Annotated in this window: 45 protein-coding genes (2 of these 45 cut by a window edge); 30 read left to right on the top strand and 15 right to left on the bottom strand. The window is 61.1% G+C overall.

Annotation, left to right across the window (positions count from 1 at the left end; all coding sequences use genetic code 11):
* The 14 genes from AB7M29_RS02625 to tssA (AB7M29_RS02560) all read right to left on the bottom strand — a co-directional run.
* A protein-coding gene (locus tag AB7M29_RS02625; RefSeq protein WP_454246270.1) for an RHS repeat-associated core domain-containing protein crosses the window boundary here: on the bottom strand, positions 1-4307 show its 5' portion. The gene continues 76 nt to the left of window position 1, outside the view; the window shows 4307 of its 4383 coding nt (coding positions 1-4307); the start codon lies at positions 4305-4307; its stop codon lies beyond the left edge, outside the window.
* A gap of 12 nt (positions 4308-4319) precedes the next feature.
* Positions 4320-4754, bottom strand: a complete 435-nt coding sequence (locus AB7M29_RS02620; protein ID WP_217856916.1) for a DcrB-related protein — start codon at positions 4752-4754, stop codon at positions 4320-4322.
* 18 nt (positions 4755-4772) lie between these two features.
* Positions 4773-6710: a type VI secretion system Vgr family protein gene (locus AB7M29_RS02615; RefSeq protein ID WP_217856915.1), complete on the bottom strand. Its 1938-nt coding sequence runs from the start codon at positions 6708-6710 to the stop codon at positions 4773-4775.
* Between the two features lie 180 nt (positions 6711-6890).
* Entirely contained in the window at positions 6891-9569 is a 2679-nt protein-coding gene (tssH, locus tag AB7M29_RS02610) for a type VI secretion system ATPase TssH (protein ID WP_454246269.1), read from the bottom strand.
* Positions 9562-10614: a type VI secretion system baseplate subunit TssG gene (gene tssG / locus AB7M29_RS02605; protein ID WP_217856913.1), complete on the bottom strand. Its 1053-nt coding sequence runs from the start codon at positions 10612-10614 to the stop codon at positions 9562-9564. Before tssG (AB7M29_RS02605) ends, tssH (AB7M29_RS02610) begins: the two co-directional genes overlap by 8 nt.
* Complete coding sequence (tssF, locus tag AB7M29_RS02600; protein WP_454246268.1) at positions 10578-12437, bottom strand: type VI secretion system baseplate subunit TssF; 1860 nt, start codon at positions 12435-12437, stop codon at positions 10578-10580. Before tssF (AB7M29_RS02600) ends, tssG (AB7M29_RS02605) begins: the two co-directional genes overlap by 37 nt.
* A complete protein-coding gene (tssE, locus tag AB7M29_RS02595; protein ID WP_007894480.1) occupies positions 12434-12946 on the bottom strand; it encodes a type VI secretion system baseplate subunit TssE in 513 nt (170 codons plus the stop codon). The genes tssF (AB7M29_RS02600) and tssE (AB7M29_RS02595) overlap by 4 nt, the downstream gene beginning before the upstream one ends.
* A complete protein-coding gene (locus AB7M29_RS02590) occupies positions 12940-13389 on the bottom strand; it encodes a hypothetical protein (protein ID WP_225923088.1) in 450 nt (149 codons plus the stop codon). The genes tssE (AB7M29_RS02595) and AB7M29_RS02590 overlap by 7 nt, the downstream gene beginning before the upstream one ends.
* 56 nt (positions 13390-13445) lie before the next feature.
* Positions 13446-13886 carry a hypothetical protein gene (locus tag AB7M29_RS02585; protein WP_217856911.1) on the bottom strand — a complete coding sequence of 147 codons (441 nt, stop codon included), beginning with the start codon at positions 13884-13886 and terminating at the stop codon, positions 13446-13448.
* A complete protein-coding gene (locus AB7M29_RS02580) occupies positions 13883-14341 on the bottom strand; it encodes a type VI secretion system amidase effector protein Tae4 (protein WP_454246267.1) in 459 nt (152 codons plus the stop codon). The genes AB7M29_RS02585 and AB7M29_RS02580 overlap by 4 nt, the downstream gene beginning before the upstream one ends.
* An 81-nt stretch (positions 14342-14422) precedes the next feature.
* Positions 14423-14911: an Hcp family type VI secretion system effector gene (locus AB7M29_RS02575; RefSeq protein ID WP_007894494.1), complete on the bottom strand. Its 489-nt coding sequence runs from the start codon at positions 14909-14911 to the stop codon at positions 14423-14425.
* Positions 14912-15069: 158 nt separating this feature from the next.
* Entirely contained in the window at positions 15070-16563 is a 1494-nt protein-coding gene (tssC, locus tag AB7M29_RS02570; protein ID WP_052967842.1) for a type VI secretion system contractile sheath large subunit, read from the bottom strand.
* A 15-nt stretch (positions 16564-16578) separates the two neighbouring features.
* The gene (gene tssB, locus AB7M29_RS02565; protein WP_007894500.1) at positions 16579-17088 is read right to left on the bottom strand and encodes a type VI secretion system contractile sheath small subunit; all 510 of its coding nucleotides are present in this window, start codon (positions 17086-17088) and stop codon (positions 16579-16581) included.
* An 80-nt stretch (positions 17089-17168) separates the two neighbouring features.
* Positions 17169-18188, bottom strand: a complete 1020-nt coding sequence (gene tssA / locus AB7M29_RS02560) for a type VI secretion system protein TssA (protein WP_217856909.1) — start codon at positions 18186-18188, stop codon at positions 17169-17171.
* A 402-nt stretch (positions 18189-18590) separates the two neighbouring features.
* On the opposite strand from tssA (AB7M29_RS02560), the gene tagH (AB7M29_RS02555) reads away from it, so the two are divergent.
* From tagH (AB7M29_RS02555) to tagQ, 12 genes are all read left to right on the top strand, one after another.
* The gene (gene tagH, locus AB7M29_RS02555; protein ID WP_454246266.1) at positions 18591-19997 is read left to right on the top strand and encodes a type VI secretion system-associated FHA domain protein TagH; all 1407 of its coding nucleotides are present in this window, start codon (positions 18591-18593) and stop codon (positions 19995-19997) included.
* Between the two features lie 75 nt (positions 19998-20072).
* Positions 20073-20585, top strand: a complete 513-nt coding sequence (gene tssJ / locus AB7M29_RS02550) for a type VI secretion system lipoprotein TssJ (RefSeq protein ID WP_454246265.1) — start codon at positions 20073-20075, stop codon at positions 20583-20585.
* Positions 20586-20601: 16 nt separating this feature from the next.
* Positions 20602-21936: a type VI secretion system baseplate subunit TssK gene (gene tssK, locus AB7M29_RS02545; RefSeq protein ID WP_052967838.1), complete on the top strand. Its 1335-nt coding sequence runs from the start codon at positions 20602-20604 to the stop codon at positions 21934-21936.
* Positions 21937-21942: 6 nt separating this feature from the next.
* Positions 21943-23241, top strand: a complete 1299-nt coding sequence (locus AB7M29_RS02540; RefSeq protein WP_454246264.1) for a DotU family type VI secretion system protein — start codon at positions 21943-21945, stop codon at positions 23239-23241.
* A complete protein-coding gene (gene tssM / locus AB7M29_RS02535) occupies positions 23238-26738 on the top strand; it encodes a type VI secretion system membrane subunit TssM (protein ID WP_454246263.1) in 3501 nt (1166 codons plus the stop codon). The genes AB7M29_RS02540 and tssM (AB7M29_RS02535) overlap by 4 nt, the downstream gene beginning before the upstream one ends.
* On the top strand, positions 26735-27385 hold the full coding sequence (gene tagF / locus AB7M29_RS02530; RefSeq protein WP_454246262.1) for a type VI secretion system-associated protein TagF: 651 nt from the start codon (positions 26735-26737) through the stop codon (positions 27383-27385). Before tssM (AB7M29_RS02535) ends, tagF begins: the two co-directional genes overlap by 4 nt.
* Positions 27386-28117: a PP2C family protein-serine/threonine phosphatase gene (locus AB7M29_RS02525; RefSeq protein ID WP_217856904.1), complete on the top strand. Its 732-nt coding sequence runs from the start codon at positions 27386-27388 to the stop codon at positions 28115-28117.
* Positions 28114-31158: a serine/threonine-protein kinase gene (locus AB7M29_RS02520; RefSeq protein ID WP_454246261.1), complete on the top strand. Its 3045-nt coding sequence runs from the start codon at positions 28114-28116 to the stop codon at positions 31156-31158. The genes AB7M29_RS02525 and AB7M29_RS02520 overlap by 4 nt, the downstream gene beginning before the upstream one ends.
* The gene (locus AB7M29_RS02515) at positions 31158-31874 is read left to right on the top strand and encodes an ABC transporter ATP-binding protein (protein WP_217856903.1); all 717 of its coding nucleotides are present in this window, start codon (positions 31158-31160) and stop codon (positions 31872-31874) included. The genes AB7M29_RS02520 and AB7M29_RS02515 overlap by 1 nt, the downstream gene beginning before the upstream one ends.
* Complete coding sequence (locus tag AB7M29_RS02510) at positions 31874-33070, top strand: ABC transporter permease (protein WP_454246260.1); 1197 nt, start codon at positions 31874-31876, stop codon at positions 33068-33070. The genes AB7M29_RS02515 and AB7M29_RS02510 overlap by 1 nt, the downstream gene beginning before the upstream one ends.
* Complete coding sequence (locus AB7M29_RS02505; RefSeq protein WP_454246259.1) at positions 33063-34790, top strand: formylglycine-generating enzyme family protein; 1728 nt, start codon at positions 33063-33065, stop codon at positions 34788-34790. The genes AB7M29_RS02510 and AB7M29_RS02505 overlap by 8 nt, the downstream gene beginning before the upstream one ends.
* Positions 34791-34874: 84 nt before the next feature.
* Positions 34875-35804 carry a type VI secretion system-associated lipoprotein TagQ gene (gene tagQ / locus AB7M29_RS02500; protein WP_217856900.1) on the top strand — a complete coding sequence of 310 codons (930 nt, stop codon included), beginning with the start codon at positions 34875-34877 and terminating at the stop codon, positions 35802-35804.
* A gap of 59 nt (positions 35805-35863) precedes the next feature.
* On the opposite strand, the gene AB7M29_RS02495 is transcribed toward tagQ, so the two are convergent.
* Positions 35864-36076 (bottom strand): hypothetical protein, encoded by a 213-nt coding sequence (locus AB7M29_RS02495; RefSeq protein ID WP_454246258.1) that lies wholly within the window; start codon positions 36074-36076, stop codon positions 35864-35866.
* Between the two features lie 575 nt (positions 36077-36651).
* Between AB7M29_RS02495 and tssA (AB7M29_RS02490) the strand changes: the two genes are divergently transcribed.
* The 18 genes from tssA (AB7M29_RS02490) to AB7M29_RS02405 form a co-directional block, all read left to right on the top strand.
* Positions 36652-38208 carry a type VI secretion system protein TssA gene (tssA, locus tag AB7M29_RS02490; RefSeq protein WP_217856895.1) on the top strand — a complete coding sequence of 519 codons (1557 nt, stop codon included), beginning with the start codon at positions 36652-36654 and terminating at the stop codon, positions 38206-38208.
* A gap of 32 nt (positions 38209-38240) precedes the next feature.
* Positions 38241-38744: a type VI secretion system contractile sheath small subunit gene (tssB, locus tag AB7M29_RS02485; RefSeq protein ID WP_027926311.1), complete on the top strand. Its 504-nt coding sequence runs from the start codon at positions 38241-38243 to the stop codon at positions 38742-38744.
* Positions 38745-38772: 28 nt separating this feature from the next.
* Positions 38773-40248, top strand: coding sequence for a type VI secretion system contractile sheath large subunit (tssC, locus tag AB7M29_RS02480; RefSeq protein WP_217856894.1), 1476 nt, complete (start codon positions 38773-38775; stop codon positions 40246-40248).
* Between the two features lie 14 nt (positions 40249-40262).
* Entirely contained in the window at positions 40263-40670 is a 408-nt protein-coding gene (gene tssE, locus AB7M29_RS02475) for a type VI secretion system baseplate subunit TssE (protein WP_217856893.1), read from the top strand.
* A gap of 10 nt (positions 40671-40680) precedes the next feature.
* On the top strand, positions 40681-41193 hold the full coding sequence (locus AB7M29_RS02470) for a PAAR domain-containing protein (protein ID WP_454246257.1): 513 nt from the start codon (positions 40681-40683) through the stop codon (positions 41191-41193).
* Positions 41190-41987: a hypothetical protein gene (locus tag AB7M29_RS02465; RefSeq protein WP_217856891.1), complete on the top strand. Its 798-nt coding sequence runs from the start codon at positions 41190-41192 to the stop codon at positions 41985-41987. The genes AB7M29_RS02470 and AB7M29_RS02465 overlap by 4 nt, the downstream gene beginning before the upstream one ends.
* A 295-nt stretch (positions 41988-42282) precedes the next feature.
* Positions 42283-44070 carry a type VI secretion system baseplate subunit TssF gene (gene tssF / locus AB7M29_RS02460; protein WP_454246256.1) on the top strand — a complete coding sequence of 596 codons (1788 nt, stop codon included), beginning with the start codon at positions 42283-42285 and terminating at the stop codon, positions 44068-44070.
* Positions 44034-45041: a type VI secretion system baseplate subunit TssG gene (gene tssG, locus AB7M29_RS02455; RefSeq protein ID WP_217856889.1), complete on the top strand. Its 1008-nt coding sequence runs from the start codon at positions 44034-44036 to the stop codon at positions 45039-45041. The genes tssF (AB7M29_RS02460) and tssG (AB7M29_RS02455) overlap by 37 nt, the downstream gene beginning before the upstream one ends.
* 13 nt (positions 45042-45054) lie before the next feature.
* Positions 45055-47703, top strand: coding sequence for a type VI secretion system ATPase TssH (tssH, locus tag AB7M29_RS02450; RefSeq protein ID WP_454246255.1), 2649 nt, complete (start codon positions 45055-45057; stop codon positions 47701-47703).
* Positions 47704-47713: 10 nt separating this feature from the next.
* Complete coding sequence (locus AB7M29_RS02445) at positions 47714-49231, top strand: sigma-54 interaction domain-containing protein (protein ID WP_454246254.1); 1518 nt, start codon at positions 47714-47716, stop codon at positions 49229-49231.
* 93 nt (positions 49232-49324) lie between these two features.
* On the top strand, positions 49325-49465 hold the full coding sequence (locus AB7M29_RS02440) for a hypothetical protein (RefSeq protein WP_008150087.1): 141 nt from the start codon (positions 49325-49327) through the stop codon (positions 49463-49465).
* 17 nt (positions 49466-49482) lie between these two features.
* On the top strand, positions 49483-50679 hold the full coding sequence (gene tagH / locus AB7M29_RS02435; protein WP_454246253.1) for a type VI secretion system-associated FHA domain protein TagH: 1197 nt from the start codon (positions 49483-49485) through the stop codon (positions 50677-50679).
* A gap of 5 nt (positions 50680-50684) precedes the next feature.
* Positions 50685-51185, top strand: coding sequence for a type VI secretion system lipoprotein TssJ (gene tssJ, locus AB7M29_RS02430; RefSeq protein ID WP_217856885.1), 501 nt, complete (start codon positions 50685-50687; stop codon positions 51183-51185).
* A 2-nt stretch (positions 51186-51187) separates the two neighbouring features.
* Positions 51188-52519 carry a type VI secretion system baseplate subunit TssK gene (gene tssK / locus AB7M29_RS02425; RefSeq protein WP_052967808.1) on the top strand — a complete coding sequence of 444 codons (1332 nt, stop codon included), beginning with the start codon at positions 51188-51190 and terminating at the stop codon, positions 52517-52519.
* 5 nt (positions 52520-52524) lie between these two features.
* Positions 52525-53400: a type IVB secretion system protein IcmH/DotU gene (gene icmH, locus AB7M29_RS02420; RefSeq protein ID WP_454246252.1), complete on the top strand. Its 876-nt coding sequence runs from the start codon at positions 52525-52527 to the stop codon at positions 53398-53400.
* Between the two features lie 13 nt (positions 53401-53413).
* Positions 53414-56938 (top strand): type VI secretion system membrane subunit TssM, encoded by a 3525-nt coding sequence (gene tssM, locus AB7M29_RS02415; protein WP_454246251.1) that lies wholly within the window; start codon positions 53414-53416, stop codon positions 56936-56938.
* On the top strand, positions 56938-57666 hold the full coding sequence (locus AB7M29_RS02410) for a PP2C family protein-serine/threonine phosphatase (protein ID WP_217856882.1): 729 nt from the start codon (positions 56938-56940) through the stop codon (positions 57664-57666). Before tssM (AB7M29_RS02415) ends, AB7M29_RS02410 begins: the two co-directional genes overlap by 1 nt.
* Positions 57663-57671 carry the 5' end (the start) of a serine/threonine-protein kinase gene (locus AB7M29_RS02405; protein ID WP_454246250.1) on the top strand. 1023 nt of this gene lie beyond the right edge of the window, so only the first 9 of its 1032 coding nucleotides appear in the window; its start codon is at positions 57663-57665; the stop codon falls past the right edge of the window. Before AB7M29_RS02410 ends, AB7M29_RS02405 begins: the two co-directional genes overlap by 4 nt.

Genomic DNA, 57671 nt, shown 5'->3' with positions numbered 1-57671 from the left:
TTTGTGTTCGCCCCTTTCAGGGTTTCCCATACGTGTTGTTTATACGCATTGCCATGTACGCCTTCCCCGGCATGAGCGGTTGCTGTTGTATTTGGTAAGCGGGACTGTGGGTTTACAGGTAGCCATATACCATTTTCTTTCTGATTTATGTCAATACCAAGTCTGTCCATACGTCTTCTCAACCAGCGCATACGCACATCCTTCGAATTAGACATTACTATATGGTGGGCTCGATAGTTTGAGTTTGGCGCTTTACCCAAACGGCTTCCAAGAACTTTAGCATCGCTCGAGCAACTCAGGCCCAGAGCGTCTATCCAAGTGAATGGGTTAGGTGAGTACTGATAAAGATTGAGTCCCCCCGCCAACCCAATCGGATCCGGCGTCGTAAACCGACCCACATCCGGATCATAAAACCTGAACGTATTGAAATGCAGCCCCGTCTCCCGGTCCAGGTACTGCCCCTGAAACCGCAGGTTCTGCTCTTCAATGTAATACGGCTCGCGCACCTCTTCTAACGTGTTGCCCCACACCCGATAACTCGCCTGCCAGACGTTGTGGCCGTCCGCCTCGGTGAGCTGTTCCGGCAGGCCGTTCAGGTCGTTGTGGTAATAACGGATTTTTTGCAGCGGGCCGGTGCCGTCGACACGGGCCAGCGGTTCGTAACCTTCGTCTTCGTAGAGGTAGAGGCTGGTCTGTTGATGGCGATGCTCCTGCAACAGACGCAGGCCGTCCCAGGTGAAGCGGGTTTCGCCGAGTGGGTAGCCGTTGGTGTCGTGCTCGGTTTTTTCGATGCGCCGACCCAGCGGGTCGTAGGTCATCCTGAGCACGCTGCCGTTTTCGTTGCGTACTTCAATCAACCGACTCTCGGCGTCATAACCGAAGCGTTGCAGGCCCCGTTTAGCGCTGCGTTTTTCGATCATCCGGCCAAACGCGTCGTAGCGGTAGCGTTTGTCCTGATAGGTCAGCAGTTTGTTGTGCACCACCAACCCACTACCGGGTTGTGGGCCGTCCAGCAGGTTGGCGGCGGCGTCGTAGGCGAAGGTTTCGCGCTGGCCGTGCAGGCTGTCCTGGCTGGCGATGATGCGGCCGGTGGCGTCGTAGTGCAGCAGTTGGCGATGTTGCGCGGCGGGTTGTTGGTCGAGTTTGCCGATCAGGTTGTCGGCGGGGTCGTACTCGAAATGTTTCTGCACGGCGGCCGGCATCAGCGATGGCTGGCTGATGTGTCGGCGTTGGCGTGAGCGCAAGCGCCCGCTGCGGTCGTATTCGCTGCGGGTGCTGATCTGGCCTTGGGTGCGCAGCACTTCGCGGTGCAGGCGGTCGCGTTCGAAGTCGCTGATGACCTGGCCGTCGAGGTTGATCTGGTGCAGGTGGCCGCTGCCGTAGTACAGGCGATTGAGCCAGCGACCGTCGGGCAGTTGGGTCTGGATCAGGTTGCCGAGTTCGTCGTAGTGGTATTGCAGACTGCCGGCCGCGCTTTGTTCTTCGAGCAACTGGCCGAGGGCGTCATAGGCGAAGCTCAGGGTTTGTGCGTTGCCGTGGTGGTCGGTGAAGGTGACGGCGGTGAGCTGGTCCAGTGGGTCGTAGGTGTAGTCGGTACGGCCATCGTCGGTGAGTTTGGCGATCAGCCGGCCGACAGCGTCGCGTTTCAGTCGATGAACGATGGGGGCCAGGGGCGTCTCGGGGACGATGGCCAAGCCGTTGCCGTAAGGCGCCGGCACAGCCGTTATCGTCGCGACGTTATCCAACGGGTCATAGGCGTAGCGCTTGGCGCTGCCGTCGAGGTCTTGTTGTTCGGTCAGTCGGTCCGCGGCGTCCCAGGCAAACCGATAACTTTCGCCGTTCTCATTGGTCAGCGCTTGCAGCCGCCCGTAGTTGTCATACCCGAACTGCACCTGCCTGCCGTGGGCGTCGGTACGCTGACGCACCTGGCCGCGACGGTTGTGTTGATAGAGCGTGGTGTGCCCGGCCGGGTCGGTATAACCGGTCAACTGGCCGCTGACGTCGCGCTGATACTGTTCGGTGCGCCCGTCCGGCAATTGGCTGCTGAGCAACCGCCCCTGGGCGTCGTAGCTGAATTGGGTGCGTTCGCCGAGGGCATCGGTGATGGTTTGCAGATAGCCCCGGTTGTCGTAGCTGAACCGCGTCGGATAACCCGAGCAATCAATGTGTTCGATCAATTGGCCGAACGGGTTCCAGCGCAGCTTTTTGCTTTTGCCGGTGGCGTCGATGATCTCGATGACCTGACCGTGGGTGTCGTAGCGGTATCGCGTGATGTGGCCCAGCGGATCGGTTTCGGCGATGCAGTTGCCGCGCTGTTCGTAGCGATACTGCCAGCTGTTGCCGGCAGCGTCGGTTTCCACCAGCGGCAAGGCCCAGAGCTCCAGCCACAAGGTCGAGTCACTGCGGCCCAGCGGGTCGGTTTCGCCGATCAGGTTGCCGGCATCGTCGTAGCTGTATGCGTAGTGCCCGCCCTGTGGGTCGGTGGCGCTGAGCAATTGGCGCTCGTCGTTCCATTCGAACTGCCAGGTCTGGCCAAGGTTGTCGCTGTATTCGGTGATCTGGTGCTGGGTGTTCCACCGTCGTGTACTGACGCGCTGCAAGCTATCGGTGATGCGCGTGACACCGGCGCCGAGGTCATAGTCGAACTGGTAAGCGTCGCCCTCATCGGTCCAGTGCCCGACCACGCGCCATTCCAGGTCTTCAACCAACGCCCATTCATAGAAACAACGCAGCCCTGTGGGCAACTGGTGCTCGACCATCCGTTGTCCGGCGTCGTAGGCGAAGCGCCGTTGCACCTGGCCGGTGGCATCGCGCACTTCGGTCAGGTTGCCCATTGCGTCGTAGCCGTAGCTGACGAGTATTTCGCGGTGTTGGTCGGGGTACAGGCGTTCAACCCGAGCCACGCGTCCGCCTTCGTGAATCAGCTCGACCTGCACCAGATCGAAGGTATCCCGCAGGCGCGCCAACCGTCCGGTTTCGTCATAGTCGAGATAAATGCGGTTGTCATTGCGATCGCCCAATTGATCAAGGCGCAGCAGCGCCGTATTGCCCGGCGTTGGATTGAACAACCGGTACACACCGTCATCGCTTTCAATCAACAACTGCCCATTAACGTGGCGCCGAACACTAAGCCCCTCACCCGCGCTGAACACCGCGCCGCCCAAGGGGATCGAACCCATGTCGATGCGCCGGCCCTGTTCATCGGTGTAGACCAGCGTTTCCCCGCCCTCCGGGTGAGGCAGGATTTCAACCCGCACCTCGTAGGCAACGCTCCAACCCGCCCCGAACAACCCATCGCGACGCTCGTCGCGGCTGTTGTAGAAGCGCTGCCAATCCATCGGCAAGATGCCAGGCAATACGAAATCCAGCTCTACATCGCCACCCAGCACCTTGGCTCCGGTGGCGGCATGCACCGGGTTCGACGAGCCCATGGCGGCGTTGGCCATCGCCCCCATCGCGCTGCTGACGGCCATCGACGTCGCGCCACCGATCAGCATGCACGGCAGGTTACTCAGGAATTTTCCCTTGCCGCCCTTGAGCATCAGCAACGCGGTGACCGCCAGGCCCACGCCCGGGGTCTTGCCGCTGCGGATCTCGCGTACCACCACCGAGCCGCCGCCAATGGTCACGTTGGAGGAAATCAGACCGGACGACACCACCTTGGCGTCGCAGGTGCTGCGGTCGCCGCTGCGCACGGCGGGCTGACCGTTGATAGTGACCTTGTCCGAGCCCTCGGCCATGAACTGCGGCGGCATCGGCGGATGCTTCATACAGACGAGCAGGTCCAGCGGCTTGGGCACCGCGCCGGGCGCCGGGGTGGCGACGGTGGGGCGCCACATCTGGGAGAAGAAGCTCTCGGCCATGTCCAGGTAACTGGCTTCGGCTTCGGGCTCGGGCGCCTCCAGTTCGGTACCGGCCGGCGCGACATGGGACGGAATCGCCCCGGCGGCCCGAGCGGCGGGAATGTTGTTGGTGAGGGTGTTGGTGGAGCCGGTGAGAATGTTCGCCTGCACCGTGGGCGGGAAGAGGGCGTTGCTGAAACTCTCGCATAAATTGCTCAGGCCTTTGTCGGCCCCGGTCTTGCTCATGGCGAGGCCGACAATCGTGCCCACCACCAAGCCGAGCACGACGCAACCCAACCCCCCGGTGACGACCGTGATGCCCGTGGCCGCGACCACGGCAGCCGTCGCCACCGCGGTGATCGCAATATTCGCCGCCACCTCCAGCACGCCGCCAAGAATGTCGGCCATCATCGAGGTGTGGTTGAGTGCATCGCCCAGCCGGGCGGCCCAGAGCGCGTCAGACATGCAAGGTGCTCATCAGGCCGGAACGTCGAACAACAGCGAACTCTTGATGGTCGCCCAATGTGCGGCTTCGGCATCGCCGAGTTTTTCGGCCTTCACGTAGCTCAGGGCGAGCATTTTGCGAGTGCCGGGCAACACCAGTGCCAACTGGTATTGGAAGACTTTGTCGTTGCCCTTGTTGAACTGGCTGCGCAACTCGATGCCTTCGACTTCCTGGCTGGCGCCCAGACGCACGGCGACGCCCGGTTGAAAACGCAAGTCTTGCACTTGTTTTTCCAGACGCTTGAGCTGGTCGTCGAAGTTGCTTTGCAGGGTTTCGCCCTCGGCCAGCAAGCTGCGGCTGACAATCAGCGAAGTGCCCAGTTCAGGGAACTTGAGGATGTTGATCGACGCGTCTTGCAGTTCGCTTGCCGGCAGTTGGAACTGGAATTCATTGATTCGGTAAGTCATGGAACACAGATCTCGTGATTAGCCCTTGGGTTTGGGAAACGCGGCATTGATGTTGGCGTCGATGCTGGCCTTGACGCCCTGGCCATCAGGCGTGGCGCCAGCGCCGCCGCCGTTGTTCAGGTGCAGCACGCCGCCGGTGTTGAACTCGGCATCACCGCTGGCATAGAAGCTGATTTGCACGCCGGTCAGGTTGATCTGGCCGCTGGCATTGAGCTCCAGGATGCTTTCACCACAGACCAGCCGCAGGTTCTCGCCCACTTCAATGACATAGCTCTGGCTGATGCTGTCGGTCTTGCGTTGGCCCACCGAAAGAATGTCTTCCTGTTTGACGATACGCAGACGGTTGTTGCCGATGGTCACCGTCTCGTTATGCCCGATGCTCTTGTTGCGGTCGTGGCCCACCGAGTGGCTTTCATCCACCTCGACCACGATGTCCTGATTGCGCTCGGCATGGATGTACAGCTGTTCGGCGCCTTTCTTGTCTTCCATGCGGATTTCGTTGAAATTCGCCGGTGTGCCGCCCTTGCTCGAACGGCTTTTCATGCCGCTTTGGGTGGCGTTTTCCGGCAAGTCGTAAGGCACGGTTTGTTCCGCGTTGTAGACGCGGCCGGTGATGATCGGCCGGTCCGGGTCGCCTTCGAGGAAGCTGACGATTACTTCCTGGCCGATTCGTGGGATCTGCATCGAGCCCCAGTTTTTACCGGCCCAGGATTGCGACACGCGAATCCAGCACGAACTGTTTTCGTTGGACTGGTCGTGGCGGTCCCAATAGAAATGCACTTTCACCCGGCCGAATTGGTCGGTCCAGATTTCCTCGCCCTTGGGGCCAACCACCAGTGCGGTCTGCGGACCTTTGACGATGGGGCGGTGGGTGTTGGGCAGGGGGCGGTAGCTTTGTTGGGCGTCGATGCAGGTCAGGCTGCTTTCGAACTGCGCCGAAGCAGCAGCGCCGCCGGTTTCCCCGCTTTCCTGGGCGACGTAGTAACGGGCGCCGACGATCAGGTATTCGCGGTTCTGGTCCTGGCGGCTGAAGCCCGTGAGGCTGAACAAATGACCCGACCCCAGACCCCGGGCGTTGCCGGCGAACTCGACCTGTTCGTGCAGCGTCTGCAAGGCTTCGATGCGGGTGCGGGCGTAATGTTCGCCGTCTGCGCTTTGCACATAGGTGCCGGGATAGTCGTACAGGGGATAATCGCCGGCGGTGTGCGGACGAGGCATGGCCGAGCGCACGTCAATTCGCGCACTGGGGCGCTGGAAGTCATAGTCGTTGAGTTCCAGCGAACCCGGCTGGACTTCCTGGGCCAGGTGCCAATCGTGGATGTGATCACGTTCGCGCTGCTGTTCATTCTTGGGGTAGTAGGGCACCGAAGCGTAGCCGGGCACGCTGGTGTGGGCGCCGTAGGCATCGGCCAACACCAGCACGTGACGACCCTGTTCATGGCGGAAGAAGTAGTAGATCCCTTCCTGTTCCATCAGGCGGCTGACGAAATCGAAGCTCGTTTCGCGATACTGCACGCAGTATTCCCACTCGCGATAGGACCGGCTCAGGGCATCTTCGAAATCGGAAAAACCCAAATCGCGAAAAACCTGCTTGATGATCTGCGGGATGGTCAGGTTCTGGAAAATCCGGCAATCGGAGGTGCGGGTCAGCAGCCATAGCCAGGGCCGCAGCGTGGCCTGGTAGCTGGCGAACTGGCCCTGGTCGACGTTCTGGCTGCAACGGGCAACGATGCCATGGAAATAGCGCTCGCCACCGCCGTCCAGTTGCAGGCTCAGGCACATGGGTTTGCCCAGCAACTGGTTGAGGTCGATGGCGTTGTCCAGCGAGTGCAATTGCAGCTCATAGTTGAACAGCCGCCCCAGCTCTTCGCCGCCGCCCAAGTCCTTGAGCAGCAGCACATCCGGCCCCAGGGGGCTGGTGATTTTTGCCAGGCGTGAGAGTTGCTTGAATAGCATCAGTTATCCCGTAAACGTTGTAATCGCCGCGCCGCTTTTCCCTGCCGCAACCGGATCAAGTGTGGGAGCGGGCTTGCTCGCGAAGGGGCCATGACATCCAGCATCAATGTTGAATGTCAGTCCGCCTTCGCGAGCAAGCCCGCTCCCACATTGACCGTGTTCTAGTCAGGTCAGGTCAGGTCAGGCCGCGTCGCTGAAGTCGTAGTGCAATTCGTTATCCCGGGCGCTGATCCGCACGCCTGCCAGCGCTTTGCCTTCGAGCATGCGGGTGAGGAACTCGCGGCTCATGTCCGGCAGCAGGCTGTTGGTCAGAATGGTGTCGATCATCCGCCCACCGCTTTCGGTTTCGGTGCAGCGGGAGACGATCAGGTCGATCACTGCTTCGTCGTAATCGAAGGCCACTTTATGGGTGTTCTCCACGCGCTTTTTGATGCGGTTGAGCTGCAGGCGGGTAATGGCCTTGAGCATCTCGTCGCTGAGCGGGTAGTACGGAATGGTCACCAGGCGGCCCAGCAATGCCGGCGGGAAAATCTCCAGCAGCGGTTGGCGCAGGGACTTGGCGATCTCTTCAGGCGCAGGCACGTTTTGCGGGTCTTTGCAGACTTTGGCAATCAACTCGGTGCCAGCGTTGGTGGTCAGCAGGATCAAGGTGTTCTTGAAGTCGATCACCCGGCCTTCGCCGTCCTCCATCACGCCTTTGTCGAAGACCTGGAAGAAGATCTCATGCACGTCCGGGTGGGCTTTTTCCACCTCGTCCAGCAGCACCACGCTGTAGGGTTTGCGCCGCACGGCTTCGGTCAGCACGCCGCCTTCGCCATAGCCGATGTAGCCCGGTGGCGCGCCCTTGAGGGTGGACACGGTGTGAGCTTCCTGGAATTCGCTCATGTTGATGGTGATGACGTTCTGCTCACCGCCGTACATGGCTTCAGCCAGGGCCAGGGCCGTTTCGGTCTTGCCCACGCCGGAGGTGCCCGCGAGCATGAACACGCCAATCGGCTTGCTCGGGTTGTCGAGGCCGGCGCGGGAGGTCTGGATGCGCTTGGCGATCATCTGCAAGGCATGGTCCTGGCCGATGATGCGTTTTTTCAGGTGCTGGTCGAGGTTGAGCACGGTTTCCAGTTCGTTACGGGCCATGCGGCCCACCGGAATACCGGTCCAGTCGGCGACCACCGAGGCCACGGCCTGGTAATCGACCGTCGGCAGAATGAGCGGGGTTTCCCCTTGCAGGGCGCTGAGGCGCTGTTGCAGGTCCACCAGTTTCTCGCGCAGGGCGTGGCTGTCGTCACTGCCAACGTCGCTGTCTACCACGCCGACGCTTTCGCGCAGGGTGGCGCGGGTGGCGAGCAGTTCGTCCACCAGGGTTTTCTCTTCGGCCCAGCGGCTTTCGAGTTCGGCCAGGCGTTCGCGCTCGGCGGCCAGCAGGTTTTCGCTGTTGCTCTGGCGGGCACCGATGACGATGCCAATAGCGTGCTCGCGGGCGATGATTTGCAGTTCGGTTTCCAACGCCTCGATGCGGCGACGACTGTCGTCCACTTCGGCCGGCACGGCGTGCAGGCTGATGGCGACCCGGGCGCAAGCGGTGTCCAGCAGGCTCACGGATTTGTCCGGCAATTGGCGCGCCGGGATGTAGCGATGGGACAGCTTGACCGAGGCTTCCAGGGCTTCGTCAAGGATCTGCACCTGATGGTGTTTCTCCATGGTCGAGGCCACGCCACGCATCATCAACAGCGCTTTGTCTTCGGACGGCTCGGCGACTTGTACCACCTGGAAGCGACGGGTCAGGGCCGGGTCTTTCTCGATATGCTTTTTGTACTCGGCCCAGGTCGTGGCGGCCACGGTGCGCAGGGTGCCCCGGGCCAGGGCCGGTTTGAGCAGGTTGGCCGCATCCCCGGTGCCGGCGGCGCCACCGGCACCTACCAGCGTGTGGGCTTCGTCGATAAACAGGATGATCGGTTTTGGCGAGGCCTGGACGTCTTCGATGACCTGGCGCAGGCGCTGTTCGAATTCACCTTTCATGCTCGCGCCGGCCTGCAACAGGCCGACGTCGAGGCTGCGCAGTTCCACGTCCTTGAGCGCTGGCGGCACGTCACCGGCGACGATGCGCAGGGCAAAGCCTTCGACCACGGCGGTTTTACCGACGCCGGCTTCACCGGTCAGAATCGGGTTGTTCTGCCGGCGGCGCATGAGGATGTCCACCAGTTGGCGGATTTCTTCGTCACGCCCGACAATCGGATCAAGCTTGCCGCTGCGGGCCTGCTCGGTGAGGTCGACGGTAAAACGCTTGAGCGCTTCCTGCTTGCCCATGGCACTTGGGGCCATGGCGCCGCTGGCTTCACCGGGCACGCTGCCTGCGTTGAAACCATCGCTGGCGCTGAGCGCATTTTCCGGCGAGTCACCGACGTATTCGTCAAAACGCTCACTCAGGGCCTCGACCTTGATCTTGTCGAACTCTGCCGACAGCCCCAATAGTCCATGGCGCAGGCTCGGCGTCTTGAGGATGCCCAGCACCAGGTAACCTGTACGCACCTGGCTTTCGCCGAACATCAGGCTGCCGTAGACCCAGCCACGTTCCACGGCTTCTTCCACATGGGAAGAAAGGTCAGTGATTGAAGTCGAGCCGCGTGGCAAACGGTCCAGGGCTTCGGTCAAGTCACGGGCCAGGCGCGCCGGCTCGATATTGAACTGGCGGATGATGCGGTGCAGGTCCGAGTCCTGCAGTTGCAGCAACTGATGAAACCAGTGGGCCAGCTCCACATAAGGGTTACCGCGCAACTTGCAGAACACGGTGGCGGCTTCGATGGCTTTGTAGGCCACGCTGTTGAGTTTGCCGAACAACGCGGCGCGACTGATTTCACCCATGCTCATGGCTCCTTGAGGTCTGTGAGGTGTTGGCCTGCTCGGCGTAATGCCGGGCCAGTATTAAATCCTTGGCATCTTTTTCGGGTTGGCCCAGCCAGGTATTGAAACCCAGACGGAACTGGCGATTGAGTTGCAGCGCTGGTACTTCGGGCTGTTTCAGAACCAGGTTCAGATCCCAATCCAGTTCATGGCCCAGGTATTCGGCCACCCAGGCCACCAGCTCATTGAAGGGTTGGCTACCGGGCAGCATGCCCATGTAGTCATCCAGCTTGAGTGGCCCCAGGCGAATGCGGAATTTGTGCTGGCGATCCCAGACGTAACGGCCCAGGCAAAAATCCACGCCCAATTGATGGGCGCTGGCGCCCACGCGGCTGCGTTCCGGCAGCTCCAGCCATTGGCCGACGTACTCTTCGATCTCCACCGGCAGGCCGAAGTACTCGCTGAGAATGGCCTTCAAACCGTCCGGGTAGCGGGTTTGTGCCGACAGATGACCGCTGTAATGCAACTTCGCCGTGTCGGGGATCAGCCCTTGTTTGAGCAGGCTCGGCATGCCCCGGCCGCTCAGTGCCGCCAGGCGTGCCGACCAGTAGTCATCGTCCGGGCGGTCATGGCTGACCGTCGGCCGCGCTTCGGCCCAGGCCCGGTAAAACAGGCTCAGCAGGCGGTGATGGAACACATCCAGGAAGCGTTTACTGGTGCTGTCGGCGTTGTTGCGCTGGCGTTCGCGCACATATTCGGTGATGTGCAGCGGCAATGGGCCGTTAGGGCCGCCGAGGCCGAAAAAGAACTGCTCCAGGCGCGCCGGCGCACCGTCGACGCCCGGCTGTACCGACGCCAGGGTCGCCGGGGCGAAGGTGCAATCGGCTTGTTGCCCAAGGCGCAGCGGATCATCGGCCAGGCGCAACGAATGGCCCAGGCGCGGCAGTTCAGGCGATTCGCACTCGATGCGCCGCAACGCCTGGAAGAAGTCGTATTCCCAGGGCTCCTGGTGCATCGCGTCCAGGGTACTCACAGGGTCGGACGGCGTCCGGGCTTGGCTTTCCATCGCATGATCTCGCCGCGTTCGGTGGTACGGATCACCGTCTCGGTAAAACTGTTGATCGACACGTAGCGTGCCAGGAAGCGCTCGAACACTGCACCGAGCAAGAAGACTCCAGTGCCGCGAAACGCGTTTTCATCGAATTCCAGGGTGATCTCCAGGCCACGACCAAACACGATCGGGCCCGGCATTGGCAGCCGTCGGGTGCAGGCCTTGCTGCTGACGTCGCGCAGGCCTTCGATCTGCAATTGCAACGCCGCATCGTTGCTGTCGCCGTACAGGCGCAGCAGTTCGCGCAGGGCGGCGGCGCCCTGGCCTTGCTCGCTGAGGGACAAGTAATTCAGCGAAAGCTGGCTGATCAACCGCCATGCCTTGGCGTCGTGGGCATGGCTGGCGCGTGGGCGGCTCGGGCCTGCCACGCAGCGCACCGCCGCCACCGGTGCGCTGTCGGCCAGGGTGAAGTCGGTCTTGCTGTTGCCCACGCTCATGAACAGCGGCAGGTCGCGGTTGGTGCATAACGCCGTTACGCCCAGTTGGCGCAGGTCGTGGCGATAAGGCGCCTGCTGGCTGTCCACCAGGCTGACGAAGGTTTCGCTGCCGATGTAAGTCGAGCGCGGGCCGTTGCGCCGCTGGCCGCTGGACAGCACGCGGGGTTCGCGCCGCACCGTGTACCAAGCCTGATCGCGGCCGTAGCGAGACGGATCACGTACCGCATAGAACGGCAAAAAAGGCTGCTCCGACCCGGTGCCGTGGCCGGTGAGGGTGGTCAGGGAATGAATCTCGAAATCCATCGGCCGGGTGCGGTCGGCGATCACATGGTGTTCATTGACCCGTTCCGACAAGTGGATGCGATCCAGGCGCTTGGGAAACAAGTTGATTGCCGGGGTGCAGAACGGCAGGAACTGCGCGGCTCCGACGCTGCCTTCCAGGCTCGGATCGTGACGGTCGAACAGCACGATCAATTCCAGTTCCTGGCCGTCGCAGCGTTTGACCGCCCGGCTCAGGTGGGTGAAGTCGACAAACAGGAAGCGGTGGGGCAGGGCGAAGTATTCCTGCAACAGGCGATAGCCCTGGAAGGCCCGCGAGACCACTGGCAGCGCGGCGTCGGTATCGTCGAATCCCTGGGAACGCAGTGCGTCCTGCGGCAGGCGTTCCACCCAGTCACCGCCGGGCTGACGGGCGAACACGGCGCAGACGTTGCCCAGTAGTTGTTCATAGAGGCGGAAGGGTTGCTCGTCTGCGCCATTGAGGTACAGCGGCAGGTTATCCAGGGCCAGACTGTTGAACGGTAGTTCGGCGCCGGTGCGCAGGGTCAGGCGCAGACCGGCCTTGGCCTTGGGTTCGCTGGCGGCCAGGCGTCCGAGCATGGCGGACGGGTTGCCGAAGTACTCGGCCTGGCTGACCTGCAACGGCCACAACGTCACCGCGTGGGCGGTGCGGTACTCGCAGCAGGTTTGGGTTTCGCGGCCCAGGGCGGCGCGCAGGACCGTGTCCCGCGGCAGCGGGAAACCGCTGCTCAGCGAGCCTTCATCGGGGTCGGCCTGCAATTGCACCACGGTCATCGACGGTGTCGGCGCCAGGTAATGGGGGTACGCGATTTCCAGCAGGTTATGAGTGAAGGTCGGGTATTCGGCATCGAGTTTGAGCTGTACCCGCGCCGTCAGGTAGGCGAACCCTTCCAGCAAGCGCTCGACGTACGGGTCGGCGCAGTCCATGCCGGACAACGTCAGCCGACTGGCGATTTTCGGGTATTCCTGAGCGAACTCCGCCGCGCTTTCGCGCACGTGGTGCAATTCCTGGTTGTACAGTTCCAGCAGGCGCGGGTTCATGAGCGTCTCCGCTGTTCGGCGTTGATCACTCGCACATGACCGGATTCCAGGTCCAGGTCGGTTTGCAGCATCAGGCGCAGCGGCACTGGCTGGGCCCAGAGATCGCCTTCGATCTCGAAACTCAGGGCGTTGTGGTTCATCTCGGCGGATGCCCGGGCCCGCACGCGCAAAGTGTTGCGCAGAATCCGCGGTTCGAACGTGGCGATGGCCTGGTGGATCAGCGCTTCAAGCGCCGCGATATCGACGTTCGACGCACTGTTGCCGGCCAGGGCTGGCAGCCCGAAGTTGACCACTGAAGTGCCGGCCGGGGTGTGCAACGTCGCATCGGCGCTGAGCAACGACGTGGTGTTGAGCAGCCACGCCAAGTCACGCAGCACCGAGGCTTTCAGTTGGGTCAGGGAGAGCACGCGCTTGTCGGCGCTTTCCTTGAGGTTGCTCGGATCGTCGTCGGTCAACCGGTCCAGCAGGGACGGTTGCAGGCGATCGCGGGTGGCGATTTCGGTTACCACGAGAAATGCGCCACAAAATTTTTCTGGTCCATGACGCCGGTCATACAGCCAGCACTATGGGCGACCTTCGACACTTCCATTGGCTGGCCTTTGATTTGGCGGATGGCCTGATACCGAGCGTCACAATCACGACTTGGAGGCGGCTCGGGTATGGAGTGCTCCACGATAATGATTTGGGCGTTTTTGAAGGTTTCGACCCGTGGCTGACCTTTTCGATCGACACTCAGAAAACAAGGCCACGGCATGTCCAGTTTCAAGAGGCTTTGGTCCTGTTTGCGCAAGGCGCATTGCTGATCGTGTCTTTCCAGGGTCAGTGTTTGTCCGGCGACAATTACCTGATTGCCGGGTGCAGCGGATGGTTGCTGTTCGGCCCAGGCATTGAGGCTCAGCAGGCCGCCCGACAGTAGTATCAACAGGGTTCTTTTAATCATTTCAACCTTCAAAGCCCAATCTGTCTTGAGCGATGCGCAGAGTCGTGGACGATCGCATGTGAGGTCGGCTACCAAATGAAAAGACCCGTGTAATCTTTCTGATCCCCTGTACCGCGCAGGCAACTGGCACTGCGCGCGACCACCGAAGGTTCGAGCTGGCCTTTGACTTGGCGTACGGCGCGATACTCGGACCGGCATTCACGACTGTTCGCAGGATCAACGCTCACATGCAGCACGATCACGATTGGTACGTTATTGAAGGATTCGACGTGAGGTTTTCCCTGTCGGTCGACAGCAAATTGGCAAGGCCATGGCATCTCGAGGGGCAGCACGCTCTGATCCGGTTTACGCAACACGCATTGCTGCTGATCGTTCCCCAGCGTCAGTCGTTGTTCGCCCAGAGTGACGACCTGATCCTCGGAAGCAGGGGTAGCCTGTTGGCCGGCGCACGCCCACAGGCTCGACAATACGCAGCACAGGGCCGCCAGGTTTCGGCTGGATCTGATCATGCCAGCTCCCAGAACCAGATGGCTTTGGATCGGTATGCAGGGTCGCTATACCGGCCAATGGTCAGGCCGCGATTCCACAGGTCGATATGATCGCCGGTGCGATTGTCCGATGACTCTCCTGTCTGCTGGAAACAATCCTTGAAGAAGATGAGGCCGGTCTTGTCTTGTAACTTGCGGCGTTCGTCGGCGCTTCCACCGAGAATCTGTGGCCGTCCCAGATGATGCTTCCACAACCAGTTCGCCAGTGATTCGGCACCCCTCGCGTGTTCATGTTCACATTTGGGTTCGGTATAGGTGGATTTGTTGACCTTTATGGTCAGCTCCGCATTGAGCGTCATGCTCATGCGAATAGCACACTGGTTTGCCCAAGGCCCTTCGCAGGGCTTTGCGTCAGGGTACTTAATCAGGAGGTCGGAATACGCTTTCCACAAATTAATAAACGAAGGCTTGGCCATGACTCAGACACCGGAGGGAAAAGGATTGGATTCGAGCAAGCACCAAAATGCCCCCGACGTATAACGGCGGGGGCATGTTCGTTACACCTTGACGTTCTGGCGGATGTTCCAGCCGAACTTGACCGGCCCGCCTTCCTTGGTGCCATCGGCCTTTTGTGGCTGGTAGTCCACCAGCACCTTGGCGAAGTTCAGGGTGAGGTTTTCGGTCAAGCGATCATCGCTACCCGAGCCGCCGGTGCTCAGGGAAGTGACCAACACTTCTTCCAGGTTGATGATCATATACTCGACCTGGCTTTCGCCGCCGGCCTTGCGCACGGTCAGCTTGACCTTGTCGATGTGCTTGCCGCTGGCGCAGTGCATCATCAGGTTCGGTGAGGCTTTGTCGACGTACTTGGTCAGCGACAGGTCCTGGATGTTCACCTTGCCTGCACCACCACCGCTGCCCACGTGCATATTGCCGGACTGAGACATGCCCCAGCTCCAGTTCAAGACGTCGATTTCGTCCTTGTGGGCCTTGTCCATGGACTCGCCCTTGATGTCGCCGATCTTGATGAAAATATCAACAGCCATGTTTTCTCCCTGTGTGGTCTCTACCACATTGTGTTTTGTTGATCGTTCCCACGCTCTGCGTGGTAACGCATCTGGGGACGCTCCGCGTCAATGGGACGCGGAGCGTCCCGGGCGGCATTCCCACGCAGAGCGTGGGAACGATCACATCAAGGTCGGTGTTACGCGCCTTTGGCCGAAGGCAGCTTGGATACCAGGCGCAGCGACACGGTCAGACCTTCGAGCTGATAGTGCGGGCGCAGGTAGAACCTGGAGTTGTAGTACCCCGGGTTGCCTTCCACGTCCTCGACAATCACTTCGGCCGCAGCCAATGGGTGCTGGGCCTTGGTGGTTTCGGTGGAGTGCGCCGGGTCACCGTCGACGTAGTTGAGGATCCAGTCCTGCAACCAACGCTGCATTTCGTCCTTCTCTTTGAAGGAGCCGATCTTGTCGCGCACGATGCACTTCAAGTAATGGGCGAAACGGCAGGTGGCGAACAGGTACGGCAGGCGCGCGGCCAGGTTGGCGTTGGCGGTGGCATCCGGGTCGTCGTACTCGGCCGGTTTCTGCAACGACTGGGCGCCGATGAACGCGGCGAAGTCAGTGTTTTTCTTGTGCAGCAGCGGCATGAAACCGTTCTTCGCCAGTTCCGCTTCACGGCGGTCCGAAATGGCGATTTCGGTCGGGCATTTCATGTCCACGCCACCATCGTCAGTCGGGAAGGTGTGCGCCGGCAGGTTTTCCACTTCACCGCCAGACTCCACGCCACGAATGCGCGAGCACCAGCCGAAGTGTTTGAACGAGCGGTTGATGTTCACCGCCATCGCGTAAGCGGCGTTGGCCCACGTGTACTTGGAGCTGTCGGCACCGTCGGTGCTTTCTTCGAAGGCGAAGGCCTCCACCGGATCGGTCTTGGCGCCATACGGCAGACGCGCGAGGAAGCGCGGCATGGTCAGGCCGATGTAGCGCGAGTCTTCCGATTCGCGCAGCGAGCGCCAGCCGGCGTATTCCGGGGTGGTGAATATTTTGGTCAGATCGCGCGGGTTCGACAGTTCCTGCCACGAGCCCATGCCCATCACGGTCGGCGATGCGGCAGCGATGAACGGCGAGTGCATGGCGGCGCAGACTTTCGACAACTCGCCCAGCAACTCGACATCCGGCGGCGACTGGTCGAAGTAGTAATCGCCCACGAGGCAACCGTAAGGTTCGCCGCCGAACTGGCCGTATTCTTCTTCGTACATCTTCTTGAAGATCGGGCTCTGGTCCCACGCGGTACCCTTGAATTTCTTCAGGGTCTTGTGCAGGTCGGTCTTGGAGATATTGAGCACGCGAATCTTCAGTTGCTCATCGCTCTCGGTGTTGTTCACCAGGTAGTGCAGGCCACGCCAGGCGCTTTCCAGTTGCTGGAAATCGGGGTGGTGAATGACCTGGTTGACCTGAGCGGTGAGCTTGGCGTCGATGGCGGCGATGATTGATTCGATCGACTTGATGGCGTCGTTGGACACCAGGTCGGTCTGCGCCAGAGCCTGTTCGGCCAAGGTGCGCACGGCGGTCTCGACGGCTTCACGAGCGCGTTCGGTCTTGGGTTTGAATTCTTGCAGCAGCAGGGAGGCGAACTCGCTGGCTTCTTCGGTGGTGCCCAGTGTCTGAGCGTCTGCACGTACTGAATCGGTCATGATCATTCGTCCTGATTAAGCCTGAGGCTCGGCTGGCTTCGGCGCACTGGCAAGTGCCTGGAGCAGCGCCGGATCCTTGATGGCCTTCATGATGATTTCTTCGGCACCGGTCTTGCCGTCCATGTAGGTCAGCAGGTTGGCCAGTTGGGTGCGCGCTTCGAGCAACTTGTTCAGCGAGTCGACCTTGCGCGCCACTGCGGCCGGGCTGAAGTCGTCCATGCTTTCAAAGGTGATGTCCAGGCTCAGGTTGCCTTCGCCGGTCAGCTCGTTGGGCACGTGGAACGCGACGCGTGGCTGCATGGCCTTGAGGCGCGAGTCGAAGTTGTCGACATCCACCTCGAGGAACTTGCGATCGGCCACGGGTGCCAGAGGCTCGGCGGGCTTGCCGGCGAGGTCCGCCATGACGCCCATGACGAAGGGCAACTGGACCTTTTTCTCGGCGCCGTAGAGCTCGACGTCGTACTCGATCTGCACTCGAGGCGCACGGTTGCGCGCGATGAATTTCTGAGAACTTTGCTTCGCCACGTTGCTGCTCCTGGTCGCTCAAGCGACGGTGTTGGCGTCATCGGTGGTACCGGTGACGTGACTGCGTGATCCGTTCGCTTTTATTCGCTGTCTGGTCCGCGCAGGTTTTCAAATTGGCTCATGCCGTCGGGAATCAGGTTGCGCACGATGGCCGCAAAGTCGGCATGCACCAGATTCTTCGCCCGGTTCAACAGCACCGGCAGCGGGCTGGAGGGCTCATGACGGGTGTAGTACGCAAGAATCCGGTCCAGGCTGCGCAGCACGTCGTCGCGGTTGTTGATTTCGCCAGTGCTGCGCGGTGTGCTCGGCGCGGTGGAGTGTTCAACCGGCGCGGCACTGTCGTCGCTGATGGCATCGGGCAGGGGGCTGTCGCCGCTTTGCGGGGCGAACTGGCCGAGAATCTGCAGGGCCATTTTTAGCGGTTGCTTCAACGGGCCAAGGTCAACGCCCTGGGCGGAACCGATTTGTTCGCTGATCTGTTGCTCGATGGCCTCGGCGACGCTGCGGGCCTCGTGCAAAGCCGCGCGGGTGATTTCCAACTGTTCGGGATCGCTGTCCAGGAACGCCCCGGCGAGCTGCTCGGCGCCGAGGTTTTCGTCAGGGAAGCTTTGCAGGCCGCTGGCATTGGCGGCGGCGCGCAGGCTGACAGCACCAAAGGTTCGCGAACGGGCCAGGATGCTTTCGCGCAGCAGACGAATGGTTGCATCGGACGTCAGGCCGGCGAGGGCATTGATGCGCACAGTGGGGTCGTTGTTGTCTTCGGCATCCAGGCGCGGATGCAGGTCGGCCCAGTACTGCTTGAGCAACTCGCTGATCAGCGTCAGGACGCGGGCAAGGCCGGTGACGCCTTCGAGGGCAAGGGAGCTTTGCAAAAGGAAATGGGTGATGCGCAGGTCTTTGCTGCGTTGCAACAACTCCAGACTTTGCTGCTGGATGCTGCGCCATTCAGGGGGGGCGGCAGGCAATATCGAATCGCCCATGCTGCGCTCGGGCTGGCCCAGGGAGTCGCGTTCCAGGCGCAAAAAATCCGCGTCATATTCCAAATCTTCACCACAAGGCGAAGTCGCAGAAACGGCGGCGAGCAACAAAGGCACTTCCACTGAATTTGATCTCCCTATCGCCCGACTGACAGTCGGGCTGTTCACACGTTAGTTCCAGGTGGAACTAACGTGTTTCCTTGAGTGTAATGGCCCTTTGGATGCGCGATGATCTTAAAGTGCCATCATTGATATTCAAGAAGTTGTGCATTTTTGGTGTAGTACTTATGGCTTGTCAAGGTAAGCTATTTCCCCTGTGTGACAGATGTGAGGTGCTTAACAACCCGCGCGACCGATGGGTCGAGGCAGGCACTGATGCAGGTTTTTTGTCACGCAAGCCGGTTAATATTAGCAATCATGCTGGCAAAAAGCCGTTTTCGAGGTTGTTTGCAAGGTAGTCGGACCGAGTCTGGCGGGAGTAAATCCCGATTCGTCCGCGCGCAAAGTGTTCAGCAAGGAGGCAAGATGTCGCTGTGTTTGACTATTACTAGTTATCACAAAATTACCCCTGGCCAGTGCCCTGAGAAATCCATGAATCAGGGTGTGATGGCGATAGGTCGAAACTCTGATAATGACTGGGTATTGCCCGACCCTGAGCGCTTGGTTTCCGGCAAACATTGCGTTATTCAACATAAAGATGGCCGGTATTATTTAACCGATAACAGCACCAACGGTGTGGAGTTGGTCAAGGCCGGTATTCGTCTGCGCAAGGGCAACAGCGAGCCGTTGCAAGATGGCGAAGTTATCCGCATCGGGGATTATGAAATCCAGGCGCGTATTGATTTCAGTCTGCCGGTGACCGACGGCAACCCTTTTGCTGATTCGTCCAGCAGCTTTGAGGCCCTGATGGGGCGTCAGGGCGCTGTCGTGAATACGCCGACGTCGTTGCCCGTGACACCACCTGCACATTTTCAGGGCGTATCGGCCATGGACACGATGCCGGACCTGTTCGACTTTCTGACACCGACCAGCGTCCCGCCAGCCACCCAGCCTGACCATGTCCCGGCCGAGCAGCACGACTTCCGCCCGCCGACTCCGATCCCCGACCCAACGCCCGTGGCCGGGCCTGCACCGCTGGCGTCGGCCCCGGTGATTCCGGAAGATTGGGACCTGCTCAGCGACAAGCCTGCGCCGGTGGCTGTTGCCCCGCTGCCGGTTGCAGAGGTTGCGCCGCCACCCGAACCTCACATCAACGTACCGATCGAACCGGCTCCCCTTCGCGAACCGTCCGTGGCCGTCGTCGAACGCCTGGTCGATCCGGTCAACCCTGCCGACAATTCTCAACCCGACCTGTTGCAAGCCTTTCTGCGCGGTGCCGGGCTGGATCAAGTACGCCTGGACAAGGCCCAGGCCGAAGCGCAAATGGAAAGCATCGGCCGCAGTTATCGGCTGATGGTCGAAGGCCTGATCGATGTCTTGCGCGCCCGTAGCAGCCTCAAGGGCGAGTTCCGCATTCAGCAGACGATGATTCAACCGGTGGAAAACAACCCGCTGAAATTCGCTCCCAACGTCGATGAAGCATTGCTGTTGCTGTTGCGCCACAGCAATCAGGCATTCATGGCGCCGGACCTGGCTGTGCGCGACAGCTTCGATGACTTGCGTGCCCACCAATTGGCGGTGATGGCTGGCGTGGAAGCTGCGATCAAGCACCTGCTGGCGCGCTTCGAGCCGGCGCAACTGGAAGAGCGCATGGGCAAGCCCGGCGGCCTGTCGAGCATTTTCAGTGGATCGCGACAGGCCCAGTACTGGCAGCAGTTCACCGAGCTCTACAGCAATATTTCCCGCGAGGCCCAAGAGGATTTCCAGGACCTGTTCGGTCGGGAATTCAGCCGTGCCTACGAAGAACACAGTACAAGGCAGCGCCGCGGCTGAGCATCGCCATCGCATAGCGCCATTGATAGCAAAGAACGGAACAACGGATAGCTGAAACGTCATTGAGGACGCAGGATGATTCCCAGGTTTTTACTCGCAGTTGTCACCGCGCTTCTGCTGACCGCATGTGCCAAGGATGCGGCCAAACCCCAGCCCGAAGAGGCTGAGGCCGAGGCCGACACGGCCGCCGTCGAGTTGCACTTTCACGCCATTGCCGGGCTCAACCCCGGCGCCACTGGCCAGCCAGCCCCGGTCCGGGTGCGTATTTTCGAACTGAAAAATGCCGCCACCTTCGGCCGCTCCGATTATTTCGCACTGGCCGAACGGGCCCAGGCGACGCTCGGCGCCGATCTGATCGATCAGGACGAAGTGCTGATCCAGCCCGGCCAGCAGTTGAGCCTGCAGCGCGACCTCGACCCGGCCACCCGCCATATCGGCGTATTGGTGGGGTATCGCGAGCTGGATCAGTCGTTGTGGCGCGCAGTGATGAATGTCCCGCCGCGCCAATACACCGAATACCAGATCAGCCTCGACGTGCGAGCCGTGCGCAGCGCCGTCGTGGTTTCCCCATCCAGCCCTGCCCAATAAGCAATCGGAGCCCCCCATGTCCTGGAACAATCGTGTGGTCTGGTCGGAAGGCATGTTCATTGGAACGCAGCACTTCCAGCAGCATGACCGTTACCTGGAGAACCTCATCGACGCCCGGAGCCGCCCGTTGTCGGCCGGCGCCTGGGGTTTCTCCGAATTGCTGATCGACCAGGGCCTGCTGGCCCAGGGCAAACTGGCGATTATCTCGGCGCGGGGCCTGTTGCCGGACGGCACGCCATTCAACATTCCCCAGGATGACCTGGCACCGAGCCCGCTGAATGTCGATGACAACCTGCGCGATGGCTTGGTGTACCTGGCCTTGCCGCTCAAGCGCGCCGGTGCGCGTGATACGGTTGACGAAGGCGAAGCCCTGGGCGCTGCGCGCTACGTGAGCCAGGTGCGCGAAGTACGGGACGACAACGCGCCGTTCGAAAATCAGGCCCCGGTAGCCGTGGGGTCGAGGGCGCTGCGGTTATTGGTTGCCCAGGATGGCATCAGCGACTACGCCGCCATCGGTCTGGTGCGAATCAAGGAGAAACGCGCCGACCGAGCCTTGGTGCTCGACGATACCTACATCCCGCCGCTACTGGATGTGGTCGCTTCCAACCCCCTGGCTGCGTTTCGCAACGAACTGCTGGGCCTGCTGCATCAGCGCGGCGAAGCCCTCGCCGGGCGGGTGGTGGCATCCGGTGCCGGCGGTGCTTCGGAGATTGCCGATTTCATGCTGCTGCAACTGGTCAACCGTGCCCAGCCGCTGATCCAGCACTTGAGCCAGTTGAGCCCGTTGCACCCCGAGCGGTTCTACAGCGAGCTGGTGAGTCTGGCCGGCGAGTTCTCGACCTTTACCGCTTCCGGGCGGCGACCCCAGGAATACCCGCAATACCAGCACGATGACTTGGCGCTGAGTTTTGCGCCGGTGATGCAAGCCCTGCGTGAGGCGCTGTCGATGCTGATCGACAGCAAGGCCACGCCGATTCCGATTGTCGAAAAAGCCTACGGCGTCCATGTGGCGATGCTGGCCGACAAGTCCCTGCTCGACAGCGCCAGCTTCATCCTGGTGGTGCGCGCCGACGTGCCCGCCGAAACCCTGCGCAGCCACTTCGGCCAACAGAGCAAGGTCGGCTCGGTGGAGCACATCCGCAACCTGGTCAACCTGCAATTACCGGGCATTGGCCTGCTGCCGCTGCCGGTGGCGCCACGGCAAATCCCGTATCACGCCGGCTCCACTTATTACGAACTGGACCGGGGCAGCGAGCATTGGCAGCAACTGGCCAACTCCGGCGGTTTTGCGTTCTACATCGCGGGGCAATTCCCGGGGCTGAACCTGGCTTTCTGGGCGATCCGAGGATAAACCGCAATGAGCAACGACGATCGTACCCAATTCATGCCGACTCCCGGTGGCCGTGGCCCCGACCCGGTCCGCCATGAGGCTGGTCGGGCCCAGGCCGCGCCACTTTCGATGCCGGCCGCGCCGCTTTTGATCGGCAAGGCCGAAGGTCTCAATCCCCTGGAGAGCGCGGCTGGCCCGTTGCTGGCTTTGCTGACCCGTTTGCGCAACACCATTGCCCACCCGGCGCCGGCGAGCCTGCGGGCGCAATTACTGGCCTACCTGCGCCAGTTCGAGGAGCGCGCCGAGGCTGCCGGCGTGTTGCGCAACGATGTGTTGCTGGCCCGTTACGCCTTGTGCACCGCCCTGGATGAAGCGGTGTTGAGTACGCCGTGGGGTGGTGCCAGCGACTGGGGCAAACAGAGCCTGCTGATCACTGTGCACAACGAAGCTTGGGGCGGCGAGAAGGTGTTCCAGCTGTTGGAACATTGCCTGCAAAGCCCCCGCGAACGTTTGTATCTGCTGGAACTGTTGTACCTGTGCATGTGCCTGGGTTTCGAAGGGCGTTATCGGGTCATGAACGACGGTCGCAGCCAACTGGAAGCCTTGCGCGAACGCACCAGTGCGGTCATCCGCAGCGCCCGTGGCGATTATGAGCGTGAACTGTCGCCCCATTGGCGCGGCGTCACCGTGGCCCGCGACCGGCTGGCGCAATTCATGCCGCCTTGGATCGCCGTGGCCATCGGCGTGGCGTTGCTGCTGGCACTGCTGTTCGGCCTGCGATTGAAACTGGCCGCCGATGCCGAGCCGGTGTTTAAAAATATCCATGCGCTGGGCGAGATCCCGGTGCAGGCCATCGACCGTCCGGTGGTGCAACCGAAACTGATCGAGCGTCCCCGCCTGGCGGGCTTCCTCGCCGATGAAATCAAAGCCGGTCGGGTGGCCGTGGAAGATGCCGTTGACCGTTCAGTGGTGACCATCCGTGGCGATGAGCTGTTCGCCTCGGGCAGCGCCAGTATCGTCGACAATTTCCAGCCGCTGATGCTGCGCATCGCCGATGCCATTCGCAAGGTCAAGGGCCAGGTCCGGGTGACCGGCCACAGTGACAATCGCCCGATTGCCACCCTGCGGTTTCCATCGAATTGGGCCTTGTCCGAGGCGCGTGCCAATTCGGTACTGCAAATCCTTTCGGCCAAAACCGGCCAGCCCGAACGCTTCAGCGCCGAAGGCCGCAGCGACACCGAACCGTTGGCCTCGAACGCTACAACAGAGGGCCGCGCACGCAATCGTCGGGTCGAAATCACAGTGTTGGCGGAGGGGGTCGAGTGAAGGCGTTTTTCAGTTTTATCATCCGCTGGATCATCCCGGTACTGGGCCTGATCGCCCTGAGCCTGATCATCTGGTTCGTTGGTCCGCTGTGGGAATTTCTGGTGCCCGAAGGCCGGCGCTGGGCGCTGATCATTCTGGTGTTCGCGGTCTGGACCGCCTACCGGGCGTTCCTCATCATCCAGGCCCGCCGCAAGGCCGCCGAAGTGATGCGCAGCCTGGCGGCGCAAACCCCGCCGGACCCCACCAGTATCGCCACCGCCGAGGAACTCGAAACCCTGCGCCAGCGCATGGACGAAGCCTTGGCGCTGCTCAAGAAAGCCAAGCTGGGTGGCGACGAGCGACGCAACCTCTACGAACTGCCGTGGTACGTGATCATCGGCCCGCCGGGTTCGGGCAAGACCACCGCGCTGGTCAATTCTGGGCTGCACTTTCCCCTGGCCGCGCAGCTCGGCGCCGGGGCCGTGCGCGGGGTTGGCGGTACGCGCAATTGCGATTGGTGGTTTACCGACCAGGCGGTGCTGCTTGACACCGCCGGACGCTACACCACCCAGGACAGCGACGCGACCGTTGATAAAGCCGCGTGGCTGGGCTTTCTTGGCCTGCTGAAAAAGCAACGGGCCCGTCGCCCGATTGACGGTGCGTTCATCGCCATCAGCCTGTCCGACCTGCTGCTGGGCAGCGACACCGAACGTGCCGCCCACGCCGCCGCGATCCGCCTGCGCATCCAGGAGCTGTACACCCAGCTGGGCGTGCGTTTCCCGATCTACCTGATGCTCACCAAGCTCGATCTGGTGCCGGGTTTCATGGAGTATTTCGACACCCTGAGCAAAGAGGAGCGGACCCAGGTATGGGGCATGACCTTTGCCCTGGATGACGGCAAAAGCAGTGACAGTCCGCTGGCCCATCTGCAAAGCGAATTCGCCGGCCTGGAGCAGCGCCTCAACGATCGTTTGGTGGAGCGTTTGCAACAGGAACGCGACCCGGCGCGGCGCGACCTGATCTACGGCTTCCCACAGCAGTTCGGCGCGTTGAAAGATTGCCTGCAAAGCTTCCTTGAGGGCGTGTTCAAACCTAACGCCTTTGAAGAGCGTGTGCTGTTGCGCGGGGTGTATTTCACCAGCGGTACCCAGGAAGGCAGCCCGATTGACCGGTTGATCGGTTCCATGGCCCAGAGCATGAACCTGGACCGCCAGCACCTGGCGCGCCAGAACGGCACCGGACGCAGTTACTTCATCGAAAAACTTTTCAGCGCCGTGGCCTTTGCCGAGCGTGGGCTGGTGGGGGTCAACCCGAAAGTCGAACGTCGGCGCAAGTGGATCGCCCGGGGCGTACTGGCCTCGACCGTGGCCCTGGTGCTGGTGGTCGGGACCTTGTGGTGGGTCAGCTACCGCGCCAACCAGGCGTATATCGCGCAAGTCGATCAGAAAGTCGCGCCCCTGGGCCAGTCCGTGCAGAACCTCAGCCCGGCCCAACGGGAAGTGCTGGCGGTATTGCCTTTGCTCAACGCGGTAAAACACTTGGCCAACGATGCGCCGAGCTGGGCCGAAGGCTTGGGCCTGTATCAGGGCGACATGCTGGAAGCCGAGTCTGGCAGCGTCTATCGCAAGCTGTTGATCGCGGTCTTCGCGCCACGCTTGCTGACGCGCATCGAAGAGCAACTGCATGGCGGCGGCAATTCGGATTTCCTTTACGAAGGCTTGAAGGCCTACCTGATGCTGGCCGACAGCGAGCATTACGACGCCGACTTCATCAAGGCGTGGATCGCCCTGGATTGGGATCGCAGCCTGCCGCGCGACTTGCCGGCCGAGCAGCGTCTGGCTCTGGAGGAGCACTTGCAGGCACTGTTCGAGCGCCATCCGCCCACTGCACGTCTGGACCCGCGGCTGATCGACGATCTGCGTCGGCAGTTGCAGCAGCTGCCAGTGGCCCAGCGCGTCTATGACCGGATCAAGCGCCAGAAACTGCCGGACGGCATCCCGGACTTTCGTATCAACGAAGCCGCCGGCCGCGACGCCGCGCTGGTGTTCAGCCGCAAGAGCGGCAAGCCGTTGGGCGAACCCTTGAGCGGGTTTTTCACGGCCAAGGGTTACCGCCAGGGCTTTTTGCTCACCAGCCTGAACCAGACCGGCACCCTGGCCGAAGAGCAATGGGTGCTCGGTCGCGATCAGGCAGACCAGCAAAACGTCGCCAGCCTCGCCGCCGATGTGCGCCGTCTGTACTTCGAGGATTACCAGCGCCAGTGGGACGCCTTGCTCGCCGATATCGACTTCGTGCCGATCACCAGCGTGGCCCAGGCCGCCGATGTCTTGCGGGTGCTCTCCGGCCCGACCTCGCCGCTGAAAAAGCTGCTGGTGGCGGTGGCGAAGGAAACCGATCTGCAACAGGAAGAACGTCAGCTGGCCGCCCAAGGCGCGCCGGCTGAGGGCGGGGTGGACAAGCTCAAGGAGCGTTTGGGCAACCTGCTCGGCCAGGAAGAGGCGTCGCAAAACGCGCCCCAGGCCAGCGACGATCCGATCACCGCGCATTTTGCCGAACTCAACGGCATCGTCAGTAAGAATGACGGCGAGCCGGCAGCCATCGACGGCTTGCTCGCCGACATGAACGCCTTGTACGTGCAAGTCAGCGCCATGGTCGGTGCAAGCGGCGATGCCTTGCTCGGCGAAGCCAAGAACCAGGCCGCAGCGGCCGCTACACGGGTCAGCCTCAACGCCGAACGCCAGCCGCCGCTGGTGCAGGGCCTGGTCAAGTCGGTGGTCAACTCCACCACCAACAGCATGATGGGCGGGGTGCGCAATCAACTGAACGCGGCCTGGACCAGCGAAGTGGTGAACATCTATCGCCAGTCCCTGGCCGGGCGCTACCCGATGTCGCCGGGCAGTGCGCGAGACGCGACCCTGGACGATTTTGGCCAGTTCTTTGGCGTCGGCGGGGTGATGGACAACTACTTCCGCAAATACCTGCAGCCGTACGTGGATACCTCGACCCAGGCCTGGCGCTGGCAACCGGGCGCCGCACAGAAGCTCGGCATCTCCCCGGGCGTGCTGCAAACCTTCCAGCGGGCAGCGACCATCCGGGATGCGTTTTTCCGTTCCGGCGGCACCCAGCCGATGGTGCGCTTCGAACTCAAGCCAGTGGCGATGGACGCCACCATCACCCAGTTTTTGCTCGACCTCGATGGCCAGCAATTGAGCTATGACCACGGTCCTAGCCGTCCCACCTCCATGCAATGGCCCAACCCCGGCAGCATCGGTGTGGTGCGGATCTCGATCATGCCGCCTTCAGCCAGCGGTCGTTCGGGCATCACCCTGGATGGGCCTTGGGCCTGGTTCCGCTTGCTGGAGCAATCGGACCTGACCGCTGGCAACTCGCCGGATCGCTTCAACCTGCGGCTGCGAGTCGACGGCGCCAGCGTCTCTTATGAGCTGCGGGCCAACAGCGCCTTCAACCCGTTCAAGAGCCGTGTGCTCAGCGGTTTCAGCCTGCCGGAGCGTTTATGAGCACGCCGGGCTTCTATGGAAAGCTGGCCAGTCGCGGGGACTTTGTCAGCCGTGGCTTGCCGCAGAGTTTTATCGGCCCCTGGGATTCGTGGCTGGCGGCGGGCCTGCTTGCCAGCCAGAGCCTCGGGGACCGTTGGCTGGATGCCTATCTGGTCAGTCCGCTGTGGCGTTTTATGCTCGGGTCCGGTGTCTGTGGGCCACAGGCCGCCGTTGGGGTGGTGATGCCGAGCATCGATCGGGTTGGCCGGTATTTTCCGCTGACCGTCGCGGTGCTGCTGGATCACGACGCTGATCCGGCGTCAGTGGTGGGCGGCGCGGATGTCTGGTTTGAACAGGTTGAGCAATTGCTGTTGAGCACGTTGAGCGTGGAGGCGAGCTTCGAAGCCTTCGGTGCAGGACTGGAAACGCTGGGCGGTCCGGCGTACCTGCCACGTGCTCCAAGCAGCCGTTTTGCCGGCCTGCATCGCTTTGATGCCACCGACCCGAAGGCGCGAATGACCGTGCTTGCCGAATTGGCCTGCGAAGGCGCGAGCCTGTGGTGGGGCCAGGGTTCGGAGCGTATCGCTCCTGCTTTATTGCGGTGCCAGGGCTTGCCGGCCGCCGCTGATTTTGCGCAATTTTTGCTCGGCCAAGAAGGTGTTGTGTAGATGTGTCCAAGCGTTGGAAAGACGTTCAAGTCTGCAAGCAAGAGCCATGTCGGTATGGTCCGCCAGGTTAACGAAGATGCTTGCCTGGATCAGCCGGAAAACGGCCTGTGGGTGGTCGCCGATGGCATGGGCGGGCATGCGGCGGGCGACTACGTCAGCAGTCTGATCGTCGACAGTCTGCGTAGCATTGCCGTGGGCCGCTCGCTGGATGAATACGTCGCGGCGCTGAAAACCGACCTGCAGCGGGTCAACGCGGCCGTGCGTGAAGAAACCGCCAACCGCGGCGTGACCATGATGGGCAGCACTGTGGTGGTGCTGGCGGCGCGCGGCTTGCGCGGGGTGTGCCTGTGGGCGGGTGACAGCCGCTTGTATCGCCTGCGTGATGGCCTGCTCGAAAGCATCTCGCGGGACCACAGTTACGTTCAGGATCTGCAGGACAGCGGCCTGCTCAGCGAAGCTGAAGCCCGGGTGCATCCACGGGCCAATATTGTCACCCGCGCCATCGGGGTCGAGGCGCAACTGAAACTGGCGATAGTCGAGCTGTTGTTGATGCCCGGCGACAGTTACCTGTTGTGCAGCGACGGGCTGAACAAAACGGTTGAAGATCATGAGATCAGTGAGGTGCTGAGTCACGACGAGCCCGGTGAAATCGCCAGCAGCCTGGTGTCCCTGGGCCTGATGCGCGGCGCTCCGGACAACATCACCGTGATTGTCGTGAAGGTGCCGTCATGAATTCCGCCCTGCACATTCTGATCCCCGGCTATGACATAGACGGCGAGATCGGCGAAGGCGCCATGGCCAACGTTTACCTGGCGACCCAGCGCTCGCTGGAACGCAAGGTGGCGCTGAAGGTCATGGCCGCGGCACTGGCGGCCGACCCGAGTTTCTGCGAGCGTTTCCTGCGCGAAGGTAAAACCCTGGCGCGCCTGTCTCACCCGCATACGGTCACCATCCATGACATCGGCCATGTCGGTGAGCTGTATTACATGGCCATGGAATTCCTGCCCAACGGCACGCTCAAGGAGCGCATCGCCGCCGGCCTGACGCCGGAGCAGGGCCTGATCTATATCCGTCAGATCGCCTCGGCCCTGGGCTATGCCCATGGGCTGGGGCTGGTTCATCGCGACGTCAAACCGGCGAACATTCTGTTCCGCGCCGATGGCACGGCAGTGCTCTCAGACTTCGGCATCGCCAAGTCCATGGATGACCGCACCCAGTTCACCCAAGCCGGTTTCGCCGTTGGTACTCCCAGCTACATGAGCCCGGAACAGGCGCGTGGCCAGGATATTGATGGCCGGGCCGATCTTTATGCCCTGGGCGTGGTGCTCTACGAAATCCTCGTCGGCAAACTGCCGTATACCGGCAACGACGCACTCTCCACGGCCCTGGCGCATTTGACAGAACCATTGCCGGAGCTGCCAGTGCACCACGGTCGCTATCAAGAAGTGCTGCGCAAGCTGTTGGCCAAGGACCCGGCCGACCGTTTCCCGGATGCAGCGGCGCTGTTGCAGGCGCTGGATAATCTGCCTCGGGAATCGGTTGAAGCGACCACCATCCGGCCATTGCCAATTCCGGTATCGCCGATTGCGGTGAGCAAAGACCTGGCGGGACTGACGCCGGTGTCCATCGATTTACCGACCGGCCCCGCGCAGCCACAACCTCGGCCCAATCCTGTTCCGCCGACTGTGAAGCCGACGCCATCGTCCACTGTCTCGGAGCAGCGAAAGGGGCCGGTGTTCGCACTCGCCGCCGTCGCGGTGGCCGTGGCGCTGGCCTTGGGCGGCGCGGGTTATTGGTGGCTGTCCGGTGACGTCGAAGACGACGCCAGGGTGCCGGTGGTTTCAGCACCGCCGGCCAGTGCGCCGCCGACCGTGGCGCCACCCGTAAAGCCCCCCGTGGCAACGGAGGTCGATGGCGGTCAGCGGCCGCTGCTGATGGCCGGCAAAAAAACCTTGTTCCAGCGAGTACTCAGCAAGCCGGGGGCGAAAATCGCCAGTGACCCGGGGGCCACACCCGACAAGGCCTTGCCGGCGTTCTCGGTGCTTTATGTCTATCAGCGCAAAGAGGTTGATGGCAGCCCGTGGCTGCGTGTCGGCGCCGCCACCGACGGGCGCAGTGACGGCTGGTTGCCGGCCACGCAAGTCAGCGACTGGAAGCAAAGCCTGGTACTTAAGTTCACCGAACGCTCCGGCCGTGCGCCGGTGATGTTCCTGCGTCAGCCCGGTGACGTGGAGAAGCTGCTGGCAGATCCGTCGACGGCAAAAAACCTGCTGCTCAAGGCCCAGCAGAATCGCGAAGACAACCAGCAGGTATTGGCCCTGGAACCGGCCGCCAGTGCGGTGCCGCAGAATCAGTTTTACCTGTTGCCGATTTTCGATTCGCGCGAGAGCTTCGATGAGAACGGCCAGTCGGTGCAGTTGCTGAACGTGGCGTCCATCGACCCCGGTGATGCGCCGAAGGCCACTGCCAACAATACGCCAATCACTACCGCTAACGCCGACGCGTTCCGCACCGCCGTGGTGTTGGTCGTTGACACCACCGTGTCCATGCAGCCCTACATCGATCAGGTCCGCGACGTAGTACATCAACTGCAAACCCGCATCGCCGAGCGGGGCGAGCAGGACAGTGTCAGCTTCGGCCTGGTGGGGTTTCGAAGCAGCACCCAGAAAACCCCGGGCCTGGAATACGTCGCCAAAACCTTGATCACTTTGGAGCAGGGCCGCGACCCACAGCGCTTCATGGACCTGGCGCGGCAGGTCAAGGCGTCCACGGTTTCCAGCCATTCGTTCAACGAAGACGCGTTTGCCGGTGTGATGGAAGCGGTCGAGGGCATGGACTGGTCCGGTTATGGCGGGCGCTTGATTCTGTTGGTCACCGATGCCGGTGCCTTGCGCAAGAACGACCCGTATGCCGCCACGCAAATGAACGAGGCCGAAGTGCGCCAAGCCGCGCTGGGCAAGCAGATCAAGATCTACGCCTTGCACCTGCTCAGCGATGCCGGCAAGAAAACCCATGGCGGTGCGCAAAGCCAGTATCGCATCCTGACCGCCGACGCCAACCCGCAGATCGGCGATCTGTACATTCCGGTGCCGGGCGCCGATGTGCGCAAGTTCGGTGAGCGGGTGGACGAGATCGGTTCGGTGTTTGCCGACCTGGTGCATCAGGTGCGTGGCAACAAGCCGCAAACCGTGCCGCTGCTGAGCGCCGCGCCGAGCCTGAGCGACAAATCGGCGGCCGTCGGCTACGCGATGCACATGGATTTCCTGGGGCGTAAAGCCGCCAGCCAGGCGCCGCAACTGGTCAGCGCCTGGACCGCCGACCGCGACCTGACCAACCCGGCACTGCCGGCGTTCCAGGTGTGCGTGATGCTGACCAAGTTGCAGCTCAACGACTTGCAGCAATCGCTGAAACTGATCGTCGATGCTGCCCGCAAGACCCAGACCTCGCCGAAGAATTTCTTTCAGGAAATCGCCAGCGCCAGCGCCTACATGAGTCGCGATCCCTCGGCCTTGCGCAAGGGTGGCAACCTGGCCGATGGCGGGGTTCTGGGTGAGTACCTGGAGGGGCTGCCATACCGCAGCAAGTCGCTGAACATGACCCAGGATTTGTGGCTTTCGCTGAGCGTGGCCGAGCAGGAGGACTTTATCGACGAGCTGGATTCGAAGATCCGCCTCTACGAAACCTTCCACAACGACTTGGCTAACTGGGTGCGTTTCGGTGATGCCGAACCGGGTGATGCCTTGTACCGCGTTCCGTTGTCGACGCTGCCGTGATGCTGAACATGAACGCAGTGCACAAAAACCGCGGCGTCGGCAGCCAGCGCTACAGCCTGGTGATTCCACGGCTGCAACTGCATGCCGGTGAACAATTGGCGGTGGTCGGTCCCAGTGGCTGCGGCAAAAGCACGTTGCTCGATTTGCTGGCGCTGGTGCTGGCTCCGGATCAGGCCGGGCAGTTTGATTTTGCGCCTGGCCAAACCAGGACGGACATTACTGGGCTGTGGCGGGCAGATGCGCAAAGTGCCTTGGCGGACCTGCGCCGCCGGCACTTGGGCTACGTACTGCAAACCGGTGGCCTGCTGGATTTTCTGGACGTGCGCGACAACATCGACCTGTCGCGCAAACTGCTCGGCTTGAAAGACGACGGCAGCGTGGATCGCCTGGCGGGAGCTTTGGATATCGCCGATCAATTGGGCAAAAAGCCGGGTGACTTGTCTGTCGGTCAACGGCAACGGGTGAGTTGTGCCCGTGCCCTGGCCCATGGGCCGCATCTGCTGCTGGCCGATGAACCGACCGCCGCCCTCGATCCGCTGAACGCGGAACGAGTGATGCAGTTGCTGGTGACTCAGGCCCGCGAACATGGCGTGTGCTGCGTCGTCGCTACCCACGATGAATCACTGGCCCGCGCCAGCGGTTTGCAGGTGCGGCGCATCAGTTGTCATCGCGACGTCGATGGCGGTGTCACCGCCATCCTCGGAGAGGCCTGCTGATGCGCAGCGCGCTGGTGGCTTCCCTGGCCTGGCAGGATTACCGCAACGATGCGTGGCTGTCGGCTTGTTCGGTACTGGCGCTGGTGGCGGTGGTCGCACCGCTGCTGGTGCTGTTCGGCTTGAAATTCGGCCTGGTCAGCAGTTTGACCGAGCGCTTGGAAAACGACCCGGCCACCCGGGAAATCATTCCCTTGGGTGGCGGTCGGTTCAGTGCCGCGTTTATCGAACAATTGAGTCGGCGCAGCGACGTGGCTTTCGCCTTGCCGCGCACCCGGCAGATTGCCGCGACGGCGGATCTGAGCGCTGGCGCTTCGACGGTGACCGTCGAAATGATCCCCACCGCCGCCAACGACCCCTTGCTCGGCAGTCTACCGGTGCCCCAAGGGCTGGATCAGGTGCTGCTCAGCCAGACCTCCGCCGAAAAACTCGGGGCCAAGGCCGGTGATTGGCTGGAGGCCAGTTTCGGTCGGCAGGTGGCCGGTCGTGGCGAGGCGCAGCGTGCTCGCGTCCAGGTGCTGGACGTTCTGCCGCTGGAAGCTTTCGCCCGGGACGGATTGTTCGCGTCATTGGCGTTACTGGAAGCGGCTGAAGATTACCGGGACGGCCGCGCCGTGCCAGCGTTCGGTTGGCCAGGTGATGCGGTGGGCTTGACGGAGCAGCGGGTGTATCCGGCGTTTCGCCTGTACGCCCGCAGCCTCAAGGATGTCGAGCCACTGCGTCAGTACTTCGCTGCACAGAATCTGCTGGTCTCGACCCAGGCCCAGACCATCGCCCAGGTGCAATCGCTGAGCCGCAACCTGTCGATCGTGTTCTGGATTATCGCCGGATTGGCCTTGGCGGGAGCGTTCGCGGCGATTTTTGCCGGCGCGCTGGCGGCGGTCGAGCGCAAGCGTCGAGAGTTGTCGGTGTTGCGCCTGCTGGGGTTTTCCACGGCGGCGTTGCTGTTGTTTGTGGTGGTGCAGGCGCTGTACAGCGCCGGCCTTGCCGCCCTGTTGAGTGCCGGGCTGTATGGCCTGGCGCAATCGGGTTTAAACCATTTATTTGCGCAGATGCCGGGTGAGTACGCCAGTCATCTGCTGGCGCGTCACTACGCGTTGGCCCTGGCGGCCGTGCTCGGCGTCAGCGCCGTGGCGGCAGTCTGTGGTGGCTGGCGAGTGGCGCGTATCCAGGCGTGTGAAGGAATCCGAGATGTATAAGTTATTGGGCGCCGCCATGGCGCTGAGTCTGGCCGGTGTGGTCTGGGCCGATGAAAGCACCGACAAACTGGACAACCCCAAGCCGCTGGCCGACGACGTCAGCCTGCCGCTGCCGTGCGAAGGACAAATGGTGTTCCGTTACGTCTACATCCTGGCGCAGGGCACTCTGGACGACCGCGAGATCAGCCTCGGCTATCCATTCAGCGAGGGCGAGTCCGGTTATCAACAGTCGTTCATCTCCGGTTACCGCCGGGACTTTATCAACGGCCAGTTCACCCTCAAGGATCTGCCCAAGGATTGGGGCAAGACCATCACGCCGTTGATGCCCAAGACGGACGCCAAGACCCCGCTCAAACCGATGCTCTATTTCATCGGCAAATACGAAGTCACCGCCCGCCAATACGCCCAGGTCATGGCCCAGGCACAATCGTTGGCCAGCGGCGAGCCGGCCCCGGCCTGCGAGGCATTGCAAGCCGAGGCCCCGCAAGGCATGGCCGGGCGTTTGCCCAAGGTGAAGTTGTCGCGCTTCGAGGCCGAACGCTTCTCGGCGGTGTATAGCGCCTGGCTGATGAAATACCACAAGGACCTGCTGCCAGTGAGCGGTCGTGGTACCTCGGCGGAAGAGGGCGGGCTGGGTTTTGTGCGCTTGCCGACCGAGGTCGAATGGGAATTTGCTGCCCGTGGCGGGCAGGCCATTAGCCGTCAGGACCTGGAAGGGCGTCTGTTTCCCCGGCGTCTGGAAGGCAGCGAAAGCGACGGGCCACTGGCGGACTGGGCCGTCTTCAATCAGGTCGCCGGTGGCACTGGCCAGGCGGCGCGCCTGATGCCGATCGGTACCAAACTGCCAAACCCCATCGGTCTGTTCGACGTGATCGGCAACGCCGCCGAGATGGTCCAGGAGTCCTTCCAGCTCGTGCACGCCGGACGCCGCCAAGGCACCTACGGCGGCTTCGTGGTCAAGGGCGGCAACTACCTGGAAGGCGAGGGCACCTTGTTCACCGGGATGCGTCGCGAGTACCCGCTGTTCGCCGCCGACGGCACCGAGCAAAGTAACGAAACCACCGGATTCCGGGTGGCGATTGGCGCGTTGTCGGCGCCACGTTCGCGCTACAAGGAACTGTTTGCCCAATGGCAGAAAGAAGGTCGGCTAGCTTCGCTGACCGATGCCATCGACGACGCCCAGGACCCGACCAAACGCCTGGACAGCATCATTGCTGCCAGCGTCGACCCGCGCCTGCAAGCCGAGTTGGGGCTGGTCAACGAAGAGCTCAAGCGCAACGTCTCGCTCATCGCCCAACAGCGCGAGGAGGCGGCCGGCAACCTGATCCAGTCGGCGGCCCTGGTGGCCGAGACCGTCAACAACTACAACATTCGCCTGACCAATTTGCAGAAGAGTCGCCAGCAGGCCGTGGACGCCAAGGACGAGGCCAGCGCCAAGCTGTTCGCTACCGCCATCGACAATGGCCGCAGCGCACTGGACGGCGCGGTGGCGATCTACATCGACAACCTGGCGACCGGCACGCGCTACACCGATGCCGTGATCCAGGCGCAGTTTCAACGCATCAAGGAAGAGTTGGAGCGCAAGCCGGTACTGGGCAAGAGCCTGGTAACGCGCGCAACGTTATTCGTTCGCCATGTCGGTGATTATCGTCAGCAACGACGAGCCGACCCGGCGGCGATATTGAAGGAATTGCTCGCATCGAACGCTCAGCGGTCTTGATCATTCGTTGTACAGCGAGCTTGGAAGGGACTCAGGCGGCGGTGGGCCGTGCTGAGCTGGTCAAACTTAAAAGAGAACACAACTATGCTTTCCTCCCGTAAACCTTTTGCTTCGCTTTCCAAGCGTCACTTGCTGCTGATGGCCGTTGGCTTCAGCACCGTACTGACCGGTTGCGCCACGTCGCCGACCTCCAAGGTCGCCTCGAGCACTAAGGTCGAGTACTACCCCAACTGCTACGAGCCGGTGCAGCACTTGCGTGCCACCGAGGGGAACATGACCAAGTCGGTCGTCACCGGCGCGGCCGTCGGCGCTGTCGGCGGTGCACTGCTGGGCGCCCTGACCGACTCCGAAAACCGTGGCCGCAACGCCGCCATCGGTGCAGCGGGCGGTGCCCTGGCGGGCGGCGCGGCCGGTTACTACACCGAGCGCCAGAAGCAGATCGCCGATGACAACCAGCGCATCGCGTCCTACGCCTCCGACGTCAACAAAAGTGCCGCCGACATCGACCGCAGCACCGCGTACGCCAAGACTTCGCAGCAGTGCTACCAGAATGCGTTCACCAAACTGGTTGCCGACCGCAAGGCCAAGACCGTCAACGACACCGAAGGCCGCAAGCGTCTGGCAGAAATCGTCGCGGGCCTCAAAGAGTCCAACGACCTGATCGTCGCGGTTAACGGTAAAGCCAGCGAAGACCTGAACAACTACACCCAGGCCTACGAAAAAGACCTGCAGCAAGTAGGCGTGCAGCGCACCGACGTGGTCACTGTGGCAACCGCCGACACCACGCCGGTCGTGGCACCGACCAAGAGCAAAAAAGCGGTGAAACCGGCGAAAAAACCGGTGCTGCCAACCGTGCCGAAAGAAGCGGTCACCACCGAGAAAACCCTGCAGACCGCACAAGCCAAACAGGCGGAAAGCAAGCAAGTCGCCAGCGCCGGCAACACTCAGGTCAACAGCATGTGCAAGAACCCGGACCTGGGCGACTGGGCACCGGTACCTTGCCCGAATGCTTGATTAAGTTTCTGTAGGTCTTTGATCATTCCCACGCTCTGCGTGGGAGTGATCTGTACTGGCTATGCCTTGGCGCTATGCGCCGCCATCTCCTGCGCTTGCAATGATCCAGCGCTCGCTCCACCAGCAACTGCACGCCATCCGCCATTCTGCTGAGCAAACCCTCCAGGTTCGACATCAGGGTATTCGCTGACTAGTTCAGCCTGGGTTGAATACAAGGTGCTGATGGCTTCGATACCTTCAAAGGCCAGCACTTTAAAAATCGTTGCGAACAAACGGGATCAATAACGTGAAGTGCGCAACATTGGCCGGCGCGAACATACTTTTATCCTCAGCCAAAGGATTCATGTAGGAAGGGGCCTGAAGCAAGGTCCGAAATTTCCGTATTTCAGAATGTGTGCCGTCATTTCAATGGAGATTTTTAATTACTTATTGTCTGTCCGTACTTTGTTCATGGATGACTGTAACTTTCAGAAAACTCCTACATTTTTCATTTTATATTTTTGTCATGCTGGGTTCCGCTTCAGGGTGTGAATGTTCAGTGATCATTGGCGGCGTTGATGAGCCGCTCTGGCTCAATGGTTTTGCGGGTGATACGTCGAAGATAGGGAGGTCAAAACCGGCATCAGGGAATCCCTTGTCCCCTCTAGGGTGATCTCCTACAGCAACAAAAAAGACGCAGTTTTATTGTTTGATCGGGTGCTTGCAAATGGCCATCATTGTGCTTAGGATGCGCGCCTTGAAAGAGCGCGAACTCAATTGGATGAGACTCATCGCAACTTTTTGATACTGTCCGGCGCCATTACAACTCCAATGGCTGCATGACTGTAATTCTAATTAAAGGTCACGGATGTCCTACTCAAGCAAACTTTCCGCTTATTACCTTGAACTCGCAAAAGCCTCTATTTCAATAGAGAATTTCGCGGGCGAGGATGTTCGTTTTTCGAGCGAATATGAAGCGTTGGAAAGCGAGCTGGGCAAAGCCCAATCCATGCACGAAAGCGGTCAGATCGACTGGCTGAAAATCCGCGAAAACAGTGAAAACCTGCTGCGTACCCAATCCAAGGATTTGCGTGTTGGCGCGTGGCTGACCTGGGCGCTGTACCAGCGTGAATCCTTCCAGGGGCTGCTCGCCGGCCTCGGTTTGTTGCACTACCTCTGTGAAAATCACTGGGCCGAAGTCCACCCGAACAAGGCCCGCACTCGCTCCGCTGCCATCAGCTGGTTGGTGCCGCGTCTTGAGCAGGTGTTGAACGAAAACGTCGCGATCAAAGAGCAGCTGCCGCTGTTCCGCCGTCTGGTCGAGCATCTGGAAGGCCTCGATGCCGCGTGCACCGAGCATCTGGGCGATGACGCGCCGTTGCTGCTGCCGATTTCCCGTCGCTTGAAAAACATGGTCCAGCGCGCCGCCGACAATCAGCCGGAACCCGGTGTGGTGGGCGCCGCAGTGGCGCAGGTCAAGCAGGCCGCGACTCAGCTGTTCACCCCCGGCGCACCAATCGACAACGAGAAAGAAGCCCACAAGGCCCTGCGTGCCCAGCAGGAAAATGCCCGTCCGTTGTGTGCCTGGTGGCTCAAGCAGAAAGCTACCGACCTGCGCGCCCTGCGCCTCAATCGCACGCTGTTGTGGTTGCCCATCGACGCGGTGCCTGAGCGCAACGCAGAACAGATCACCGTTCTGCGTGGCTTGCCGGCGGACAAACTCAAGGCCTATCAGGACCGTTACGACCAAGGGAAATACGCAGATCTGCTGGTGGAGCTGGAGGCGAGCCTGGCGAAGGCGCCGTTCTGGTTCGATGGCCAGCGAATGGTCTGGGAATGCCTTCAAGGGCTGAACGCCGAGATGGCGATGCGCGAAGTGGAAATCCACTTCGCGCTTTTGGTTCAGCGCCTGCCCGGCATCATCGAATTGCGTTTCCATGACGGCGCGCCGTTCGCCGATCCGGCCACCCGCGCCTGGATCGGTGCCCACGTCATGCCGCACCTGCAAAGCGCCAGTGCGCCGCGCAAGATCGAAGTCGCCGATACCCAGCCGGCCTGGGAACTGGCTCTGGAAGAAGTCTTGCCGATTCTGCGCAAGGATGGCCTCAAGGCCGCCGTACAGATTCTCAAGCAAGGCCTGCAAAGTGCCCACGGCGGGCGGGTTCGATTCTTCTGGCAGTTCGCCCTCGCGCGGCTGTGTTTCATGGCCAAGAAATACGAGCTGGCCAAGACCCAACTCGAAACCCTCGACCAAACATTACAGGACTCAGGCCTGCACGCCTGGGAGCCCGATCTTGCGCTGGAAGTGCTGCATTTGCTGCATAGCTGCTGCGAGTTATTACCGCAGAACCATGCAGTGCGTGAACGCAAGGAAGAGATTTATCGCAGGCTGTGCCACCTCGATCTCGAAGTGGTACTCGAATAGGCCCCCGGGCCACAACCGCAAGGAGAAAAGCCATGGCCAAAGAAGGCTCGGTAGCCCCCAAGGAACGCATCAACGTCACCTTCAAACCCGCCACCGGCGGTGCTCAGGAAGAGATTGAACTGCCGCTGAAACTACTGGCAATCGGTGACTACACCCACCGCAAGGACGAACGCAAAGTCGAAGATCGCAAGCCGATCAGCATCGACAAAATGACTTTCGACGAAGTGCTGGCCAAGCAAGAGCTGAGCCTGACGCTGAGCGTGCCGAACCGTCTACAGGAAGAAAGCGACACTGAAGAACTGGCCGTGAAACTGCGCGTCAACTCGATGAAGGACTTCAACCCGGCCTCGCTGGTCGAGCAAGTGCCTGAGCTGAAAAAACTGATGGAACTGCGCGACGCGCTGGTGGCCCTCAAAGGCCCGCTGGGTAACGCACCTGCGTTCCGCAAAGCCATCGAAGGCGTGCTCGCCGACGACGAATCCCGCGGTCGCGTACTGGGTGAGCTGGGCCTGAACGCCGCAGCCCAGGACGCCTGAGCCCCTATCAGCCAAGGAAGCCAACACAATGAGCACTAGCGCAGCACAGCAAAAGAGCAACGAGAACAGCGAGTACAGCATTCTCGACAGCATCATCGCCGAAACCCGCCTGACCCCAGATGACGAAGCCTACGACATCGCCAAACGCGGTGTGTCGGCGTTCATCGAAGAGCTGCTCAAGCCGCAGAACAACGGTGAGCCGGTCAAGAAGGCCATGGTCGATCGCATGATCGCCGAGATCGATGCCAAGCTCAGCCGTCAGATGGACGAAATCCTGCACCATCCTGACTTCCAGTCCCTGGAATCGTCGTGGCGTGGCCTGCAGTTGCTGGTCGACCGCACCAACTTCCGCGAAAACATCAAGATCGAAATCCTCAACGTCTCCAAAGAAGACCTGCTGGACGATTTCGAAGATTCGCCGGAAGTGATGCAGGCTGGCCTGTACAAGCACATCTACACCGCTGAATACGGTCAGTTCGGTGGTCAACCGGTTGGCGCGATCATCGCTAACTACTTCATGTCCCCAAGCTCGCCGGACGTGAAACTGATGCAGTACGTGTCCAGCGTTGCCTGCATGTCGCACGCTCCGTTCATCGCGGCTGCCGGTCCGAAATTCTTCGGCCTGGAAAGCTTCACCGGTCTGCCGGACCTGAAAGATCTGAAAGATCACTTCGAAGGCCCGCAATTCGCCAAATGGCAGAGCTTCCGCCAGTCGGAAGACTCCCGTTACGTGGGCCTGACCGTGCCGCGTTTCTTGCTGCGTAACCCGTACGACCCGGAAGAAAACCCGGTCAAATCGTTCGTGTACAAAGAAACCGTCGCCAACAGCCACGAGCACTACCTGTGGGGCAACACCGCCTACGCGTTCGGCACCAAGCTGACCGACAGCTTCGCCAAATTCCGCTGGTGCCCGAACATCATCGGCCCGCAGAGCGGTGGCGCGGTTGAAGACCTGCCGTTGCACCACTTCGAAAGCATGGGCGAAATCGAAACCAAGATTCCTACCGAAGTTTTGGTTTCCGACCGTCGTGAATACGAATTGGCCGAGGAAGGTTTCATCTCCCTGACCATGCGTAAAGGCTCCGACAACGCGGCGTTCTTCTCCGCAAGCTCGGTGCAGAAGCCGAAGTTCTTCGGCATCAGCGCTGAAGGCAAGGCCGCAGAGCTGAACTACAAGCTCGGCACCCAACTGCCGTACATGATGATCGTCAACCGCTTGGCTCACTACTTGAAAGTGCTGCAGCGCGAGCAACTCGGTTCGTGGAAAGAACGTACCGACCTCGAGCTGGAACTCAACAAGTGGATCCGCCAGTACGTGGCCGACCAGGAAAACCCGAGCGCCGAAGTGCGTGGCCGTCGTCCCCTGCGCGCTGCCCAGGTCATCGTCAGCGATGTTGAAGGCGAGCCTGGCTGGTACCGCGTCAGCCTGAACGTGCGCCCGCACTTCAAGTACATGGGGGCCGATTTCACCCTGTCGCTGGTTGGTAAGCTGGACAAAGAGTAAGCGGAGCCTGACTCATGACTGGATACGGCAGCCTTTTCGAACGCCTGGGTGGCGACGCGGACAAACGCGTCGGCTGGAGCCGCGAGGTTTCCGCCATGGCGTCCGTGGCTGCCCATTTGGCCAAGATGCTCAGCACCCGTGCGGGCAGCGTGCAAACGCTGTCCGATTACGGGCTACCCGATCTCAATGACATGCGCCTGAGCCTGCACGACTCCCTGAGTCAGGCCCGCCTGGCCATCGAAAGTTTCATCGAAGCCTACGAACCGCGCCTGAGCAACGTGCGTGTCATCTCCCTGCCGCGTAACAACGATCAGCTTCGCCTGTCCTTCAGCATCGAAGGCCTGCTGGAAGTTGATGGTTTCAAGCGCCAGGTCAGTTTCGCCGCGCTCCTGGATGGCAGCGGTCAAGTAAAGGTCAATTAAGGAGATTCGTATGTCCGGCAAACCAGCAGCACGCGTATCCGACCCCACCGCTTGCCCGCTCCCCGGCCACGGCACCAACCCGATCGCCGCCGGTTCCGGCGACGTGTTCTTCGACGGCCTCGCGGCCGCCCGCCAAGGCGATGCCTCGGCGTGTGGTGGTGCGATGGTTGGCGATCTTGCGACCACCGTTTTGATCAACGGTAAACCGGCGGCCACCGTGGGCTCAGCCGGTACTCATGGCAACAAGGTTACGGCCGGGTCCGGGACGGTGATTATCGGGAATTCGCATTCGCCGGCGCCGTTTATTCCACCGGTTCCATTGATGCTGTTTTCCCATTGTCAGCATGTTGTGATGGAAGATCAGGATGGAAATCCACTTCAGGATATTCCTTATCAAATCACCACTGCCAAAGGCGAAGTTATCTCTGGGCAAAGTGATGCAATGGGTAGAACTCAGTTGGTAGGAGGAAAAGAAGGTGTAACTTTTGACTTCCACGCCGCGATGGATGGAGCGATGGTATGAGTGCAGAAATTCTATCTACGCTAATGGCGCGCTCAATCGCATTAACTCCAAAGGCAGACAAGGCGCCAAAAAAAGTTATCTATAAGGTTTTTTGGAAAACAACAGCTTTCTGGACCGAGGCGGATATTGCTGATTATCACAGAGAAGCACCGGAAATTTCTGAGCGACTTATCGTGGAGAAGTACTGGAATAAAGACGGTGCGATAAGCGGCAATAAGTTTACATGCGAGGATTTTGCGTTGCGCTTGCTTTGTGAGTTTGCCTCAAAGCGCGGTCTACCTGTAAAGCTGACAACAGGTGTAAGAACATACAAAAATATGGAGAACTATTCCGCCACGGCGCACGATCGCTATTCTTCGCATATGTACGGTTTCTGCGAGATGGTTATGCTGACCTATGGGGCTCCAGATATGCAGCGTGTTGGAGTGAATACGCTTGCTGTAGAAACGGTGGAAGCCTTGCTGCCTGGGGACATTCTTGCGCAGGCGCTGGACCGCGGTATCGCTCACCATATTCAAATAGCCGTGAATATCACCGCATCGAAGTTAGAGATAAGGCAAGGTAATACTGGAGGGATCAGTGTCCGACCCGTTACGACAGTAAAAAAATGGTTAGGCGCAAATATGGCCGACCCGCAAAACTCCGGGTATGCGGGTATGCCTATAGAAAGTGGCTATTACACAAAGGACGCGGTTGGTTGGACCTACAGGAATGAAACTACGGGTTCGGTTACTGCAGATCTTCTGAAGATATTTTTGTTTTACCGTTGGAATTTCATGGAGTTCAATAAGTGACTGTAGAAGGTTATTTTGCAAATGTGGCAGACAGCGATTTTTTTGGCACATTGGCGATTATTTGCGTCTTAGTTGCTGTGTGTGGGATTTTTCCCAGTATCAGGGCTCGCCGAATCCATAAGGTAATGATGTACTTGTGTGTGTTGCTGATCCCTCTAATACATGCAATAGGAACTTATTTTTTAAACCTGTTGCCAGCTTAAGTTGGTGGGATTTGACTCCGCTCTATCGCAGGTGCGTTTGGCACTAATAAAAGCAGTTGGCTCCCTCGAATTTTCAAGCAGGCAGGTAACCCGTGTCCTTTAACCACTACTACCAAAGCGAACTCACCGCACTTCGCCAGTTAGGTCGTCGATTCGCCGAGCGTAGCCCGGCGTTGGCGCCTTTCCTGGGACAGGCCGGGCGGGATCCGGACGTGGAGCGGTTGCTCGAGGGCTTTGCCTTTCTGACCGGGCGCCTGCGCCAGAAGCTCGACGACGAGTTGCCGGAACTCAGCCACTCGCTGATGCAGCTGCTGTGGCCGAACTACATGCGGCCGCTGCCGGCGTTCAGCATTTTGCAGTTCGACCCGTTGAAGCGTTCCGGGCCTGCCTTGAGGGTCGAGCGTGATACGCCGGTCGAGAGTGTGCCGGTCGATGATGTGCGCTGCCGTTTTCGCACGTGCTATCCGACCGAGGTATTGCCGCTGGATCTGGCCGCGCTGACTTACTCGGTGAAGGGCGACGGTTCGCTGTTGAGCTTGCGTCTGGAGATGAGCGCTGACGGTCACCTCGGCGAGCTGGCGCTGAGTCGTCTGCGCCTGCACTTTGCCGGTGAGCGCTACATCAGTCAGATGCTTTACCTGAGCCTGTTGCGCAACCTCGAAGGCATCGAACTGATCCCGCTGGACGACGCCGGCAAGGCCATCAACGGGGTGAACGGCCTGCCGATGGCGTTCAAGATGCCCGGCGACCGCGTGCAGCCGGTGGGCTTTGCCGAAGAAGAGGCGTTGATCCCGTATCCGCTGAACACCTTTCGCGGCTACCGCTACCTGCAGGAATATTTCGCCTTCCAGGACAAATTCCTCTTCGTCGACATCAACGGTCTCGACCTGCTCAAGGCGTTGCCGGAAGACACCCTCAAGCAGATGCGTGGCCTGGAATTGCGCTTCGATATTCGCAAGAGCGGCATCATGCGTATGCGTCCGACCCTGGACAACGTGAAGCTCTACTGCACCCCGATCGTTAACCTGTTCGAGCACGATGCTTTGCCGATTCGCCTCGATGGCAAACAGGACGAATACCTGCTGTTGCCGGCCGAATTCGACCTGGAAAACTGCGGCGTGTTCTCGGTGGAAACCGTCACCGGCTGGAAGCCCGGCGGCCTCGGTTATCAGGAGTACGTGCCGTTCGAATCCTTCGAGCACGACCCGAGTTTCGACGTGCCGACAAGCCGTCCGCATTACAGCATCCGCCAGCGTTCGTCCTTGCTGCACGACGGCCTCGACACTTATCTGAGCTTCGGCATCCGCCACACCGAAGCCCACGAAACCCTGTCGATCGAGCTGATGTGCACCAACCAGAACCTGCCGCGCAAGCTCAAGCTCGGCGACATCTGCATGGCCTGCGAAGAGACCCCGGAGTTCCTCAGCTTTCGCAACATCACCCCGGCCACGTCGAGTTTTGCGCCGCCGCTGAACCGCGACTTCCTCTGGAAGCTGATCAGCAACATGTCGCTTAACTACCTGTCGCTGGCCGACGTCAATGCGTTGAAGGTGATTCTCGAAACCTACGACCTGCCGCGCTACTACGACCAACACGCGGAAAAAGTCAGCAAGCGCCTGCTGGGCGGGCTCAAGTCGATCAAGCACCAACACGTCGACAGATTGCACCGAGGGTTGCCGGTTCGTGGGTTGCGCACCGAGCTGACCATCGACCCGGAAGGGTATATCGGCGAGGGCGACCTGTTTGTGTTCGCTTCGGTTCTTAACGAGTTTTTCGCGCTTTACGCCAGTCTCAATTCGTTCCACGAGCTGCGGGTAAAAAGCACACAGGGAGAGGTGTACCAATGGACACCACGTATGGGCCTGCAGCCCCTGCTTTAAGCGGGCTGACCCGGGTAATACGCGAGTACTCGCTGTTTCAGGCCGTGCTGCTGGTCATTGACCGGCTGCGTGAGGCACACCCGCACCTGAGCGAAGACGACCTGTACGACCAGCTGGAATTCCAGGCCAATCCGAGCCTGGGTTTCCCTGGCAGCGACGTCGATCGCGTGGAGTTTTTCAAAGAGCACGGGCAGATGCGTGCGCGTCTGCGTTTCAACCTGATTGGCCTGGTCGGTTCCGGTTCTCCGCTGCCGGCGTTCTATGGCGAACAGGCTCTGGGTGACAGTGAAGACGGCAATCCGACCCGCAACTTCCTCGACCTGTTCCACCATCGCCTGCAACGGCTGATGCTGCCGATCTGGCGCAAATATCGCTACCGCGCAAGCTTCCAGAGCGGCGCCCTCGATCCGTTTTCCTCGCAGTTGTTTGCGTTGATCGGCCTCGGTGGCGAAGAGATCCGCAGGGCCCAGGAACTGAACTGGAAACGCCTGCTGCCGTACCTTGGCCTGCTCAGCTTGCGGGCGCACTCGGCGGCGCTGATCGAAGCGGTGCTGCGTTACTACTTCAAGCATGCCGAACTGACCATCGAGCAGTGCATCGAGCGCCGCGTCGAAATCCTCGACGAGCAGCGCAATCGCCTGGGTCGCGCCAACAGCATGCTCGGCGAAGACCTGGTGCTGGGCGAACACGTGCGTGATCGCAGCGGCAAATTCCGCATTCACATCCGCGAACTCGACTGGCAACGCTTTCACGAATTCCTGCCGATCGGTTTCGGCTACCAGCCGCTGTGCGCGCTGGTGCGGTTCACCCTGCGTGACCCGCTCGATTACGACATTCGCCTGGTGTTGCGCCAGGAAGAAATCCGCGAACTGCGCATCGGTGAACAGAACGCCTGTCGCCTGGGATGGACCAGTTGGCTGGGCCGCGAAAAAGCGGACGGCGTGGTGACCTTGGGCAGCAAAATTCATTAAGGACAGATGACACATGATCAACGTAGACCTGCAACAACTTATCCAGGCGCTGGACGCCGAAACCCGTCGTGATCTGGAAAGTTCTGCGGAGCGCTGCGTCGCCCGTGGCGGCAGCAAGATTCTCGTCGAAGACCTGCTGCTGGGCCTGCTGGAGCGCCCGCAAGGCCTGCTCGCCCGCGCGCTGCAAGATGCCGAAGTCGATGCCGGTGAACTGAGCGCCGCGCTGCAATCGCGGGTCGAGCACAGCGCCTCGCGCAACCCGGTGTTCGCCCCGGAACTGGTGCAATGGCTGCAAGACGCCTTGCTGGTGGCCAACCTCGAACTGGGCCAGAGCCAGGTCGAGCAAGCCGCGTTGATCCTCGCACTGCTGTGCAACCCGATGCGTTATGCCGGAAGTCGTTATCAGTCGTTGCTGGCCAAGCTGAACATCGAGCGTCTGAAAGAATTCGCCCTGTCGCAGAAAGAACAACCGGCCACCGGCAAACCCGCTGTGCCCGGCGAATCGCTGCTGCAGCGCTTCACTCACAACCTGACCCAACAAGCCCGCGACGGCAAACTCGACCCTGTACTGTGCCGCGATGGCGCGATCCGGCAGATGGTCGACATCCTCGCCCGTCGCCGCAAGAACAACCCGATTGTGGTCGGTGAAGCCGGCGTCGGTAAAACCGCGATTGTCGAAGGCCTGGCTTCGCGCATCGCGGCCGGTGAAGTGCCGCAAGTCTTGAAAGGTGTCGAGTTGCTGTCGCTGGACATGGGCCTGTTGCAGGCCGGCGCCAGCGTCAAAGGTGAATTCGAACGTCGCCTTAAAGGCGTGATCGACGAAGTCAAAGCCTCGCCAAAACCGATCATTCTGTTTATCGACGAAGCTCACACTTTGATCGGTGCGGGCGGCAATGCCGGTGGTTCCGACGCGGCCAACTTGCTCAAGCCAGCCTTGGCCCGTGGCGAATTGCGCACCATCGCCGCTACCACTTGGGCGGAGTACAAAAAATACTTCGAGAAAGATCCGGCCCTGGCCCGTCGTTTCCAGCCGGTGCAACTGCACGAACCGACCGTCAGCGAAGCGGTGACCATCCTGCGTGGTTTGGCTCAGGTCTATGAGAAGAGCCACGGCATCTACCTGCGTGATGACGCAGTGGTTGCCGCGGCCGAGTTGTCTGCCCGTTACCTGGCGGGTCGTCAGCTGCCGGACAAAGCCGTCGACGTACTCGACACCGCGTGCGCTCGAGTGCGCATCAGCCTCGCCGCCGCCCCGGAAAGTCTGGAACGCCTGCGTGGCGAGCTGGCCGAAGGTGGCCGTCAACGTCAGGCCCTGCGTCGTGACGCCGAGGCGGGTCTGCTGATCGATCATGAAGCATTGGATGCTCTGGAAGATCGCTTGGCCGATGCTGAAGACGAAATGGTCGCTCTGGAAACCCTCTGGACCGAACAAAAAGCACTGGCCGAGCGTCTGCTGGACCTGCGTCAGCAATTGGCCAAGGCCCGTGAAGCCGCTGCCGTCGAACCGACCATCACGGTTGAAGAAGACGCTGAAGGCACCGTGATTGAAACCCTGCCAGTAGACGAAGCACAAAGCGTCGCGTCCCTGGAAACTGCACTCAACGAAACCCACCGTGCCCTGACCGAGGCCCAGGTCAAGGAACGTCTGGTCAGCTTCGAAGTCTGCCCGCGTCTGGTGGCCGAAGTGATCAGCGCCTGGACCGGCGTGCCATTGGCGCAACTGGCTCGGGAACACAATGCCAAGGTCGCGAGCTTCGCCACCGACCTGCGCACGCGCATTCGTGGTCAGGAACAAGCGGTTCATGCACTGGACCGTTCGATGCGCGCCACCGCCGCAGGCCTCAACAAGCCTGATGCACCGGTCGGCGTGTTCCTGCTGGTTGGTCCAAGCGGTGTCGGCAAGACCGAAACCGCCCTGGCCCTGGCCGATTTGCTCTACGGCGGTGATCGTTTCATCACCACCATCAACATGTCCGAGTTCCAGGAGAAGCACACCGTCTCCCGTCTGATCGGTGCGCCGCCGGGCTACGTCGGTTACGGCGAGGGCGGCATGCTCACCGAAGCCGTGCGCCAGAAACCGTACTCGGTGGTGTTGCTCGATGAAGTCGAGAAAGCCGACCCGGACGTACTGAACCTGTTCTACCAAATCTTCGACAAAGGTGTGGCCAACGACGGGGAAGGGCGCGAGATCGACTTCCGCAATACGCTCATTCTGATGACCTCGAACCTTGGCAGCGACCGCATCAGCGAACTCTGCGAAAACGGCGCGCGGCCGACTGCAGAAGTGCTCTTAGAAACCATTCGCCCGGTGCTCAGCAAGCACTTCAAACCGGCGCTGCTGGCGCGGATGCGTGTGGTGCCTTACTACCCGGTCGGTGGCCCGGTGCTGCGCGAGCTGATCGAAATCAAACTCGGTCGTTTGGGCGAGCACCTGAACCGTCGCCAGCTTGATTTCACTTACTCCCAGGACCTCGTCGATCACCTGGCCGAACGCTGCACCCAAAGCGACAGCGGCGCGCGCCTGATCGACCACTTGCTCGACCTGCACGTGCTGCCGTTGGTGGCTGACCGTTTGCTCGATGCAATGGCCACCGGCGAAAGCCTCAAGCGTGTGCATGCGACGCTCGACGGCAACGCCAGCGTGATGTGCGAGTTCGCCTGAGGTGGGTGTGATGTTCACTCAAGTGCCGCAACCGCTGGTCTATGCCGAAGCCTTGCTGGCGCAGTTCGCCAGCCTGTCGCGCGCGGCGGACGGTGCTGCGCTGCTGGGTGACTTCGTGCGCGGGTTGGCCGAGCTCAGCGGTTGCGAGCTGACGCAGCTGTACCTGCTGGACGCGACCCACACCTGCCTGGGGATGAACGCCGAGTGCCTGAACGGCATTCTGCAACCCCGGGAAGGGGCGAGCCTGCCGGCGGATTACAACGGTGAACAACTGCTGCAATTCGCCCTGTGCCAGAACCGCGTGGTATGCCTCAGCGAGCTGAGCGGCAGCCTGCACGAAACCAGTTTCCTGCCACTGCAGGCAACGCCTTGGCAGTCGCTGTTGTGCGTGCCGTTGGTTAATCAGCAAAAGGCTGTCGAAGGTTTGCTGCTGTGCGCCAGTCGCCGGCATATCGACCTGCAAGGCTTTGCCGATTCCCTCGGTCAACTGGGCTCGTTCGTGCTCGGCCAATTGCACTTGCTGCAGCGTTTGCGTCAGCCGACCGGCAATACACGGCTGACTCCGGTCAACGTCCCGAGCGCCAGCGGTTATGGCCTGATCGGCAAGAGTTCGGCGATGCGCCAGACCTATTCGCTGATCAGTAAAGTTTTGCACAGCCCTTACACCGTGCTGCTGCGCGGCGAGACCGGCACTGGCAAGGAAGTGGTCGCGCGGGCGATTCACGATTGCGGCCCGCGCCGTTCCCAGGCGTTCATAGTGCAGAACTGCGCGGCGTTCCCCGAGAACCTGCTGGAAAGTGAGCTGTTCGGCTACCGCAAAGGTGCTTTCACCGGCGCCGACCGCGACCGTGCCGGGCTGTTTGACGCGGCCAATGGCGGCACCTTGTTGCTCGATGAAATCGGCGACATGCCGTTGTCCCTGCAAGCCAAGTTGTTGCGCGTGTTGCAGGAAGGCGAGATCCGCCCGTTGGGTTCCAACGACACCCACAAGATCGACGTGCGCATCATCGCCGCGACGCACCGGGATTTATCGGTACTGGTCAGTGAAGGCAAATTCCGCGAGGACTTGTACTACCGCCTCGCGCAATTCCCGATCGAGCTGCCGGCCCTGCGCCAGCGCGAAGGCGACATCCTCGACCTGGCCCGGCACTTCGCCGACAAGGCGTGCGCGTTTCTGCAACGGGATGCGGTGCGCTGGTCCGACGCGGCGCTGGATCACCTGTCCGGTTACGCCTTCCCCGGCAACGTGCGTGAACTCAAAGGTTTGGTCGAACGCGCGGTATTGCTGTGCGAAGGCGGCGAGTTGCTGGCCGAGCATTTCTCCCTGCGCATGGAAACCATGCCGGAAGACAGCAGCCTGAACCTGCGCGAACGCCTGGAGCAGGTTGAGCGCAGTTTGCTGCTCGACTGCCTGCGCAAAAACGACGGCAACCAGACCCTCGCCGCCCGCGAACTCGGGTTGCCGCGCCGCACGCTGCTGTACCGCCTCGGGCGCCTGAATATCAATTTGGGTGACTTCGATGGGTAGGCAAAAGACCGTCGATTTCACCTCATTCGCTTCTAACAGCGCCACCCAAACGGGTCGGCGCTTTGCGCTTTGTCTACTCCTGGAGACCCTCTGATGTCTGTTCGTCACTGGCAAGCCGTCCTGCTGACCCTCGTCGTTCTATGCGGCCTCGGCGGCTGTAGCGGCAATTACAAATACAACGACAACACCTATCGCCCATTGGGTGATCCGCAGGCGGTCAATCGCGGCAAGTGACCGCAAGGAGTATCACCATGGAACTGGTTTTCGAAATGCTGAACACCAAGCAGTTCGTGCCCACGGATTTGTGCCAGAAAACCTTCAAACAGGCCGGTGGCGTGATCGGCCGGGGCGAGGATTGCGACTGGATCATCCCCGACCGCAAGCGTCACCTGTCCAACCATCACGCGTTGATCAGCTACCGCGAAGGCACGTTTTTCCTGACCGATACCAGCAGCAACGGTATCCAGGACAGCGACAGCGGCGCGCGCCTGCGCAAGGGCGAGCCGATGCGTATCGAGCACGGCAGCGTGTATGTGCTCGGTGATTTCGAGATTCGTGCGCGACTGGTACGCGACCCGGCGACGTTCGACGTTGAAGTCGGCCGTCCGCAGGCCGCGGGAAGCATCATTCCGGACGATGCGTTCCTCGACCTCGACCCGCTGAATGCCCTCGACCAGCAAGAGTGCGTGTACTCGGAAATCGACGAACTGATTTCCCCGAGTACTACGATCGAAGACACCCGTCAGCGTGCCGACTACGCGCGCATCGACATGGAAAGCCTGATGGTCCCGGAGCTGATCGACGCCCCGGCAGAGCCAGCACCGGCGCCACCGCCGAAAGCGGTCGAACGTCAGCGCGAAGGTTTCTGGGAGCACTTCGGTGCAGCGCTGGGCGTAGACCTCAAAGGCCTGGACCACGACGCCCGCGAAGCCTTGGCGCTGAACGCTGCGCGCCTGCTCAAGCAAAGCGTCGGCGGTTTGCAGCAGAGCCTGCGCACTCGCAGCGAACTGAAAAACGAACTGCGCCTGGCCCAGACCACCGTGCAAGGCACCCATAAAAATCCGTTGAAATTCGCCGTCGATGCCGGTGAAGCGCTGGGCATTCTGTTGCAGCCGAACAAGCCAGGTCAGTTGCCGGCGGAGCAAGCGATCTCCCGTGCGTTCCGCGATTTGCAGGCGCATCAGGTGGCGTTGCTGACCGCCAGCCGCGCCACCGTTCGCGGCACCCTGGAACACTTCTCGCCGCAACAGCTGACCCTGCGTTTCGAGCGTGACAACAAGCCGTTGCTCGCCACCTCCGGCAGTCGCTGGAGAGCCTATGGGCGTTATCACCAGGCCCTGCGTCAGGACGATGACTGGAGCGAACGCCTGCTGGCCCGCGACTTCGCTCAGGCCTACGAAGAACAGATCCGCCTGATTTCCACCCTTCATACCGACCACCAAGGATGATGCGCATGTCTCGCTGCTCGATCGCTTTTTTCAAGACGCTGACTGCGCTCACAGCCCTCGTGCTGTTGGCCGGTTGCTCGTCGCTGTCGCCGTATTCCACCGTGACCAAGCTCAACCTGAAACTGACCGCCAGCGATCAGCTGAACCCGGACCTCAACGGTCGTCCGTCGCCGATTGTCGTGCGTCTGTTGGAGCTCAAGCACCCGGTGACGTTCGAGAACGCTGATTTCTTCAGTCTCTACGAACGCGCCAAGGAATCCCTCGCCCCAGACCTGGTGGCCGGCGAAGAACTCGAACTGCGCCCGGGTGAAACCATCGAGCTCAAGCTCAGCGTGGAGGAGGGCAGCCGTTACGTCGGCGTGCTCGCGGCTTACCGCGACCTGCCGGAAACCAAATGGCGCTACACGGTGCAAATCACTCCGGTGGAAGTCACCGAGGCTGACCTGACCCTCGATCAGGCCGGCATCCGCAATACCCATGAAACGCTCGCCAAGGCGGATGACTGAACATGAATGCGCATAAAGTCATTTGGCAGGAAGGCATGCTGCTGCGACCACAGCACTTCCAGCACAACGATCGTTACTACGACCACCAGATGAAGACCCGCACACAGTTGCTGGGCAGCTACACCTGGGGCTTCCTGAACCTGGAAATCGACTTGCAGTTCCTCAACATGGGCAAACTGGTGATCAGCCAGGCCTCGGGGATTCTGCCGGACGGCAGCCTGTTCGAACTGGGCGGCAACACCGAGCCGTTGGCCCTGGACGTGCCGCCGAACACTGGCAACACGCCAATCTATCTGGCACTGCCATTGGTGACCGGTAACCACATCGAGTCTCGCCGCCCGGAGCAATCCGACGTGTTGGCACGCTACACCGCGTACGACGCGGAAGTGGCCGACTCCAACGCCGGCGATGACTCTGCCAGCCAGGTCAGCTGCGGTCGTCCGGACTTTAAATTGTTGCTCGGCGAGCAGCAGAGCGACCAGGCCTACGTGAAGCTGAAGATCTGCGAAGTGCTCGACACCACGCCCGACGGCGTGATCAGCCTCGACCCGGACTTCGTGCCGACCTACATCCAGGCGCATTCGTCCAGCTACCTGCTGTCGTGCCTCAAAGAAGTGATCAGCATGCTCGGCCACCGGGGCGACACCATCGCCGACCGGATTCGCTCCAACGGCAAGGTCGGTGGCGCGGAAGTCGGCGACTTCATGATGCTGCAACTGATCAACCGCACCGAAATGCTGCTGCGCCATTACCTCGGCCTGGAACAGGTTCATCCGGAAGAGTTGTACCGCACGCTGCTGACCATGCTCGGCGATCTGGCGACGTTTTCCAGCGAGAGCAAGCGCCCGCGTCTGGACAGCCGTTACCAGCACAGCGACCAGGGCGCGAGCTTCCGCAAACTTATGGAAGCGATTCGTCAGGTGCTGTCGATGGTGCTCGAACAGCACGCCATTGAACTGGTGCTGCAAGCGCGTCAGTACGGGATCATCGTGTCACCGTTGCACGACCACAAACTGCTGGGATCGGCCTCGTTCGTGCTCGCGGCCAGTGCCAACTGCGACTCCGAAGAACTGCGCCATCGCTTGCCGGCGCACCTCAAGGTCGGTCCGGTGGAGCGCATCCGCCAACTGGTCAACCTGCACCTGCCAGGCATCAAGGTCAAACCGTTGCCGGTGGCCCCACGGCAGATCGCGTTCCACTCCAACAAAACCTATTTCATCCTCGAACTCAGTTCCGAAGACCTGGCGCAACTCGAGCGCTCGGGCGGCTTCGCATTCCACGTGTCCGGCGAATTTGCCGAGCTTGAACTGAAATTCTGGGCCATCAGGAACTGACCGACATGATCAAGGACATGGAATACAACCAGGACGACAAAACCGTCCTGCTCGACCGCCAGGGCCACGGCCCGGCGTCGAGTCCGCTGACTGACTTCGCTGCTCCGCCGCGTTTCGAACAGCTGGAAGAGCGGATGATCTACGCCGCGCGTTTGCGCCCGGCCGAAGCGTTCAACATCAGCCTCAATTCGCTGGTGGCGGCGGCGTCCGAGCTGCTGTCGGAAGTGGTGCGCCTCAAGCACAGCGACACCCGCGAAGACATGTACGCGCTCAACGAACGATTGACCGCCGGGCTCAAGCTGTTTGAAGTGCGTGCGCTGCACAACGGCGCTGAAAGCAGCCAGGTGATGGCCGCCCGTTACGTGCTCTGCACCGTGGTCGACGAAGCCGTCGTGACCACACCGTGGGGCAACGAAAGCGAGTGGTCGCAGATGAGCCTGCTCAGCAGCTTCCACAACGAAACTTTCGGTGGCGAGAAGTTTTTCCAGCTGCTGGATCGCCTGTCGAAAAACCTGGTCAAGCACCTGCCGATGCTGGAGCTGATGTACCTGTGCCTGTCCCTCGGTTTCGAAGGCAAATACCGGGTGCAAGCCCGAGGCATGCTCGAGCTTGAAGGCATCCGCGACGCCTTGTATCGGCAGATTCGTCAACTGCGCGGCGACGTGCCTCGTGAGCTGTCGCCGCATTGGGAAGGCTTGAACGATCAGCGCCGCAGCCTGGTGCGCATCGTGCCGGCGTGGATGGTGGTGCTGTTCACCGTGGTCTGCCTGGTGGTGATGTATTCGGGCTTCGCCTGGGTACTGGGCGAGCAACGCGAAACCGTTTTGCAACCTTATCAGCAGTTAGACCCGACTGCGGTTCAGCCGCAGTCGCAGCCGTAAACAGGGACGTGTGATGAAAAAGTTTTTCAAGAAAGTCGGCGCATTCCTGTGCCAGACCTGGGTCTGGACCCTGCTGCTGGTGCTGTTTGTCGCGCTGCTGGTGTGGTTCGTCGGGCCGCTGCTGGCGGTCAATGACTACAAGTTCTGGGAGGGTTCGACCTCCCGCCTGCTGACCATCAGTGTGCTGTTCCTGATCTGGGGCCTGACCATGGTCTTCGTCAGCTGGCGCGCCGGTGTGCGCAAAAAAGCCATCGAAGAAACCGAAGATGGCCAGGACCGTATCCGCCGTGAAGAGCTGATCGACGAAGAGCAGAAAGAGCTTCGCCTCCGCTTCAAGGATGCGTTGAAAACCCTGAAGACCTCTAGCCTGTATCGCGGCCGCAGCGAGCGCTGGCGCAGTGATTTGCCGTGGTACTTGCTGATCGGCCCGCAGGGCAGCGGCAAGACCAGCTTGCTGGACTTCTCGGGCCTTGAGTTTCCGATCAACAAGATCGACCGCAAACTCACCCGCGACACCCTCGGCACTCGTCATTGCGACTGGTACTTCGCCGACCATGGCGTGCTGATCGACACCGCCGGACGTTACCTGACCCAGCCGGATGCCGAAGTCGATGGCAGCGCCTGGAGCACCTTGCTCGACCTGCTGCGCAAGCGCCGCCGCAACCGTCCGTTGAACGGCGTGCTGGTGACCATCCCGGTGGAAACACTGCTGGGTGGCAGCGAGCAAGACCTCGACACCCTGGCGCGCCAGGTGCGTGCGCGTCTGCAAGACGTGCATCAGAAACTCCACGTCGATGTGCCGATTTATCTGGTGTTGAGCAAGGCCGATCGCCTGCTCGGTTTCGACGAATTCTTCGATCAACTGACCCGCGAAGAAAGCGATCAGGTCCTCGGCACCAGCTTCCGCAAAGAGCAGAGTGGTACCGACGTGGCCGTGTTGCGCGCCGAGTTCGAAGAGCTGCTGCGTCGCCTGAACAGCCAGGTGATCATGCGCATGCACCAGGAGCGCGACACCCAGCGCCGTGGTCGCATCCTCGACTTCCCGCATCAACTGGGGCAGATCGGCGAGCGCTTGTGCCTGTTCGTCGACATGGCGTTCACCGGCAACCGCTATCAGCGCGTCAGCCAGTTGCGCGGTTTCTACCTGACCAGCGCACCGCACCTGACCCAAGAGATAGACCAGACCACCGCCGGCATCGGCGCGAACCTGGGCATGAACGCTGGCGTGCTGCCGACCCTGCGCAGTGGCCGTTCGCGGTTCATTCACCATTTGCTCAGCCGGGTGATTTTCCCCGAGGCCGATCTGGCCGGTCTGGACAAGCGCGAGCGCAGTCGCATCCATTGGGGCCAACGCGCCCTCTACGTTGGTGCACTGGCGGCACTGGCGCTATTCGGCATGCTGTGGGCTGGCGGTTTCTCGGCCAACTATGAGCGTCTGGAAAACCTGCGTTCACTGGCACAAAACTGGAATCTGCAACGCTCGGCCCTGACTGCGCGTGATGACTCCATGGCAGTGCTCAAGACCCTCGACACCAGTTACGCGGCGACTCAGGTCTTCCCGAACAAAGGTGACGTGTCGTACCACGAGCGCGGCGGCCTGTACCAAGGCGAAGACGCCAATCCGGTGGTCAAGAACGCCTACGAGCGAGAGCTTGAAGCGCAGTTGCTGCCACGGGTTGCAACGCTGCTGGAAGGGCAGATCCGCGCCAACATGAAGGACCGCGAACGCCTGCTCAACAGCCTGCGTGCGTACCTGATGTTGAACATGAAGGATCGCCGCGATGCTACGTGGCTCAAGGATTGGGTCGCCACTGACTGGTCCCTGCGTTACGCCGGCAACACCGCGGTGCAGAACGGCTTGAATACCCACTTCGAGCGTTTGCTCAAGCAGCCGTTTATCTACCCGCTGAACGATCAACTGGTGACGCAGGCGCGTCAGGTGCTGCGCAGCGAGTCGCTGGCCAACGTGGTTTACCGGATGCTGCGCGAGCAGGCTCGCAATCTGCCGGAATACCGTTTCAGCCAACACTTGGGCCCACAGGGTGCGTTGTTTGTCGGCACCGATTACGTGATTCCAGGGTTCTACACCCAGCAGGGTTATCAGCAGTACTTCTCGATCCAGGGCACTGCGCTGGTTACCGATATTCTGCGTGACAACTGGGTGCTGGGCGAAGGCTCGGGTATCAGCGGCATGGACCTGCGTCGCCTGATGGTCGAACTGGAGCAGTTGTACTTCCGCGACTACGCCAACTTCTGGAGCGAAGCGGTCGGCCAGGTTGCCTTGCCACCGATCAACGACGCCGGTGAAGGCGCCGAGCAACTAGCTGGCCTGACTTCTGCCAACTCCCCAGTGCTGCAACTGCTGGTGGAAGTGCGTGAGAACACCCGTTTCCCGGTCATCGCAGACAGCGCAGATGAAGCCGCTGAAGCGGCAGAAAAACTGGGCGAGAAGGGTGGCAAGTTGGGCAAACTCGCTGCAGCTGCCGCGGACAAAGCGTCGGACATGGCCAAGAACTTGCCCGACACCGCGAAGAAATCCCTGCAACGTCGCTTCGAACCGCTGCACCGTTTGCTGGATCACAACAACGGCCCGGCCGCTGATTTGACCCCGGCCCTGCAAGCACTCAACGACCTGCAACTGCAACTGTCGAGCCTGGCCCGTGCCAGCGCGCCAGAGCAGGCTGCGTTCGAAATGGCCAAGACCCGTATGAGCGGCCAGCGCGATGCGCTGAGCAACTTGCGCAACGCGTCGAACCGTCTGCCGCGCCCGGTAAGCGTGTGGTTCAACGTGCTGGCCGAAGACACCTGGCGTCTGGTGCTCAACGATTCTTACCAGTACCTGAACCAGCGTTATCAGAGCGAGCTGTACAGCTTCTACGGCAAGGCGATCAACAAGCGTTACCCGTTCAGTGCCCACAGCACCAGCGACGTGGCGATCAGCGACTTCCGCGAGTTCTTCAAAGCCCAAGGCATCGCCGACCGCTTCTTCGAGAACTACATGCGTCCGTTCGTGAGTGGCGATCCAGGCAATTACCGCCTGCGCAGCATTGACGGTCACAGCATGCCGATCTCCAAGGTCTACCTCGACCAGATGGCCGCGGCACAAGTGATCCGTCAGAGCTTCTTCGCCAGCAACCCGGCCGAGCCGCAAGTGCAGTTCAAACTGGAGCCGTACACCCTCGACCCGGCTGTCAGTCGTTCCGAGTTCAAGTTCGGCGACAAGACCATTGAATACCGTCACGGCCCGATCGTGCCGGTGTCGTTCAAATGGCCGACCGATGCTGAAGACGGTCGCACCAGCCTGGTCCTCGACAAAATGGCCGGCCGTCCGATCGGCATCGAGAAGAACTCCGGCCCATGGTCGCTGTTCCGTCTGTTTGACCTGATGCAGACCGAGTACCTGACCGGTCTCGACGTGTTGGTGCTCAAGGCTGACGTGGGTGGCCTGCGCGCCAACTACTTGCTGTCGAGCCAGCGCACGCCGAACCCGTTCGACATGGGCGTGCTGCGCACTTTCCGTATGCCGGTGCAGCTCTGATGCTGGTTGCCAGTCCCTGGCGCAGCGCTGCGCGTACCGATCCGGGCAAGGTTCGGGCGCGCAACGAAGATGCTTTTCTTGACTGTCCACAGCAGGGGCTGTGGGTGGTCGCGGACGGCATGGGCGGTCATCAGGGTGGCGACATCGCCAGCCAGTTGATCGTCGCCAGCCTGGCGGAATTGCCGGTGCAGGATGACTTCGACGAGCGACTCAAAGGTATTCGCCAGTGCCTGCACTGGCTCAACCGCCGCTTGGGTCAGGAGTTGACCGTCACCGCCGGGCGCCATGACAGCATCATGGGCAGCACCGTGGTGGCGCTGCTGGTGGAAGGCAATCGCGCGGCCTGTATCTGGGCCGGCGACAGCCGCTGCTACCTGTGGCGCGACCAGCGTTTGTATCAGCTGTCCAAGGACCATTCGCTGCAACAGCAACTGATCGACGAGCAGAACATGAGTGTCGAAGACGCTCGTGCGCATCCTGCCGCTCATGCGCTGACCCGTGCGGTCGGCGCTGCCGAGCAACTGACCTTGGACGTGCTCGAACTCGAGGTCTATCCCGGCGATGCGTTTCTATTGTGCAGCGACGGTTTGTATCAAGGGCTGAGCAGCGATGCCCTGGGCAACGCCCTGAGCCTGACCGCGCCACATGTTGCGCTGGAGCGTCTGTTCGACGGCGCGCTGCGTGGCTCGGCCCGGGACAACCTGACTGCCGTGGTGATCCGCCAATGACTGAA

The organism is Pseudomonas sp. F-14 TE3623 (assembly GCF_053629015.1).
This window is presented reverse-complemented; position numbering and strand designations above follow the sequence as displayed.

What these genes read in the sequence shown, in the direction of transcription:
- AB7M29_RS02440 (WP_008150087.1), top strand. Translation starts at nt 49,325, where the DNA reads ATGTCTGTTCGTCACTGGCAAGCCGTCCTGCTGACCCTCGTCGTTCTA.
- AB7M29_RS02515 (WP_217856903.1), top strand. Translation starts at nt 31,158, where the DNA reads ATGCTGAACATGAACGCAGTGCACAAAAACCGCGGCGTCGGCAGCCAG.
- tssG (WP_217856913.1), bottom strand. Translation starts at nt 10,614, where the DNA reads ATGGAAAGCCAAGCCCGGACGCCGTCCGACCCTGTGAGTACCCTGGAC.
- tssJ (WP_454246265.1), top strand. Translation starts at nt 20,073, where the DNA reads ATGATTCCCAGGTTTTTACTCGCAGTTGTCACCGCGCTTCTGCTGACC.
- tssK (WP_052967808.1), top strand. Translation starts at nt 51,188, where the DNA reads ATGAATGCGCATAAAGTCATTTGGCAGGAAGGCATGCTGCTGCGACCA.
- tssC (WP_217856894.1), top strand. Translation starts at nt 38,773, where the DNA reads ATGAGCACTAGCGCAGCACAGCAAAAGAGCAACGAGAACAGCGAGTAC.
- tagH (WP_454246266.1), top strand. Translation starts at nt 18,591, where the DNA reads ATGTCGCTGTGTTTGACTATTACTAGTTATCACAAAATTACCCCTGGC.
- tagH (WP_454246253.1), top strand. Translation starts at nt 49,483, where the DNA reads ATGGAACTGGTTTTCGAAATGCTGAACACCAAGCAGTTCGTGCCCACG.
- AB7M29_RS02505 (WP_454246259.1), top strand. Translation starts at nt 33,063, where the DNA reads ATGTATAAGTTATTGGGCGCCGCCATGGCGCTGAGTCTGGCCGGTGTG.
- AB7M29_RS02615 (WP_217856915.1), bottom strand. Translation starts at nt 6,710, where the DNA reads ATGCTATTCAAGCAACTCTCACGCCTGGCAAAAATCACCAGCCCCCTG.
- AB7M29_RS02470 (WP_454246257.1), top strand. Translation starts at nt 40,681, where the DNA reads ATGTCCGGCAAACCAGCAGCACGCGTATCCGACCCCACCGCTTGCCCG.
- AB7M29_RS02580 (WP_454246267.1), bottom strand. Translation starts at nt 14,341, where the DNA reads ATGGCCAAGCCTTCGTTTATTAATTTGTGGAAAGCGTATTCCGACCTC.
- AB7M29_RS02465 (WP_217856891.1), top strand. Translation starts at nt 41,190, where the DNA reads ATGAGTGCAGAAATTCTATCTACGCTAATGGCGCGCTCAATCGCATTA.
- tssH (WP_454246269.1), bottom strand. Translation starts at nt 9,569, where the DNA reads ATGGGTGAAATCAGTCGCGCCGCGTTGTTCGGCAAACTCAACAGCGTG.
- tssM (WP_454246251.1), top strand. Translation starts at nt 53,414, where the DNA reads ATGAAAAAGTTTTTCAAGAAAGTCGGCGCATTCCTGTGCCAGACCTGG.
- tssH (WP_454246255.1), top strand. Translation starts at nt 45,055, where the DNA reads ATGATCAACGTAGACCTGCAACAACTTATCCAGGCGCTGGACGCCGAA.
- AB7M29_RS02575 (WP_007894494.1), bottom strand. Translation starts at nt 14,911, where the DNA reads ATGGCTGTTGATATTTTCATCAAGATCGGCGACATCAAGGGCGAGTCC.
- AB7M29_RS02410 (WP_217856882.1), top strand. Translation starts at nt 56,938, where the DNA reads ATGCTGGTTGCCAGTCCCTGGCGCAGCGCTGCGCGTACCGATCCGGGC.
- tagF (WP_454246262.1), top strand. Translation starts at nt 26,735, where the DNA reads ATGAGCACGCCGGGCTTCTATGGAAAGCTGGCCAGTCGCGGGGACTTT.
- tssK (WP_052967838.1), top strand. Translation starts at nt 20,602, where the DNA reads ATGTCCTGGAACAATCGTGTGGTCTGGTCGGAAGGCATGTTCATTGGA.
- tssG (WP_217856889.1), top strand. Translation starts at nt 44,034, where the DNA reads ATGGACACCACGTATGGGCCTGCAGCCCCTGCTTTAAGCGGGCTGACC.
- AB7M29_RS02510 (WP_454246260.1), top strand. Translation starts at nt 31,874, where the DNA reads ATGCGCAGCGCGCTGGTGGCTTCCCTGGCCTGGCAGGATTACCGCAAC.
- tssJ (WP_217856885.1), top strand. Translation starts at nt 50,685, where the DNA reads ATGTCTCGCTGCTCGATCGCTTTTTTCAAGACGCTGACTGCGCTCACA.
- AB7M29_RS02525 (WP_217856904.1), top strand. Translation starts at nt 27,386, where the DNA reads ATGTGTCCAAGCGTTGGAAAGACGTTCAAGTCTGCAAGCAAGAGCCAT.
- tssF (WP_454246268.1), bottom strand. Translation starts at nt 12,437, where the DNA reads ATGAACCCGCGCCTGCTGGAACTGTACAACCAGGAATTGCACCACGTG.
- AB7M29_RS02540 (WP_454246264.1), top strand. Translation starts at nt 21,943, where the DNA reads ATGAGCAACGACGATCGTACCCAATTCATGCCGACTCCCGGTGGCCGT.
- AB7M29_RS02585 (WP_217856911.1), bottom strand. Translation starts at nt 13,886, where the DNA reads ATGATCAGATCCAGCCGAAACCTGGCGGCCCTGTGCTGCGTATTGTCG.
- tagQ (WP_217856900.1), top strand. Translation starts at nt 34,875, where the DNA reads ATGCTTTCCTCCCGTAAACCTTTTGCTTCGCTTTCCAAGCGTCACTTG.
- AB7M29_RS02520 (WP_454246261.1), top strand. Translation starts at nt 28,114, where the DNA reads ATGAATTCCGCCCTGCACATTCTGATCCCCGGCTATGACATAGACGGC.
- tssC (WP_052967842.1), bottom strand. Translation starts at nt 16,563, where the DNA reads ATGACCGATTCAGTACGTGCAGACGCTCAGACACTGGGCACCACCGAA.
- AB7M29_RS02620 (WP_217856916.1), bottom strand. Translation starts at nt 4,754, where the DNA reads ATGACTTACCGAATCAATGAATTCCAGTTCCAACTGCCGGCAAGCGAA.
- tssA (WP_217856895.1), top strand. Translation starts at nt 36,652, where the DNA reads ATGTCCTACTCAAGCAAACTTTCCGCTTATTACCTTGAACTCGCAAAA.
- tssE (WP_217856893.1), top strand. Translation starts at nt 40,263, where the DNA reads ATGACTGGATACGGCAGCCTTTTCGAACGCCTGGGTGGCGACGCGGAC.
- icmH (WP_454246252.1), top strand. Translation starts at nt 52,525, where the DNA reads ATGATCAAGGACATGGAATACAACCAGGACGACAAAACCGTCCTGCTC.
- AB7M29_RS02445 (WP_454246254.1), top strand. Translation starts at nt 47,714, where the DNA reads ATGTTCACTCAAGTGCCGCAACCGCTGGTCTATGCCGAAGCCTTGCTG.
- tssB (WP_027926311.1), top strand. Translation starts at nt 38,241, where the DNA reads ATGGCCAAAGAAGGCTCGGTAGCCCCCAAGGAACGCATCAACGTCACC.